Annotated in this window: 57 protein-coding genes and 1 pseudogene (1 of these 58 cut by a window edge); 43 read left to right on the top strand and 15 right to left on the bottom strand. The window is 70.1% G+C overall.

Going from position 1 to position 56812, the window contains the following annotated elements; translation table 11 throughout:
* Positions 1 to 48 carry the 3' portion of an RtcB family protein gene (locus NON19_RS25090; protein WP_255931329.1) on the top strand. Its footprint begins 1146 nt before the window's first position, so 48 of the gene's 1194 nt are visible here — the last part of the coding sequence; its start codon lies beyond the left edge, outside the window; the stop codon is at positions 46 to 48.
* Between the two features lie 486 nt (positions 49 to 534).
* Here the strand turns inward: NON19_RS25090 and NON19_RS25085 are convergent, their stop codons facing one another.
* Together NON19_RS25085 and NON19_RS25080 are read right to left on the bottom strand one after the other, a co-directional pair.
* Positions 535 to 846 carry a hypothetical protein gene (locus NON19_RS25085; protein ID WP_255931328.1) on the bottom strand — a complete coding sequence of 104 codons (312 nt, stop codon included), beginning with the start codon at positions 844 to 846 and terminating at the stop codon, positions 535 to 537.
* A gap of 238 nt (positions 847 to 1084) precedes the next feature.
* Complete coding sequence (locus NON19_RS25080) at positions 1085 to 1840, bottom strand: SDR family oxidoreductase (protein ID WP_255931327.1); 756 nt, start codon at positions 1838 to 1840, stop codon at positions 1085 to 1087.
* 270 nt (positions 1841 to 2110) lie between these two features.
* Here NON19_RS25080 and NON19_RS25075 point away from each other — a divergent pair, with 270 nt between their 5' ends.
* Together NON19_RS25075 and NON19_RS33790 are read left to right on the top strand one after the other, a co-directional pair.
* Complete coding sequence (locus NON19_RS25075) at positions 2111 to 2281, top strand: hypothetical protein (protein ID WP_255931326.1); 171 nt, start codon at positions 2111 to 2113, stop codon at positions 2279 to 2281.
* Between the two features lie 230 nt (positions 2282 to 2511).
* Positions 2512 to 2685, top strand: a pseudogene (locus NON19_RS33790) (helix-turn-helix domain-containing protein); the annotation flags it as partial.
* On the opposite strand, the gene NON19_RS25070 reads toward NON19_RS33790, so the two are convergent.
* Positions 2655 to 2789, bottom strand: a complete 135-nt coding sequence (locus NON19_RS25070) for a hypothetical protein (protein WP_255931325.1) — start codon at positions 2787 to 2789, stop codon at positions 2655 to 2657. The pseudogene NON19_RS33790 and the gene NON19_RS25070 sit on opposite strands and share 31 nt — an antisense overlap.
* 99 nt (positions 2790 to 2888) lie before the next feature.
* On the opposite strand from NON19_RS25070, the gene NON19_RS25065 reads away from it, so the two are divergent.
* The gene (locus NON19_RS25065) at positions 2889 to 3254 is read left to right on the top strand and encodes a hypothetical protein (protein ID WP_255931324.1); all 366 of its coding nucleotides are present in this window, start codon (positions 2889 to 2891) and stop codon (positions 3252 to 3254) included.
* Positions 3255 to 3260: 6 nt separating this feature from the next.
* Here NON19_RS25065 and NON19_RS25060 read toward each other — a convergent pair whose 3' ends face one another.
* Positions 3261 to 3827: a hypothetical protein gene (locus NON19_RS25060; RefSeq protein ID WP_255931323.1), complete on the bottom strand. Its 567-nt coding sequence runs from the start codon at positions 3825 to 3827 to the stop codon at positions 3261 to 3263.
* 64 nt (positions 3828 to 3891) lie between these two features.
* Positions 3892 to 4461, bottom strand: coding sequence for a hypothetical protein (locus tag NON19_RS25055; protein WP_255931349.1), 570 nt, complete (start codon positions 4459 to 4461; stop codon positions 3892 to 3894).
* A gap of 131 nt (positions 4462 to 4592) precedes the next feature.
* On the opposite strand from NON19_RS25055, the gene hemL reads away from it, so the two are divergent.
* The 7 genes from hemL to ccsB all read left to right on the top strand — a co-directional run bounded on the left by hemL (position 4593) and on the right by ccsB (position 12496).
* Positions 4593 to 5912, top strand: a complete 1320-nt coding sequence (hemL, locus tag NON19_RS25050; protein ID WP_255931348.1) for a glutamate-1-semialdehyde 2,1-aminomutase — start codon at positions 4593 to 4595, stop codon at positions 5910 to 5912.
* Between the two features lie 32 nt (positions 5913 to 5944).
* Positions 5945 to 6589 (top strand): histidine phosphatase family protein, encoded by a 645-nt coding sequence (locus NON19_RS25045; RefSeq protein ID WP_255931347.1) that lies wholly within the window; start codon positions 5945 to 5947, stop codon positions 6587 to 6589.
* A gap of 195 nt (positions 6590 to 6784) precedes the next feature.
* On the top strand, positions 6785 to 8011 hold the full coding sequence (locus NON19_RS25040; RefSeq protein ID WP_255931322.1) for a polysaccharide deacetylase family protein: 1227 nt from the start codon (positions 6785 to 6787) through the stop codon (positions 8009 to 8011).
* Between the two features lie 300 nt (positions 8012 to 8311).
* A complete protein-coding gene (locus NON19_RS25035; RefSeq protein ID WP_255931321.1) occupies positions 8312 to 8932 on the top strand; it encodes a TlpA family protein disulfide reductase in 621 nt (206 codons plus the stop codon).
* Between the two features lie 46 nt (positions 8933 to 8978).
* A complete protein-coding gene (locus NON19_RS25030; RefSeq protein WP_255931346.1) occupies positions 8979 to 9701 on the top strand; it encodes a cytochrome c biogenesis CcdA family protein in 723 nt (240 codons plus the stop codon).
* A 3-nt stretch (positions 9702 to 9704) separates the two neighbouring features.
* The gene (resB, locus tag NON19_RS25025) at positions 9705 to 11423 is read left to right on the top strand and encodes a cytochrome c biogenesis protein ResB (RefSeq protein WP_255931320.1); all 1719 of its coding nucleotides are present in this window, start codon (positions 9705 to 9707) and stop codon (positions 11421 to 11423) included.
* Entirely contained in the window at positions 11420 to 12496 is a 1077-nt protein-coding gene (gene ccsB, locus NON19_RS25020; protein WP_255931319.1) for a c-type cytochrome biogenesis protein CcsB, read from the top strand. The genes resB and ccsB overlap by 4 nt, the downstream gene beginning before the upstream one ends.
* A gap of 131 nt (positions 12497 to 12627) precedes the next feature.
* On the opposite strand, the gene NON19_RS25015 is transcribed toward ccsB, so the two are convergent.
* Together NON19_RS25015 and NON19_RS25010 are read right to left on the bottom strand one after the other, a co-directional pair.
* Positions 12628 to 14055 (bottom strand): alkaline phosphatase family protein, encoded by a 1428-nt coding sequence (locus NON19_RS25015; protein WP_255931318.1) that lies wholly within the window; start codon positions 14053 to 14055, stop codon positions 12628 to 12630.
* Positions 14056 to 14256: 201 nt separating this feature from the next.
* The gene (locus tag NON19_RS25010) at positions 14257 to 14685 is read right to left on the bottom strand and encodes a PLD nuclease N-terminal domain-containing protein (RefSeq protein WP_255931317.1); all 429 of its coding nucleotides are present in this window, start codon (positions 14683 to 14685) and stop codon (positions 14257 to 14259) included.
* A gap of 177 nt (positions 14686 to 14862) precedes the next feature.
* Here NON19_RS25010 and NON19_RS25005 point away from each other — a divergent pair, with 177 nt between their 5' ends.
* Together NON19_RS25005 and mqnP are read left to right on the top strand one after the other, a co-directional pair.
* Complete coding sequence (locus NON19_RS25005; RefSeq protein ID WP_255931316.1) at positions 14863 to 16320, top strand: menaquinone biosynthesis decarboxylase; 1458 nt, start codon at positions 14863 to 14865, stop codon at positions 16318 to 16320.
* Positions 16317 to 17240: a menaquinone biosynthesis prenyltransferase MqnP gene (mqnP, locus tag NON19_RS25000; RefSeq protein WP_255931315.1), complete on the top strand. Its 924-nt coding sequence runs from the start codon at positions 16317 to 16319 to the stop codon at positions 17238 to 17240. The genes NON19_RS25005 and mqnP overlap by 4 nt, the downstream gene beginning before the upstream one ends.
* A gap of 7 nt (positions 17241 to 17247) precedes the next feature.
* Here the strand turns inward: mqnP and NON19_RS24995 are convergent, their stop codons facing one another.
* Positions 17248 to 17868 carry a rhomboid family intramembrane serine protease gene (locus NON19_RS24995; protein ID WP_255931314.1) on the bottom strand — a complete coding sequence of 207 codons (621 nt, stop codon included), beginning with the start codon at positions 17866 to 17868 and terminating at the stop codon, positions 17248 to 17250.
* A 213-nt stretch (positions 17869 to 18081) separates the two neighbouring features.
* Here NON19_RS24995 and NON19_RS24990 point away from each other — a divergent pair, with 213 nt between their 5' ends.
* The 5 genes from NON19_RS24990 to NON19_RS24970 all read left to right on the top strand — a co-directional run bounded on the left by NON19_RS24990 (position 18082) and on the right by NON19_RS24970 (position 21732).
* Complete coding sequence (locus NON19_RS24990) at positions 18082 to 18852, top strand: UbiX family flavin prenyltransferase (protein WP_372514277.1); 771 nt, start codon at positions 18082 to 18084, stop codon at positions 18850 to 18852.
* Between the two features lie 104 nt (positions 18853 to 18956).
* On the top strand, positions 18957 to 19412 hold the full coding sequence (locus NON19_RS24985) for an Lrp/AsnC family transcriptional regulator (RefSeq protein ID WP_255931344.1): 456 nt from the start codon (positions 18957 to 18959) through the stop codon (positions 19410 to 19412).
* 71 nt (positions 19413 to 19483) lie between these two features.
* A complete protein-coding gene (mqnE, locus tag NON19_RS24980) occupies positions 19484 to 20647 on the top strand; it encodes an aminofutalosine synthase MqnE (RefSeq protein WP_255931313.1) in 1164 nt (387 codons plus the stop codon).
* Between the two features lie 109 nt (positions 20648 to 20756).
* A complete protein-coding gene (locus NON19_RS24975; protein WP_255931312.1) occupies positions 20757 to 21050 on the top strand; it encodes a DUF4229 domain-containing protein in 294 nt (97 codons plus the stop codon).
* 82 nt (positions 21051 to 21132) lie between these two features.
* Positions 21133 to 21732, top strand: a complete 600-nt coding sequence (locus NON19_RS24970) for a class I SAM-dependent methyltransferase (protein ID WP_255931311.1) — start codon at positions 21133 to 21135, stop codon at positions 21730 to 21732.
* 54 nt (positions 21733 to 21786) lie between these two features.
* Here the strand turns inward: NON19_RS24970 and NON19_RS24965 are convergent, their stop codons facing one another.
* Entirely contained in the window at positions 21787 to 22296 is a 510-nt protein-coding gene (locus tag NON19_RS24965; protein WP_255931310.1) for an SH3 domain-containing protein, read from the bottom strand.
* A 505-nt stretch (positions 22297 to 22801) separates the two neighbouring features.
* A complete protein-coding gene (locus NON19_RS24960; protein WP_255931309.1) occupies positions 22802 to 23695 on the bottom strand; it encodes a LysR family transcriptional regulator in 894 nt (297 codons plus the stop codon).
* A 99-nt stretch (positions 23696 to 23794) separates the two neighbouring features.
* Here NON19_RS24960 and NON19_RS24955 point away from each other — a divergent pair, with 99 nt between their 5' ends.
* Positions 23795 to 24181: a nuclear transport factor 2 family protein gene (locus NON19_RS24955; protein ID WP_255931308.1), complete on the top strand. Its 387-nt coding sequence runs from the start codon at positions 23795 to 23797 to the stop codon at positions 24179 to 24181.
* A gap of 333 nt (positions 24182 to 24514) precedes the next feature.
* Here NON19_RS24955 and NON19_RS24950 read toward each other — a convergent pair whose 3' ends face one another.
* Positions 24515 to 24718 carry a cold-shock protein gene (locus NON19_RS24950; protein ID WP_030620150.1) on the bottom strand — a complete coding sequence of 68 codons (204 nt, stop codon included), beginning with the start codon at positions 24716 to 24718 and terminating at the stop codon, positions 24515 to 24517.
* A gap of 294 nt (positions 24719 to 25012) precedes the next feature.
* On the opposite strand from NON19_RS24950, the gene NON19_RS24945 reads away from it, so the two are divergent.
* The 8 genes from NON19_RS24945 (at position 25013) to NON19_RS24910 (ending at position 33831) form a co-directional block, all read left to right on the top strand.
* The gene (locus NON19_RS24945) at positions 25013 to 25939 is read left to right on the top strand and encodes a menaquinone biosynthetic enzyme MqnA/MqnD family protein (protein ID WP_372514276.1); all 927 of its coding nucleotides are present in this window, start codon (positions 25013 to 25015) and stop codon (positions 25937 to 25939) included.
* A 169-nt stretch (positions 25940 to 26108) separates the two neighbouring features.
* Entirely contained in the window at positions 26109 to 26945 is an 837-nt protein-coding gene (locus NON19_RS24940) for a hypothetical protein (RefSeq protein WP_255931307.1), read from the top strand.
* Between the two features lie 78 nt (positions 26946 to 27023).
* A complete protein-coding gene (mqnC, locus tag NON19_RS24935) occupies positions 27024 to 28202 on the top strand; it encodes a cyclic dehypoxanthinyl futalosine synthase (protein ID WP_255931306.1) in 1179 nt (392 codons plus the stop codon).
* Positions 28203 to 28210: 8 nt separating this feature from the next.
* On the top strand, positions 28211 to 28657 hold the full coding sequence (locus tag NON19_RS24930) for an imidazolonepropionase-like domain-containing protein (RefSeq protein WP_255931305.1): 447 nt from the start codon (positions 28211 to 28213) through the stop codon (positions 28655 to 28657).
* 413 nt (positions 28658 to 29070) lie between these two features.
* Positions 29071 to 30447, top strand: a complete 1377-nt coding sequence (locus NON19_RS24925) for a GlnX family signal transduction membrane protein (RefSeq protein ID WP_255931304.1) — start codon at positions 29071 to 29073, stop codon at positions 30445 to 30447.
* Between the two features lie 151 nt (positions 30448 to 30598).
* A complete protein-coding gene (locus tag NON19_RS24920; protein ID WP_255931303.1) occupies positions 30599 to 31291 on the top strand; it encodes a demethylmenaquinone methyltransferase in 693 nt (230 codons plus the stop codon).
* A gap of 105 nt (positions 31292 to 31396) precedes the next feature.
* A complete protein-coding gene (locus NON19_RS24915; RefSeq protein ID WP_255931302.1) occupies positions 31397 to 32686 on the top strand; it encodes a geranylgeranyl reductase family protein in 1290 nt (429 codons plus the stop codon).
* Between the two features lie 476 nt (positions 32687 to 33162).
* Entirely contained in the window at positions 33163 to 33831 is a 669-nt protein-coding gene (locus NON19_RS24910) for a DUF4232 domain-containing protein (RefSeq protein ID WP_255931301.1), read from the top strand.
* 94 nt (positions 33832 to 33925) lie between these two features.
* On the opposite strand, the gene NON19_RS24905 is transcribed toward NON19_RS24910, so the two are convergent.
* Positions 33926 to 34639: a C40 family peptidase gene (locus NON19_RS24905; protein ID WP_308213730.1), complete on the bottom strand. Its 714-nt coding sequence runs from the start codon at positions 34637 to 34639 to the stop codon at positions 33926 to 33928.
* Positions 34640 to 35297: 658 nt separating this feature from the next.
* Between NON19_RS24905 and NON19_RS24900 the strand changes: the two genes are divergently transcribed.
* From NON19_RS24900 to nuoN, 14 genes are read left to right on the top strand one after another with little or no spacing between them, the layout of a single operon-like run.
* On the top strand, positions 35298 to 35657 hold the full coding sequence (locus NON19_RS24900; RefSeq protein WP_255931299.1) for an NADH-quinone oxidoreductase subunit A: 360 nt from the start codon (positions 35298 to 35300) through the stop codon (positions 35655 to 35657).
* Between the two features lie 52 nt (positions 35658 to 35709).
* On the top strand, positions 35710 to 36264 hold the full coding sequence (locus NON19_RS24895) for a NuoB/complex I 20 kDa subunit family protein (RefSeq protein ID WP_255931298.1): 555 nt from the start codon (positions 35710 to 35712) through the stop codon (positions 36262 to 36264).
* The gene (locus NON19_RS24890) at positions 36261 to 37010 is read left to right on the top strand and encodes an NADH-quinone oxidoreductase subunit C (RefSeq protein WP_255931297.1); all 750 of its coding nucleotides are present in this window, start codon (positions 36261 to 36263) and stop codon (positions 37008 to 37010) included. Before NON19_RS24895 ends, NON19_RS24890 begins: the two co-directional genes overlap by 4 nt.
* Positions 37007 to 38353: an NADH-quinone oxidoreductase subunit D gene (locus tag NON19_RS24885; RefSeq protein ID WP_255931296.1), complete on the top strand. Its 1347-nt coding sequence runs from the start codon at positions 37007 to 37009 to the stop codon at positions 38351 to 38353. Before NON19_RS24890 ends, NON19_RS24885 begins: the two co-directional genes overlap by 4 nt.
* A gap of 35 nt (positions 38354 to 38388) precedes the next feature.
* A complete protein-coding gene (nuoE, locus tag NON19_RS24880; protein ID WP_255931342.1) occupies positions 38389 to 39111 on the top strand; it encodes an NADH-quinone oxidoreductase subunit NuoE in 723 nt (240 codons plus the stop codon).
* Complete coding sequence (gene nuoF / locus NON19_RS24875; RefSeq protein ID WP_255931295.1) at positions 39108 to 40460, top strand: NADH-quinone oxidoreductase subunit NuoF; 1353 nt, start codon at positions 39108 to 39110, stop codon at positions 40458 to 40460. The genes nuoE and nuoF overlap by 4 nt, the downstream gene beginning before the upstream one ends.
* Positions 40457 to 42949 carry an NADH-quinone oxidoreductase subunit G gene (locus tag NON19_RS24870; protein ID WP_255931294.1) on the top strand — a complete coding sequence of 831 codons (2493 nt, stop codon included), beginning with the start codon at positions 40457 to 40459 and terminating at the stop codon, positions 42947 to 42949. The genes nuoF and NON19_RS24870 overlap by 4 nt, the downstream gene beginning before the upstream one ends.
* Positions 42949 to 44316 (top strand): NADH-quinone oxidoreductase subunit NuoH, encoded by a 1368-nt coding sequence (gene nuoH / locus NON19_RS24865; protein WP_255931341.1) that lies wholly within the window; start codon positions 42949 to 42951, stop codon positions 44314 to 44316. Before NON19_RS24870 ends, nuoH begins: the two co-directional genes overlap by 1 nt.
* Positions 44309 to 44974 (top strand): NADH-quinone oxidoreductase subunit NuoI, encoded by a 666-nt coding sequence (gene nuoI, locus NON19_RS24860; RefSeq protein ID WP_255931293.1) that lies wholly within the window; start codon positions 44309 to 44311, stop codon positions 44972 to 44974. Before nuoH ends, nuoI begins: the two co-directional genes overlap by 8 nt.
* On the top strand, positions 44971 to 45864 hold the full coding sequence (locus tag NON19_RS24855; RefSeq protein ID WP_255931292.1) for an NADH-quinone oxidoreductase subunit J: 894 nt from the start codon (positions 44971 to 44973) through the stop codon (positions 45862 to 45864). The genes nuoI and NON19_RS24855 overlap by 4 nt, the downstream gene beginning before the upstream one ends.
* Positions 45861 to 46160 (top strand): NADH-quinone oxidoreductase subunit NuoK, encoded by a 300-nt coding sequence (gene nuoK / locus NON19_RS24850; protein WP_255931291.1) that lies wholly within the window; start codon positions 45861 to 45863, stop codon positions 46158 to 46160. The genes NON19_RS24855 and nuoK overlap by 4 nt, the downstream gene beginning before the upstream one ends.
* A gap of 15 nt (positions 46161 to 46175) precedes the next feature.
* Positions 46176 to 48116 carry an NADH-quinone oxidoreductase subunit L gene (gene nuoL, locus NON19_RS24845; RefSeq protein WP_255931290.1) on the top strand — a complete coding sequence of 647 codons (1941 nt, stop codon included), beginning with the start codon at positions 46176 to 46178 and terminating at the stop codon, positions 48114 to 48116.
* A gap of 5 nt (positions 48117 to 48121) precedes the next feature.
* Positions 48122 to 49747: an NADH-quinone oxidoreductase subunit M gene (locus NON19_RS24840; RefSeq protein WP_255931289.1), complete on the top strand. Its 1626-nt coding sequence runs from the start codon at positions 48122 to 48124 to the stop codon at positions 49745 to 49747.
* Complete coding sequence (nuoN, locus tag NON19_RS24835) at positions 49744 to 51396, top strand: NADH-quinone oxidoreductase subunit NuoN (RefSeq protein ID WP_255931288.1); 1653 nt, start codon at positions 49744 to 49746, stop codon at positions 51394 to 51396. Before NON19_RS24840 ends, nuoN begins: the two co-directional genes overlap by 4 nt.
* Before the next feature lie 198 nt (positions 51397 to 51594).
* Here the strand turns inward: nuoN and NON19_RS24830 are convergent, their stop codons facing one another.
* The 3 genes from NON19_RS24830 to NON19_RS24820 form a co-directional block, all read right to left on the bottom strand.
* On the bottom strand, positions 51595 to 52056 hold the full coding sequence (locus tag NON19_RS24830) for a hypothetical protein (protein WP_255931287.1): 462 nt from the start codon (positions 52054 to 52056) through the stop codon (positions 51595 to 51597).
* A 91-nt stretch (positions 52057 to 52147) separates the two neighbouring features.
* Positions 52148 to 53893, bottom strand: coding sequence for an ABC transporter ATP-binding protein (locus tag NON19_RS24825; RefSeq protein ID WP_255931286.1), 1746 nt, complete (start codon positions 53891 to 53893; stop codon positions 52148 to 52150).
* 82 nt (positions 53894 to 53975) lie between these two features.
* Positions 53976 to 54101 carry a hypothetical protein gene (locus NON19_RS24820; protein ID WP_255931285.1) on the bottom strand — a complete coding sequence of 42 codons (126 nt, stop codon included), beginning with the start codon at positions 54099 to 54101 and terminating at the stop codon, positions 53976 to 53978.
* Positions 54102 to 54359: 258 nt separating this feature from the next.
* Between NON19_RS24820 and NON19_RS24815 the strand changes: the two genes are divergently transcribed.
* Both NON19_RS24815 and NON19_RS24810 read left to right on the top strand, forming a co-directional pair.
* Complete coding sequence (locus NON19_RS24815) at positions 54360 to 55610, top strand: carboxylate--amine ligase (RefSeq protein WP_255931340.1); 1251 nt, start codon at positions 54360 to 54362, stop codon at positions 55608 to 55610.
* Positions 55607 to 56809, top strand: coding sequence for an FAD-dependent oxidoreductase (locus NON19_RS24810; RefSeq protein ID WP_255931284.1), 1203 nt, complete (start codon positions 55607 to 55609; stop codon positions 56807 to 56809). The genes NON19_RS24815 and NON19_RS24810 overlap by 4 nt, the downstream gene beginning before the upstream one ends.
* Positions 56810 to 56812 lie beyond the last annotated feature (3 nt).

The raw sequence follows: 56812 nt of genomic DNA, 5'->3' as shown, positions 1-56812 counted from the left end.
GTGGAGGTCGTCGCCAAGCTCAAGCAGATCATCTGCGTGAAGGGCTGACGGACGTCTTGTTCCCGGGGCGGTCCCGCGAGGTTCTGTGGTTCGGGTCCGGGAAGATCAGTGAACCCTCGCCGTCTTCGAACGCGCTGGTGAGGGGACCTGGCGTGAGGCTCGGTCGGGGGGCTCGGTCGGGGTGCTCGTGCTGGTCGTGGGCGGCAGTCCGCGGTCTTGATCGTCTGACGGGGCGCATCGGTGTGGCTTCGCCGGTTCCTCCGCGTCGCGAGCCCGGTGCCCCCTGCCATCCGGTTCACGGTGTGGCTGCGCAAGCTGCCTGATGACCGCTTCACCACGCCTGTGACCAGCCCTGCTCGCCATTGCCGCTGTCGGCGTGCGCTTCGGGATGTTCCGGCAGGCGAAGCGGAACCTTCTCGGGAGATCGCACGCAGCCGTTCGCGGCGCGCACCGCGGGGCAAATGCCCGCGTGGACCGTGCAGCCTGACCCACTCGGCGGTAGGGTCGGTCATTTCCCCGCCACGTACCGCCCGTTCACCGGGAGAGCGCCGCGGCCCACAGAACGGCCGTCCCCGTGCCGAACAGGACGAGGTGAACGGTCAGGGTGCGCCACAGCCGCAGTAGCGCGGCCAGCGCGCTCCCGCAGCCGAGGATGGCGGTGGCCGTCCAGGCGATCTCGGCCGCGTCCTGGGCTTGCTGGGCGAGGTCCTGCTCGGAGGGCGCGCCGAAGGACAGGGTGCTCATCATCGCGCTGTAGGCGAGAACAGCCCAGACCAGCACGCTGAGAAGGCCGACCAGGACGGCACATGGAGTGTCCATCGCTCGGCGGGGGCGCATGGTGTTCATGCTGCTGATCGTTTCACGCGCACTGAAGGTGCCCGTCTTCGCGCCCAGTTGGGTCGATCGGACAGGCGCGCGTGTGCCGCCTCGCGGCCCCACCGGCCCTGGTCGCTCCACGGCGCAACCCTGATGGCCCGCCACCGAGCTTGCCGGTGGCGGTAGTTGGCCGCGCAACGGCCGGGCTTGGAGTGAGTGTCCCCTTGGACAGTGGAGAACCGTCGGACGGCCTTCCGGGCCGGGCGGGTCAGCCTTCGCGGTGCACCTTGTAGTTGGACGCCTGCGCTCGCGGGCGCACCACCAGGAGGTCGATGTTGACGTGCGAGGGACGGGTGACCGCCCAGTCCACCGTGTCGGCGATGTCCTGTGCGGTGAGCGGTTCCGCGACGCCCGCGTAGACGGCGGCGGCCTTCTCCTCGTCGCCACCGAAACGCTTCTTCGCGAACTCCTCGGTCTTGACCATGCCCGGGGCGATCTCGATCACCCGCACCGGCTCACCGCACAGTTCCAGCCGCAGCGTCTCGGCGATCACATGGGCGCCGTGCTTGGCCGCGACGTAGCCGCCACCGCCCTCGTAGGTGGCCAGGCCCGCGGTGGAGGACAGCACCACGATCGTGCCGTCGCCGCTGGCCCGCAGGGCGGGCAGCAGGGCCTGGGTGAGGTGCAGCACGCCGAGCACGTTGACCTCGTACATCCGGCGCCAGTCCGCGGGGTCCGCCGCCTCGACCCGGTCGGCGCCGAGCGCGCCGCCCGCGTTGTTGACCAGCACGTCACAGCGGTCCAGGCTCGCCGCGAAGGCGTCGACCGCCGCCCGGTCGGTCACGTCCAGCGCGTACGCCACCGCGTCCCGGCCCTCCTCGACCAGTTCGGTGGCGAGTTCCTCGACGCGGTCGGCGCGGCGCGCTGCCAGTACCACCCGGTAGCCGGAGGCGGCCAGCCGACGGGCGGTGGCGGCACCGATGCCGCTGCTGGCTCCGGTGACTACTGCGGTGCGGCGGCTCATACTGCGCGTCTCCCTCATGCGGTCCGGATCTTCGTTCGGCCAGCGTAACGCCGTGATCGACATACCTATGCCCGACTGATTCGGCGGTGCGCCGCCGGTGCCCAGCTCGCCTGGCGGCGGATCGGCGAACTGGCCGTCGCCGCGGGCCGGGCGCCCGGCAGCATCACCCCGGCCTTCTGCGCCACGGTCAACCTGAACGCCGATCCGGCTGGTGCGCGGGGGGAGTTGGAGGCGTATACCCGCGCGTACTACGACCGCGGGCTGGACGAAATGCGCATGTTTCAGCCGTTCTACGGTGGCTCGCCGGATGACTGCCTGTGCTGGCTGCGTGCGTACACCGAGGCGGGTGCGCGCCAACTGGTGCCGCGGATCGGCTCGTTGGACGCCGAGCGTCAACTGCGGCTGCTGACCGACGAGGTGTTGCCGGGACTGCGGGTTTGAGACGTACCGCCCCCCGTGACGGTCCCGCCGTCGTCTTCGGCTCCCCCGCGGGCGAAGACGACGACGGGCCGCGCGAGGGCAGCGGCCGTACGCCGCGTTAATGAGGGTTCCGGGTGGAGGAACGGTGAGGCAACCCGGTACGGCGTTGACGGGATTTTTCGACACGAACTAGGTTCGTGAGCTGCGGGGACATCCAGGCGGGACAAGGTGAAGCACACCATGGGACAGCCATGAAGCAGCCGCGGACGGACCCGTCGGACCATCAGGCGCGCCAGGCACTGGGCCAGGCGCTGCGCGGCATGCACCAGTTGTCGGGGCGCACGCTACGGGCCGTGGAACGGGACATCTCGATCAGCGACTCCACCCTGTCGCGCTACTTCCGCGGGAAGGCGGTACCCGCCTGGCCGACGGTGGAGAAGATCTGCGCCGCGCTGGGCGCAGACCCGGAGTCGGTACGGGAGTTGTGGGCCGCCGCGATGGCGGAGAAGAGCGGTACGGCGTTCGACACGGACGCGTCCGCCGGTCCCGAGCCGGACCCGGCGGCCGGTGCCCAGGACCGGCCGCGGGTCGGCGCTGGCGGCCCTCGGCGCCGGGGCGCAGCGGCTGGATGTGGCTGGCGGTCGGGCTGCTCGTCGGCTTCGCGCTGGGCGCCACGCTCACCGCGGCCTCCAACTCCGGTACCGGCACGGCGAAGCCGCCGCCCGGCCCGGTCAGCGTGGCGCCGAGCCCGGCGGCCACCAGCACTTTCTGCCCGTGGAAGTACGTGGTGACCGACGGCAACAACAACGACGTCCGGGTCTTCGACACGCCGCACCGCGACAGCATCATCGCCCGCTACTCACCCAGCGAGGTGTTCTACGCCCCGGAACCACCGGTCGTCGTCAACGGCATGATGAAGACGGCCCAGGGCTGGATCGGGCAGGGCAACTGGATCCAGCGCTACCACGGCGCCTGCCACACGGGCGGGCCGTGAGACGGCTCAGTCGCTGACGCACAGCACGCAGACCAACTTGCCGTCCGCGTCCCGCCCCGCCCAGCAGTTCGCGCTGTCCGCGCAGACTGGGAAGGCCAGCACGTTGGATCCGGTCTCCGGGTTCGCGGGTATCTCCACCCAGGGCACCGGCGCGGCGGCCAGTGCGGCCTCGGCGTGCTTCACGAAGGCGTCGAGATCGGGGAAGTCGGCCGACCGCGGCCCGCCGAACCGCAGCGAGTGCATGGCGGTCTCGTCCCACAGCAGTCCGATGTCCTCGCTGAGCGGCTGGTGGTCCTCGTAGGCGTCCTCGAACTCCGCCTCCGCGATGACTTCGGGCTCCGCCAGCAGCAACGCGGCCAAGGTGACGTGTCCACTTTCCGACACGCCCACGTACACCGGCCATCTGCCGTGCGGTACCCCGTCGCACATCGACCACTCCGCCGGGTCGGGCTCACTGAAGATCACGCTCCCGGCGACGGCGAGATCGCCGGCGCGCAGGAACTCCTTGGGAGACAGGCCAGAGTACGGCTTGTACTCGTCGGCCAGTTGTCGCAGCAACGTGTTGATGTCCATGGCCCGAATGGTGGCAGACCCCACTGACAACCGCCCCCGCCCCGGCAGGAGGCGGGCGGGGGAGTTACGGCCACACCAGGCAGTACATCTGATGCCCCGTCTCGTGGCAGCGTTGGGCGAAGTCCTGCCATTCGTGGAGCATTTGGTAGATCACGAACGCGTCGCGGGGGCCGCGGCGGTCGGGGACGGTGGACCAGATGAAGGCGGCGGCGCCCAGTTGTTCCTCGCCAGCCTTGCGGAGCGGTTCGACGACATTGACGGGAAGTTTCACCACGGCGTAATCGGGGTGAAGAACCACGAGTTCCAGCGGCGGCACCTTGGCCAGGGGTATGCCCTCGATGCCGGTGAGCACCATCGCCGCCATCGTTTCCGGCTTGACCTTGGTGAACATGCCATTGCCGAGCTCATCGCCACCGAGTTCCTCGGGGCGCATCGAGATCGGCACCCGGGCCGCCGTGGCGCCGTCGGGCGCGCCGAAATACTTGTAGGTCACCCCCACTCGGCCACCCCTGTTTCCACCCTCCGCGGCTCGCTGGCGCCCCGTTCCGGTGGGTCGGCGCCGTTTGCCGGTGGGGCGGGCGTGCTGGGGTTCACGGTCACCCGTCCCCTCGCCCAGTTCGCCACCTGGCTGCATTTCACTACCCGACCATTCGCAAGCCCAACCGCGCAACCCGATCATCGTCTCAGATACGAGTCCGAGACCTGATGATGAAACGCCCTCCCCGGCGAAACGGTTCAAGCCTCTGAGACCATGTGTATGTGAGCATTCCCTACGCGTACGAAGCACCAGTCTCGCAGACCCTCTTCGACCGGGCTGCCGCTGTGACGCCTGGTGGCGTGAACTCTCCGGTCCGCGCTTTCCGGGCCGTGGGTGGTACGCCCCGTTTCATGGTGTCCGGTACCGGTCCATACCTCACTGACGCCGATGGCCGGGAATATGTGGACCTGGTGTGCTCATGGGGGCCGATGATCCTCGGCCACGCACACCCGACCGTGACCGAGGCGGTACAGAACGCGGTGGCCCGCGGCACGTCCTTCGGCACGCCCGGGCAGGGCGAGGTCGAGCTGGCCGAGGAGATCGTGGCCCGGGTGGCGCCGGTCGAGCAGGTGCGGCTGGTCTCGTCCGGCACCGAGGCGACGATGTCGGCGATCAGGCTGGCCCGCGGGTTCACCGGCCGGGCGAAGGTCATCAAGTTCGCGGGCTGCTACCACGGTCATGTGGACGCGCTGCTGGCGGCGGCGGGTTCCGGCGTGGCGACTTTCGGCCTGCCGGACACCCCGGGCGTGACCGGCGCCCAGGCGGGCGACACGGTCGTGCTGCCGTACAACGACCTGGACGCGGTCCGGGCGGCGTTCGCGGCGCACCCGGGCGAGATCGCCTGCGTGATCACCGAGGCCTCGCCGGGCAACATGGGCGTGGTCCCGCCACTGCCCGGCTTCAACCAGGGTTTGGCCGATCTGTGCCGCAACAATGGCGCGTTGTACATCTCCGACGAGGTGATGACCGGCTTTAGGGTCTCCAAGGCGGGCTGGTACGGCATCGACGGGGTCGCCCCTGACCTGATGACCTTCGGAAAGGTGATGGGCGGCGGCTTCCCGGCGGCGGCGTTCGGCGGCCGGGCGGATGTGATGGCGCACCTCGCCCCGGCCGGGCCGGTCTACCAGGCGGGCACGCTGTCCGGTAACCCGGTGGCGACGGCGGCGGGCCTGGCGCAGCTGCGGCTGCTGGACGACGCGGTGTACCAGCGGGTGGACGCGGTGGCGAGCCAGGTGGCGGGGGTGGTCGGCGAGGCGCTGGACAAGGCGGGTGTGCCGCACCGGGTGCAGACCGCGGGGAACATGTTCTCGGTCTTCTTCACCGAGCGGCCGGTGACCAACTACGCCGAGGCCAAGGCGCAGGAGGCGTTCCGGTTCACCGCGTTCTTCCACTCGATGCTGGCGCAGGGCGTGTACCTGCCGCCGTCGGCGTTCGAGTCGTGGTTCGTCTCCGCGTCGCACGACGACGCGGCGGTCGAGCGGATCGCGGCGGCGCTTCCGGCCGCGGCGACGGCGGCCGCGAAGGCCACCGAGGAGGCCACCCAGTGAGCGGCGACCAGGACATCACCGTCGTCCACCTGATGCGGCACGGCGAGGTGCACAACCCGGACGGCGTGCTGTACGGGCGGCTGGCCGGGTACCACCTGTCCGAACTCGGCCGGAAGATGGCCGACCGGGTCGCCGAGCACCTCGCGGACCGGGACATCCGGTATGTCGTGGCCTCGCCGCTGGAGCGGGCGCAGGAGACGGCGGCGCCGATCGCCGCCGCCCACGAGCTGACCGTCGCCACCGACGAGCGGCTGATCGAGGCGGACAACGTCTTCCAGGGCAAGACCTTCGGCGTCGGCGACGGCGCGCTGAGGAGACCGGCGAACTGGAAGCACCTGACAAACCCGTTCAAGCCGAGCTGGGGTGAGCCGTACATCGAGCAGGTCGTACGGATGATGGCGGCGCTCGGCGCGGCGCGGGACGCGGCCCGTGGGCACGAAGCGGTGTGCGTCAGCCACCAGTTGCCGATCTGGGTGGTGCGCAGCTTCGTGGAGCGCCGACGGTTGTGGCACGACCCGCGCAAGCGGCAGTGCACGCTGGCGAGTCTGACCAGCTTCACCTACCGTGGCGACAAGATCGTGTCGGTGGGCTACAGCGAGCCCGCCCGCGACCTGGTCCCCGCGCATCTGCTGCCGGGCGCCAGGGCGAAGGGCGGCACGAAGGGGTACGGGGCCTAGCGGTAGCGGTTCCCTGAAGAACGTGTAGCGGCCGGATGGCGGTTTCCCGCCATCCGGCCGCTGTGTGATTTTCCGCCAACTGGCCAGGAACCGTGGGCCGAGGGGTGCCGTCTTATTCCGTGTGCGTGGGCAAAGCGCACCCACACAGACGTGGCGACGGCAGTAGGAACACGACCGCGGATGGCGGGAAACAGCATGCGTTCGATGACCCGAAGGGGCTTGCTCACTTTGACCGCGGGGGCTGCGATGGGCGCGGCCGTCGGTTGCTCCAGCACCAGTGGTTCCAAACCCAACGCCGCCGGGCCGCAGGGCGGGGCCGCCGACCCCAGCCAGCCCGCGGGCACGCCGATCGGTGACGGCTCGACCTCCGACACCGGGCCGCAGCCGAACCAGCCGACCGTCGAGCGGCTGGAACCCGGCCAGACGCCGCCGCAGTTCGTGATCTTCTCCTGGGACGGCGCGGGCGAGCTGGACAACGGGCTGTTCCAGCGGTTCCGCAAGCTGGCGCGGGACCACAACGCGAAGATGACGTTCTTCCTGTCCGGCCTGTACTGCCTGCCGGAGTCGAAGAAGCACCTTTACCGGCCGCCGAACAACCCGGTGGGCGCGTCCGCGATCGGGTACTTCAGCGACGAGCACATCAAGATGACCCTTGAGCAGGTGCGGTCGGCGTGGCTCGAAGGGCACGAGATAGGCACCCACTTCAACGGACACTTCTGCGACGGTCACGGTTCGGTCGCGCGCTGGACTCCGGCGCAGTGGGAGAGCGAGATCCAGCAGGCGGTCGACTTCGTCACCAAGTGGAAGACGAACACCGGCTTCACCGATGTGCAGTCGCTGCCGTTCGACTACCGCAAGGAGATGGTCGGCGGCCGGACGCCGTGCCTGCTCGGTCAGGACAACTGGTTGCCGACGGCGAAGAAGCTCGGCTTCCGCTACGACGCCAGCTCGCCCGGCGGACTGCAGATATGGCCGACGAAGAAGCACGGCATCTGGGACCTGCCGCTTCAGGCCATACCCTTCCCCGGGCGGAAGTTCGAGGTCCTCTCGATGGACTTCAACATGCTCTACAACCAGTCGAAGAACGCCACCAAGAGCGACCCGCGCAACTACCCCGGCTGGCGCCAGCAGGCGACGGAGGCGTATGTGCAGGGGTTCAAGCGGGCGTACGAGACGAACCGCGCGCCGTTCTACATCGGCAACCACTTCGAGCAGTGGAACGGCGGGATATACATGGACGCCGTCGAGGAGGCGCTCAAGCAGATCGCGGACGAGAAGCGGTCGGATGTGCGGTTGGTGTCGTTCAAGCAGTATGTGAACTGGCTTGACGCGCAGGATCCGAAGCTTCTGGCGAAGCTTCGGATGTTGAACGTGGGCGAGGCGCCGAAGGAAGGCTGGCAGGCCTACACCAAGACCGTCTGACCCGCAGGGGCTCCGCCCCCGCACCCCGGGGGAGTTTTCTTTGGGGCTCCGCCCCCAGGCCCCTGGCGGGGCTCCGCCCCTGCACCCCAGGGAGTTCTCTTTGGGGGCCTTGTTGGTTTATGTCCGGGTTCTTGGGTGTTCGTTCCCGTGCTCGTGAAGGGGTGCGCGTGGGCGCAGTCCCCGCTGGGGGCTTGGGAGTGGAGCCCCGATGGTCTGGTGTCCTTGCTGGTGGGGTGGGGGTTGAAGGGGAATGGCGGGGGGTGCTAAGGGGCGAGGGGAGGGGCATGCGAAACTTTTCACATGAGTCTGACGCGCCTCCCGCAATCGGGCCCCCGTCGCCGCGCCGCCGCCGCGCTGGCCACGGGAGCCGCTCTTGTGCTGGCACTGGCCGGGTGCGGCTCGGTCTCCGGGGGCTCCTCCTCGGGCTCGTCGGACACCAAGTTCGTCCAGGGCAACGGCCAGATCACCACCGTGCCCAAGGGCGAGCGCCCCGCCGCCCCTGACATCTCCGGCAAGTCGGTCGACGGTCAGCAACTGTCGCTCTCCCAGTTCAAGGGCAAGGTCGTCGTGCTGAACGTCTGGGGATCGTGGTGCGACCCGTGCCGCGCCGAGGCGCCCAACCTCGCCCAGGTCGCCAAGGACACCGCCAGCAAGGGCGTGCAGTTCGTCGGCATCAACATCCGCGACTACAGCACCGCGCAATCCAAGAGCTTCGAGCGCAGCTTCGGCATCACGTACCCGAGCTTCTACGACCCGGACGGCAACCTGCTGGTGAAGTTCCCCCGCGGCAGCCTGCCCCCGCAGTCCATTCCCACCACCCTGATCATCGACCGCGACCAGAAGATCGCGGTCCGCATGCTCACCGCGCTCACCACCGACCAACTGCGCAAGGCGCTCGACCCGATCGTCGCGGAGAAGTGACGTGACGCTCCTGGCCGCCGCCATCGACGCGCCCAACCAGACGGTGATGACCGGGGCGCTGCTGCTGGCCGTCCCGGTGGCGCTCATCGGCGGCCTGGTCTCGTTCTTCTCGCCGTGCGTGCTGCCGCTGGTGCCCGGCTACCTCTCCTATGTGACCGGCGTCTCCGGAGCCGACCTGGGCAACGCCAAGCGCGGCCGGATGGCCGCCGGTGCCTCGCTGTTCGTACTGGGCTTCACCGCCGTCTTCGTCTCCGGCGGCACGCTGTTCGGCGGCTTCGGGTACACGCTGCAGGAGTACAAGGGCACCATCACCGTCGTGCTCGGCGCGCTGACCATCCTGCTGGGCGTGGCCTTCATGGGGGTGCTGCCGGGCGTGTTCCAGCGCGAGTTCCGGCTGCACAAGCGCCCGTCGATCGGACTCGCCGGAGCGCCGGTGCTCGGTGTGCTGTTCGGGCTTGGCTGGACCCCGTGCCTGGGGCCGACGCTCGCCGCGGTGCAGGCGCTCTCCTTCAACCAGGCGAGCGCGGCCCGCGGCGCCCTGCTCACCGCCGTGTACTGCGTGGGCCTCGGGCTGCCGTTCATCCTCGCCGCGATAGCGTTCCGAAGGGCGCTCGGCGCCTTCGCGTTCGTCAAACGGCACTACGCCTGGGTGATGCGGATCGGCGGCGGCATGCTGGTGGTGGTCGGCGTGCTGCTGGTGACCGGAGCGTGGGACCGGATCGTCTCCCAGATGCAGACCTGGGCCACCGGCTTCAATGTGGGGATCTGACTGATGAGCACGACGGAGACCAGCACCGGCACCGGTGCGGACGGCGCCGCCGAGGCGCTGAGCACCGCGCCGCGGGAGGACGGCGGCTCCACCGGCGACGCCCCGAACCTGCCCAAGCTCGGCGTCACTGGCTGGCTGCGCTGGTTCTGGCGGCAGTTGACGTCGATGCGGGTCGCGCTGCTCCTGCTGTTCCTGCTGTCGCTGGCGGCCATCCCCGGCTCGCTCGTACCGCAGGAGGGCAGCGACCCGGTCAAGGTCTCCGAGTTCCTGAAGAACCACACCTCCCTCGGCCCGATCTACACCAAGCTGGGGCTGTTCCACGTCTACAGCTCGGTGTGGTTCTCCGCGGTCTACATCCTGCTGTTCATCTCGCTGGCGGGCTGCATCATCCCGCGCAGTTGGCAGTTCGTCGGCCAACTGCGCTCCCAACCGCCGCACGCCCCGCGCAAGTTGGACCGGATGCCCGCCTACGCGACGTGGCGCACCGACGCCGCGCCCGAGGAGGTGCTCGCCTCGGCCCGTGAGACGCTGCGCGCACGCCGCTACCGGACGGCGCCCGGCGGCGACTCGGTGGCCGCCGAGAAGGGCTATCTGCGCGAGGCCGGGAACCTGATCTTCCATATCGCCCTGTTCGGGCTGCTGATCGCGTTCGCCGTCGGCACGCTGTACAAGTCGGACGGCAACAAGCTGGTCGTCACCGGCGGTGGCTTCACCAACAACCAGACGCAGTACGACGACCTCAGGCACGGCGCGTTCTTCGAACCGGACAACATGGCCCCGTTCGGCTTCACGCTGAACGCGTTCCACGCCACGTACGAGGAGTCCGGACCGCAGAAGGGCACTCCGCGCAGCTACGCCGCCGACGTGACGTACTTCGGCCCGGACGGCAAGAGCCACCAGCGGACCATCCACGTCAACGACCCGCTGAACGTGGCGGGCAACAAGGTCTATCTGACCTCGCACGGCTACTCGATGGTGGTGACGGTCCGGGACGGCCAGGGCAACGTGGCCTACAGCGGCCCGGTGCCGTTCCTGCCGCTGGACGGGAACGTCACCTCGCAGGGCGTCGTCAAGGTGCCGGACGCGGTGGGCAAGGACGGCAAGCGCGACCAGCTGGGCTTCGCCGGACTGTTCACCCCCACCACGGTGATCGATCCGGTGAACGGTCCGCACTCGGTCTTCCCGGCGCTGGAGCGCCCCGCCCTGTTCATCACCGGCTACCACGGTGACCTGGGCATGGACAGCGGTCTGGCGCAGAACGTCTACACGCTCGACACGACCAACAAGAACCTCAAGCAGTTCACGGACGACAAGGGCAATCCGGTCCGCAAGCTGATGGTGCCCGGCGACACCTGGACGCTGCCGAACGGCGCCGGGTCGATCACCTTCAACCGCATCGACCAGTGGGCCAACTTCGAGGTCGTCCACCAGCCGGGCAACTCGCTCGCCCTCGGCAGCGCCGTGTGCATGCTGCTCGGGCTCGCCGGTTCGCTGTTCATCCAGCGCCGCCGGGTGTGGGTACGGGCCCGGCGCACGGACGACGGCCGCACCCTCGTCGAACTGGCCGGGCTCGGCCGTAGCGAGTCGCCGAAGGTCGCCGAGGAACTGGCGGTGCTGGTGTCGGCGGTACACGCCAAGGCGCCCACCGCGGCCGAAGAACCGCAAGAATCCCAGCCGGATTCCCTGTCAGATGGGGACCACTCGGACAAGGAGCAGTCGTGACCATCGCTGCCGGGGTCAACGAGAGCTTGGCCAGTATCAGCAACTACCTGGTGTATTCGGCGATCACCGTCTACACCCTGGCCTTCCTCGCCCATATCGCCGAGTGGACCTTCGGTAGCCGCAGCCGGGTGGCGCGCACCGCCCGGGCGGTCACCGAGTCGGCCGCCGCGCCCGCCGCTCCGGCGGTACGGGTGGCGCGGCGCGGCGGCGGTACGACCGTGCTGGAGCGTCCGCAGGTGGTGACCCGGGACGGTTCCGAGGACCGGGGCGCGATCGACGGTCCGGGCGCCGCGGGCGGCAGCGAGCAGGGCGACCTGTATGGGCGGATCGCGATCTCGCTGACCGTGCTGGCCTGGCTGCTGCACTTCGGCGGGGTGGTGGCCCGCGCGCTGTCCGTGCAGCGGGCGCCGTGGGGCAACATGTACGAGTTCTCCACGACGTTGGGCCTGGTCGCGGTCGGCCTCTACCTGTTGCTGCTGGCGCTCGGCAAGAACGTGCGCTGGGTGGGTCTGTTCCTGACCACCACGGTGCTGCTGGACCTGGGCCTTGCGGTCACCGTGCTGTACGCCGACTCCGACCAGCTGGTGCCCGCGCTGCACTCGTACTGGCTGTGGATCCACGTCAGTTGCGCGATCATCTGCGGCGCCGCGTTCCACCTGGGCGCGCTGGCCACCTTCCTCTACCTGTTCCGTGACGGGTACGAGGTGCGGCAGGCGCAGGGGCGGGTCGGCAGGCTGGACTCCATGCTGGAGCGGCTGCCCGCCGCGGCGACGCTGGACAAGTTCGCGTACCGGATCAACGCGGCGATCTTCCCGCTGTGGACGTTCACCATCATCGCGGGATCGATCTGGGCCGAGTCGGCATGGGGCCGGTACTGGGGTTGGGACCCCACGGAGACCTGGTCGTTCATCACCTGGGTCGCGTACGCGTGCTACCTGCACGCCCGGGCCACCGCGGGCTGGAAGGGCCGCAAGGCGGCCTACCTCTGCCTGATCGCCTTCGGCTGCTTCCTGTTCAACTACTACTGCGTCAACATCTTCATCGTCGGCAAGCACAGCTACGCCGGGCTGTAAGCCCGGCTCGCAAGGGTCCGGGGGCGAAGCCCCCGGACCCCGGTGGGGGCACGAGTAGCCGGGGCTCCGCGCCCAGCCCCCGTTTCCCCGGAGGGGGCTTGGGGGCGAAGCCCCCGACGGAAAAGAAATCCCTACCGCCGGTGCCGGTGGCCCGGTTCCTGGTGGGGTGGGGTCTGGCTCGCGCCCGGCAGCGCTGGCTTGGGGAGATGGGCCACCTCCCATTCCGCCTCGGCGAGTTGCTCCGCCGTGTTCGTGGGCAGGCGCGGCGGCCGGGAGGCCGCGGAGTCGAAGCCGAACGCGGACGTCAGATCGCCGAACGTACGGCGCCGCCACCGGCTGATGTTGGGCTCGGTCACCCCGGTGAACCGCTCAAGGAACCGCAGCACCGAGGTGTGGTCGAACGCCTCACCGGCCGCCCAACCCCCCACCGTCCAGGGCGAGATGATGATGCACGGCACCCGGAAGCCCGCACCGACGGGCAGCCCGTCGATGAACTCGTCCGGTGTGCCGGGCTTCGGCGTGGGCGGCGGAACGTGGTCGAACAGGCCGTCGTTCTCGTCGTAGTTGAGGATGAACGCGGTCTTCGCCCACACCTTCGGGTTCGAGGCGATCGCCTCGATCTTCGAGGCGACGAAGTCCGCGCCCGCCGCGGGCAGGTAGTCCGGATGCTCGGACTGGTAGCTGGTCGGAATGATCCAGGAGACCGCGGGCAACTGGTCGGCGCGCGCGTCCTCCTCGAACGTGCCCGCGGGTCGGAACCGCATGCCGCGCTCGTAGAGCGGGTCACCGGGCTTGGCGTCCTGGAAGACCTGGAAGTTCTCCAGCATGTTGCAGCCGTAGTTGTCCAGCTCCTGGTACACCTGCCAGCTGATCCCGGCGTCCTCCAGCCGCTCCGCGTAGGTGGTCCAGCGGTACGGCGACGGCGCGTCGTTGGTGATGATCGGGCCGCCGTGGGTGCCGTTGGGGTCGTTGGTGCCGGTCATCCAGTACAGCCGGTTGGGCCAGGTCGGGCCGAACACCGAGCAGAAGTAGTTGTCGCAGATGGTGAACGTCTCCGCGAGGGCGAACTGGAACGGGATGTCCTCGCGGGTGTGGTAGCCCATCACATACGGGCCGTTGGCGCCGTCCGCCGCGCGGTGCGCGGGCAGCCACCTGTCCATCCGGCCGTGGTGCCACGCCCGGTGCTGCACCTCCCAGGCGTGCGAGGTGGACGGGATCGCCTGGGCGCTGGACTTGTGGGTGTTGAGGTGGAAGGGGAGCAGATATCCGTCGGGGTTCTCCGCGTCCGGCTGGTAGAACACCGAACGGCCGGTGCTCAGCCGCAGCGCGTCGGGGTCCGCGAACCCCCGTACGCCCTTGAGGGTGCCGAAGTAGTGGTCGAAGGACCGGTTCTCCTGCATCAGCAGGACGACGTGTTCGATGTCCGCCAGCGAGCCGTGCCGGGCCGGTCCGGCAGCGACCGCCCGCTGGACGCTCGGCGGCAGTAGGGACAGCGCCGCGGCGCCGCCGAGTGCGCCCGCCGCCGAGCCGAGGAGTCTGCGTCGGGTGATGTCGGGCATGGGTATCCCTCTCCCTCGAATCGCGTACGCCCTCTCCGGGCCTTCGCCGACTCTCCTGCGCCGATCGGATCGGAGGGAGGAGCAGTTGCGTTAACTATGCAGCAATTGACCGTGTACGGATGAGGCTTTGGGCATGGCTCGGCGTGTCGCATGGGCACCACGGCGACCGGCGGTGCGCGGGCACCAGTGGTGTGCTGGACGTCAGGGAGCGGCGGGTGAGGCGTCGTCAGGTCCGGAGCCGCCGTTCTGCTTGCGGCGCAGCTCCTCCTCGCGGCGGCGCAGGTCGGCCTCCCACTCCTTGAGCATGGCCTCGTCCCGCTTGTTCGCCAGGCTCAACGAGCGCAGGAACTCGGGGTTGTCGTCCGGCGCGACCCAGTGCGCCTCCTCGGCGGCAGCCGTACCGAAGCCCGCGCCGTCCGCCATCGGGCCACCGTGTCGCAGCCCCGCGCGCGGGCGCCCGGCGGCCAGCCAGGCGATCGGCCCGATCAGCACCTCCCCGAACAGCAGGATGATGAGCACCCACACCACCTTGGGCAGGTTGCGCACCTGCTGCTCCGGTGTGTTCAGGCAGTCGACGAACGCGAAGATCCACAGCGCGAGCAGCAGCAGGACGGGCAGATACCTGATCATGCCGACGCGGTCCCCCTGAGTACGGCGATGGGCCGCGGACGGCCCAGTGACGGATCAAGGGTAGACCTCGCGGGCCGCCCTCGCGCCGTCCATGGCGCACGTGCCGATCAGCGCGCTGAACGCCGTGCCGTGCGCCCGGCGGCAAGCGGCCGGACCCCATGGCGGATACTGGAACGCATGGCTTACGACGATCTCCGCTCGTTCCTGCGGGCGCTGGAGCGGGACGGTGACCTCAAGCGCGTCAAGGTCGAGGTGGACCCCCATCTGGAGGTCGGCGAGATCGTCGATCGGGTGAACAAGGCGGGCGGCCCGGCCCTGCTGTTCGAGAACGTGCGCGGCTGCGCCATGCCGTTGGCGATGAACGTCTACGGCACCGACCGCCGACTGCTCAAGGCGCTCGGGCTGAAGTCGTACGACGACATCAGCGAGAAGATCGCGGGCCTGCTCAAGCCCGAACTGCCGCACGGCTTCACCGGTGTGCGCGAGGCGTTCGGCAAGCTCGCCGGGATGACGCACGTACCGCCGAGGAAGGTCAAGCCGGGCGACGCGCCGGTGCAGGAGGTCGTGCTCACCGGCGACCAGGTGGACCTGGAACGGCTGCCCGCGCTGTTCACCTGGCCGCAGGACGGCGGCTCGTTCTTCAACCTGGGTCTCACCCACACCAAGGACCCGGAGACCGGGGTGCGCAACCTGGGCCTGTACCGGTTGCAGCGGCATGACGCGCGGACCATCGGCATGCACTGGCAGATCCACAAGGACAGCCGCAACCACTACCAGGTCGCCCAGCGGCGCGGCGAACGACTGCCGGTGGCCATCGCGTTCGGCTGTCCGCCCGCGGTGACGTACGCGGCCACCGCGCCGCTGCCCGGTGACATCGACGAGTACCTCTTCGCCGGGTTCGTCCAGGGCAAGCGGGTGGAGATGGTGGACTGCAAGACGGTCCCGCTCCAGGTCCCGGCCGCCGCCGAGGTGGTGCTGGAGGGCTGGCTGGAGCCCGGAAGGACGCTGCCCGAGGGGCCGTTCGGCGACCACACCGGCTTCTACACCCCGCAGGAGCCGTTCCCGGCGCTGACCATCGACTGTGTGACGATGCGTCGGCGACCGCTGCTGCAGTCGATCGTGGTGGGCCGCCCGCCGACCGAGGACGGTCCACTGGGCAAGGCCACCGAACGTTTCTTCCTGCCGCTGCTGAAGGTCATCGTCCCGGACATCGTCGACTACGACCTGCCCGAGGCGGGCGGCTTCCACAACTGCGCGATCGTCTCGATCGACAAGAAGTACCCCAAGCACGCGCAGAAGGTGATGCACGCCATCTGGGGAGCGCACATGATGTCGCTCACCAAGCTGATCATCGTGGTCGACTCGGACTGCGATGTGCACGACTACCACGAGGTCGCCTGGCGGGCGTTCGGCAACACCGACTACAGCCGCGACCTGACCGTGGTCGAAGGTCCCGTCGACCACCTTGACCACGCCTCCTACCAGCAGTTCTGGGGCGGCAAGGCGGGCATCGACGCGACCCGGAAGCTGCCCGAGGAGGGCTACACCCGCGACGGTGGCTGGCCGGAGATGGTCGTCTCCGACCCGGAGACCGCGGCGCGGGTGACCCGGCGATGGAAGGAGTACGGGCTGTGAGCGTTGAGTCGGCGGCCCCGGATCTGTTCGGACCGGAGCCCGCGCCGCCCGGCAAGGTCAAGGCGTTCCTGCGGCTGGTGATGATCGAGCACTCGGTCTTCGCCCTGCCGTTCGCCTACATCGCCGCGCTCACCGCCATGCAGGCGCGGACCGCCTCCATCCACTGGTGGCAGCTGTTCCTGGTGACCGCCGCCATGGTGGGGCTGCGTACCTTCGCGATGGCCTGCAACCGGATCATCGACCGGGAGATCGACGCCCGCAATCCGCGCACCGCGGGCCGGGAACTGGTCACCGGCGTGGTCTCGGTGCGCTCGGCGTGGACCGGCGCGCTGATCGCCCTGGTGGTCTTCCTGGGCGCCGCCGCGTCGCTGAACACGCTGTGCCTGTACCTGGCGCCGCTGGCCGTGGTGCCGATGGTGGTCTATCCGTACGGGAAGCGGTTCACCAACTTCCCGCACGCCATCCTCGGTCTCGCCCAGGCGATCGGCCCGATCGGCGCATGGCTCGCGGTGACCGGCAGGTGGTCCTGGGACGCGGTGATCCTGGGGCTCGCGGTGGGCGTGTGGATCGGCGGCTTCGACCTGATCTTCGGCTGCCAGGACGTGGCGGCCGACCGGGCGCACGGTGTGAAGTCGGTACCGGCCCGGTTCGGCATCGCGGCCGCGCTGTACGGCGCCCGGGTCTGCCATGTGGTGACCACGGCCCTGCTCGCCTGGTACGGGGCCGCCTCCGGTGCCGGGACGTTCTGGTGGATCGGCCTGCTGATCGTCGCCGTCGCGTTCTGCTACGAGCACTCGATCGTCAAGCCGGGCGACCTGTCCAGGCTGAACCGGGCGTTCTTCACGGTCAACGGGTTCATCGGCATCGCGCTGTTCTTCTGCGCGCTGCTCGACCTGCTGACCCGCGGGCTCGCCGCCTGACGCACCGTCAGATTCGGGCGGACGGTATGAGCTCGCCGGACCGGCGCTCCCGGAACAGGAACGCCGCGACCACACCGCCCACCAGCCCGAACAGATGCCCCTGCCAGGACATCCCGGCCGCGTTCGGCAGCACGCCCCACAGGATCGAGCCGTAGAGCACCGCCACCACCACGCCCAGCGCGATGTCCAGCGGCCGCCGGTCCACGAACCCGCGCACCACCAGATACGCGAACAGCCCGAAGATCAGGCCGGACGCCCCCGCCGTATTGGTGCCGGACGGTGCCACCAGCCACACGCCCAGCCCGCTGACGACGATGATCAGCAGGGATATTGCGAGGAACCGGCCTATGCCGCGCAGCGCGGCGAGGAAGCCGAGGACCAGCAGCGGCAGGCTGTTCGCCGCCACGTGCCCGAAGCCGAAGTGCACGAACGCCGCCGGGATGATGTCGACAAGACCGCGGGCCTGCCGGGGCACGATCCCGAAGTGGTCCAGCGCGCCGTGCGACACCGCGTCCACGGCCTCCAGCACCCACAGCAGCGCCACCCAGCCCGCCATGAGCGCGCCCGCCGCGACGACGTTCGTCAACCCGCCGCCCCGCGGGCGCACCGCCTTCGTATACGTCACCATCTCGCCGCCCCCTTGGTCCCCCCGCAGCCCCGTCATCTCCTGCGCCCCGGCCCGGTTCCGTGTGCTCCCGGGCCGCGACCGGGGACTCCGTCCCCGGTCGGGAGATGTGCTTCCACGGTAGACAACGGGTCTGACAACCGCCCCGGTTCCGGGGGTGGGGGTTCTGCGGGCATCCGGGCCGATCGCGGCCCGTCGGCCGGATAGGCTCGCGGTGTGGAGCCGCGACACACCTCATCGATACCGGGCGACCGGCGACGTCCCTGGGTGGTCGGCGTCTCAGGGGCGTCCGGCACCCCGTTCGCGGCAGCCGTCGTCCGGGCGCTGCTGCACGCCGGGGAGGCCGTCGACCTGGTGGTCAGCCGGGCCGCCCGGCTCACGGTGCTGGACGAGACCGGTCACCCGTTCCGGGACGCGCACTGGCGCGAGGACCTCGCCCGGCTGCTGGCACGCGGCGCCGACGGCACGCCGGACGCCTACGACGTCGACCTGGGCGCGGTGCGCTGCTGGCCCGCGGGCGACCTGGCGGCCGGGCCGTCCTCCGGCTCGTACCCGGCGAAGGGCATGCTGATCGTTCCGGCCAGCACGGCCTGCGTGGCGGGGGTGGCGCTCGGGCTGTCGAAGGACCTGTTGCAGCGGGCGGCGAGCGTGACGCTCAAGGAACGGCGGCCGTTGGTGGTCGTGGTGCGCGAGACCCCGCTCAGCGGTCCGACGCTCAGGCAACTGGTCGCCCTCGACGAGGCTGGCGCCGTGGTGCTGCCCGCCTCGCCCGCCTTCTACGCGGGTGCCGTCAGCGCCCAGGACCTGGTGGACTTCGTGGCCGGGCGGGCGCTGGACGCGGTCGGCGTACCGCACAAGCTCTACCGCAGGTGGACGGGCGAGCTGGGCGGCGGGCAGGGAGACAGCGGTGCGAAGCACATCCCCATTGAGGGTGGTGGCGGGCGCCGGGTGGGAGACAGCGGTGCCTCGGCGGACGCCGGGGACTGAGGGGGAACTGAGGGTCGGGTCCTGGCGTCAGGTTCTGGGCGCCGTGTGCCTTAGATTCAATCCGTAAGCGCGGGACCGAAGTAGGAATGGAAGGCTCCAGGTACATGGACGCGGTGGACAGGCAGCTCATCCAGGCCCTGCGTGAGAACGGCAGGGCGTCCTATGCCGAGCTGGGCAGGCTCGTGGGGCTGTCCGGCCCCAGCGTCACGGACCGCATCAACCGGCTTGAGCAGGCCGGTGTGATCACCGGGTACCGCGCCACCGTGGCCCCCGCCGCACTCGGGCTGGGCGCCACCGCGCTGGTCGGCATCCAGCTCAGCGACGCCGCCGACCACGAGGACGTGGCGCGCCGGATGCAGGAGCTGGACGAGATCGAGGACTGCTGGTTCATCGCGGGCGACGACTCGTTCATGCTCAAGGTCCGGGTGCCCGACGTGGACGGGCTCGAACACACCATCCGGCGGCTGTCCGGCATCCGCGGTGTGGCCCGTACCCGTACCACCGTGGTGCTCTCCACGAAGTGGGAGAACCGGGTCGGCGAGCTGCCGGACGACGTCTGAGCGGTGCCCGATCCTTGGGCTGTCGGAGGCGGGGCGTAGTCTCGATCGGGTCTAGGTGAGAAGGAGGCGGCATGGACGCTGGGCTCAAGCGTGAGCTGGAGGAGAAGGTCTACGCGGGGGAGCGGCTCACCCGCGAGGACGGGATCGCCCTCTACGAGTCCGACGACCTCGCCTGGCTCGGCGGTCTCGCGCACCACGTCCGCACGCGGAAGAACGGCGACGTCGTCCACTTCAACGTCAACCGCCACCTGAACATGACGAACGTGTGCACGGCCTCGTGCGCTTACTGCTCGTTCCAGCGCAAGCCGGGCGAGAAGGACGCGTACACCATGCGCATCGAGGAGGCCGTCCGGCTCGCCAAGGCGATGGAGGGTGAGAACCTCACCGAGCTGCACATCGTCAACGGCCTGCATCCGACGCTGCCTTGGCGCTACTACCCGCGTTCGCTGCGCGCGCTCAAGGAGGCGCTGCCGCAGGTGGCGCTGAAGGCGTTCACCGCCACCGAGATCCACCACTTCGAGACGATCTCCGGATTGGACGCGTCGGAGATCCTGGACGAGCTGATCGACGCCGGTCTGGAGTCGCTGACCGGCGGTGGCGCCGAGATCTTCGACTGGGACGTCCGCCAGCACATCGTGGACCACCGCACCCACTGGGAGGACTGGTCCCGGATCCACCGGCTGGCGCACTCCAAGGGCCTGAAGACGCCGAGCACCATGCTCTACGGCCACATCGAGGAGCCGCGCCACCGCGTCGACCACGTGCTGCGGCTGCGTGAACTCCAGGACGAGACCGGCGGTTTCCAGGTCTTCATCCCACTGCGCTACCAGCACGACTTCGTGGACATGAAGGACGGCAAGATCCGCAACCGCCTTCAGGCCCGCACCACGATGGCCTCCGGCGCCGAGGCGCTGAAGACCTTCGCGGTCTCCCGGCTGCTGTTCGACAACGTGCCGCACGTGAAGGTGTTCTGGGTGATGCACGGCCTGTCCACCGCCCAACTCGCCCTGAACCACGGCGCGGACGACATGGACGGCTCGGTGGTCGAGTACAAGATCACCCACGACGCGGACGACTTCGGCACGCCGAACAAGCTCACCCGCGAGGACCTGCTGGAGCTGATCCGGGACGCGGGCTTCCGTCCGGTCGAGCGGAACACCCGGTACGAGGTGATCCGCGAGTACCCGGGTCCGGACGCCGACCGCCGGGAGTCGCCGCAGCCCATGCGGGTGTGAGGCCGCCGCCCCCCGAGGTGATCGTCCGGAAGGCGTGTTTCACTGGTGGGGGTATGCACCGTACGGATGAGGAAAGAGTGGAAACGTCGTGAGCTGGAAGCCGAGCCCCATGCTTCGCTATACCGCGATGCGCCTTGGCCTGTTCGTGGCGAGCTTCGCCGTCATCTGGGGCCTGGTCTATCTGCGCGTCCTGCCGTCCGGGCTCGGCAGCTCCAACCTGCTGTGGGTGCTGCTGCTCGCGATGCTCATCTCCGGGGCGCTCAGCTACGCGCTGCTGCGCAACGTGCGTGATCAGGCGTCGGTGCAGATCTCGCAGCGGGTGGACCGCACCCGTAGGGCCTTCGAGGCCAAGGCCGGTGACGAGGACGCCGCTGACGACGCGGCGCGCAGCGCCCAGAGCTGAGCCCCGCCATGTGGCGGTCGTCACATACTTCGTCGCGCCCCGCAGCGGAACCACCCTTCCCCTGCGGGGCGTTGGTGTTGGCGTGACCGACCCCATCGCGGTGACGCGCGCCGCATATGACCGCATCGCGGAGGAGTACGCGCGGCAGTGGAGCACGCCCCCGGCCTGGATGAACGCCGAGTTGGAGCGGCTGACGGGGCTGCTGCCCGCCGGGGCGCGGATAGCCGACATCGGGTGTGGACCCGGCTGGCACACCCAGGCGCTGCGGGAGCGCGGGTTCGCCGTCACCGGGTTCGACCTGTCGCACCCGATGCTCACCGCCGCCGGGGTGCCGGGGCTGGTGCGTGCCGACATGCGGGCGCTGCCGGTGGCGGCGGGGGCGTTGGACGCGGTGTGGTGCGTGGCCGCGCTGCTGCACGTCCCACGGCCCGAAGTTCCCGTCGTGCTGCGGGAGTTCGGGCGGGCGCTGCGGCCGGGCGGTGAGCTGCTGCTCGCCGTCGCCGAGGGCGACGGCGAGGGGTGGGACGAGCGGGCCTATGGGCCGTCGCACCGTCGCTGGTACGTACTGCACCGGTACGAGGCGCTGGCCGGGCTGCTCGACGAGGCGGGGTTCGAGGTGGTCGACCACGCGCGGGAGTCAACGCACCGCGATTGGCTGCGGGTTCACGCCCGGCGCCGCTGAACGCGCCGGTGCCCCCGCCGCGAGCCGCGGCAGGGGCACGTTCGTCAGCGCGTGTCAGTCGACCCGGTGGGTACGGGCGCGGTGGGTGACGGTGGAGCTCTGCGCGGTGGCGCCGGGCATCACGCTGACCGAGGCCTGCGGGGCGGAAGTGGCGGAGACGTTGCCCGGCAGGATGCTGGGGCTCTGGCTGGGCGTCGCCTGCGGGCGCTGGCCGGGCATCGGCCGCGACGGGCGGTGGCCGGGGCGCAGGTGCTGGTCGCGACCCGGGAGGCTGGGCAGCGTGGTGGTGTTGCGGCACCAGCGCGGCACCCTGCCCATGTTCTTGACGTAGCTGGCGCTCACCCACTCGCGCTGGCGGGTGTCCAGCTTGTACCAGATCGCGTTGCCGCGAACCCGCTGGCCGCGGACCTTGCAGACGATCCGGACGATCCGGCCGCCGTTCAGATGGCCGACGGCCCGGTACCGGGTGCTCGGCCCGCTTCTGACCACCACGCTGTGCCGGGCGACCACGCGGCCCTTGGCGTCCGGCATGAGCATCGTGTGGTGGCCGCGGCCGGCCGGCATGCCGGTGTCGCTGTCGGCCTGGGCGGAAACGGCGGGTACACACAGGAGTCCGGCGACTCCGATTGCTACGGCGAGGCGGCGCATAGGGACCTCAGTTCTCGTGCGTGAGCGTGCGCTCGTGTGCGAAGGGGTGCGCCCAGCATGCGCGGACCGGCCGTCGGAAACCCTGAGGTGGCAGGGGGAGACACGGCCAATCCCCCGGACGGTGGTACGGGTTCACGCTCTTGCGTCATATGCCGGTTCGGGGTCGGCGGCGACGACTCGTTGGCGTGCTTCCCACCGGCGGTGGGCTTACCGTCGGTAACCTCGATCTGGCTGTACAGGAGCCGCCCGTGCCGCATGGTGTGCCACCCCAACCCCGCCCGCCGGAACCGGAGTTGGCCCTGCGACCGGCCCCGTCGTGCGGGGAAGCCGTCACCCCGGCGCCCCGCCCCCCAGCACCGGGCCCCTCACCGACATCCGTTCCCGCAACGCCGCCGGGGATCCAGCCACCGAGGGCCAACCGTCACACCGGCTCGGTGTCCCGGGCGTAGCGGGCGGCGAACTCCCGGAACCGGCGGCTCGCGGTGCTGCCTGGTCGGCCCCGGTGCCAGACCAGGCCGATGGTGCGGTACGCGTCGTGGTCGGCGATCGGTACCAGCCGGACCCCGGCGGGCGGCGGCCCGCCGTCGCCCGCCGGGACCACGGCGACACCGAGGCCGGAGGCGACCAGGCCGTGGATGGTGGAGACCTCGGCGCACTCGGACACCACGTCAGGGGTCATCCCGGCACGGTGGAACAGCTCGCAGGTGATCTGCCGCAGTCCCAGTGACGGGCGCATGATGATGAGCCGCTCGTCCGCCAGCTCGTCCAGCCGTACCAGGGCGCGGTCGGCGAGCCGGTGCTCGGCGGGTACCGCGAGCCCCAACCGCTCGTCGCGCAACGGCAACCAGCCCACCTGCGGGTCGGACGGCCGTGGACTGGTGAGCGCGGCCTCGACGGTGCCGTCCCGCAGCAGTTCCAGCACGGTGGCCGCGGAGCCCTGGTGCAGCGTGAAGCGCGCGCCGGGGGAGTCCTGGGCGTACGCGCCGAGCAGCCGCGGCACCAGCCAGCCGCCTAGTGAGTGCACGAACGCCAGGCCGAGCGCCTCCCGCGGTGGAGCGAGCATGGCGGCGATCCGGTCCTGCGCGGCGTCCAGCTCGTCCAGCGCCCGCTGCGCGTGCCGTCGGAAGATCCGGCCGTGGTCATTGAGCCGCAGACGGTGCCGATCGCGGTCGAACAGCCGGGTGCCGAGCCGCTGTTCCAACCGCAGCAGCGCGCGGGACAGCGTCGGCTGGGCTATCCGCAGCCGGGCCGCCGCCTCGGTCACGTGCTCGGTCTCGGCCAGGGTGAGGAACCAGCGCAGTTCGTCGATGGTCACCCGGAGATTGTCCCGCTCCCCGGGGTTATGCGCGGGGTGCATGGACCAGCGGCAATTCCGGTATTTCCCTTTTGGCGGAAGGGAGTTGATGCTGTGTGCATGCTCACTTCTGACGAGAAAGTCGCGCTGGCCACCGCGTTCCACACCGGCCTTGTCACCGCCGACTGGGAATTGATCCGTTCACTGCTCACCGACGACGCCACCTGGACGTTGCCCGGTGACAACCGAATTTCCGGCCGGGTGGTCGGTGCGGACGCGGTGGTGGAACGCGTCCGGCAGATCGCGGGGTACGGCGTGAATTTCGAGTTCCAGCGGGTGCTGGTCAGCCGCGACAACCTGGCCCTGTCGCTGCACAACACCGCGGAACGGGACGGTGTGGTGCTGGACGAATACCTGGCTACCGTGTGTTTCCTACGGGATGGAAAGGTCTCGGCGATCGAGACGTATCTGTCGGATGTCGAGGGGATGAACGCGTTCTTCGGCTGAGCCGCCGGGAGCTCGGCTCGCCGAACTCCCCATGCCGCAGGGGTCCGTTCGGGTTGCGGCCGGTGGGTACCGCCGGTCGGCGCTCGTTGCGGCTGCTCGCCGCCGCGGCGGGCTTTCTGGGGCGCGAGCCACCAGACCCCCCGGGTGCCGACCCGACCGCAACCGGTCGAGCCCGCGTCCTCCCGAAGGCGTCCCGCGTCCTCCAGACGCATCCCGCGTACTCCCGAACCCGTCCCGCGCACTCCCCGTCCTCCCCGGACGCGTGCGGGCACGGAAAAGGCAGGAGCCCCGCGCGGGGCGCGGGGCTCCTTGGGTACTGCGTATCTGGCGCGATTAGGCCGGGGTGACGTTCTCGGCCTGCGGGCCCTTCGGGCCCTGCGTAACGTCGAAGGTCACGGTCTGGTTCTCCTCCAGGGAGCGGAAACCAGAGGCGTTGATCGCGGAGTAGTGGACGAAGACATCGGGGCCACCGCCGTCCTGGGCGATGAAGCCGAAGCCCTTTTCAGCGTTGAACCACTTCACGGTTCCGGTAGCCATAAAGCCCTCCTTGGGCCAAGGGTCGCCCTGCTCCAGAACCTGCAAAGAAGTCTGAAAACTACAAAAGCCTGCGGCGTCACATGCTCCGCAGGCTCTGTACTGCAAGGGAAACCAAACTGCAACTTGCGTCGAGCGTAGCACGGGGCAACTGAACCGGGGAAGAGGTCGTAGATCTTTGTCCCCGGTGTGTCCCGGCTCTTGACGTCCGGCTTGACACCCGGCAAAACCGCCCGAGCGGCCGCTTCGGCACCGCCCCCCGACAAGGTCGGGAGGGGCCACGGCTAGCCTCCTGATGTGGACAATTCTGCGTTTACGCCTGCACCGGCCGCATCCGCCACCGACCCCCGGGACCACCGTCCCAACCGCCCCCGGGTGGGCCACATCCAGTTCCTCAACTGCCTCCCGCTGTACTGGGGACTCGCCCGAACGGGGACGTTGCTCGACCTGGAGTTGACCAAGGACACGCCGGACGAGCTCAACGACATGCTGGTCCGCGGCGACCTCGACATCGGCCCGATCTCGTTGGTGGAGTTCCTCCGGCACGCGGACGACCTGGTGGTGCTGCCGGACATCGCGGTGGGCTGCGACGGACCCGTGATGTCGTGCGTGATCGTCAGCCAGGTGCCGCTCGACCAGCTGGACGGCGCGAAGGTGGCGCTCGGCTCCACCTCGCGCACCTCCGTGCGCCTCGCCCAGCTGCTGCTGGCGGAGCGGATCGGGGTCAGCCCCGACTACTACACCTGCCCGCCCGACCTCGGGCTGATGATGCAGGAGGCGCAGGCCGCCGTGCTGATCGGGGACTCCGCGCTGCGCGCCACCCTGCACGACGCGCCGCGGCTCGGCCTGGAGGTCCACGACCTGGGGCTGATGTGGAAGGAGTGGACCGGGTTGCCGTTCGTCTTCGCGGTGTGGGCGGCCCGCCGCGAGTACCTGGCCGACCGTCCGCGCGCCGTGTTCGAGGTGCACAAGGCGTTCCTGGCCTCCCGCGACCTGTCGCTGGAGGAGGTGGAGAAGGCGGCGGAGCAGGCCGCCCGCTGGGAGGCGTTCGACGCGGAGGTGCTGCGGCGCTACTTCACCACGCTGGACTTCTCGCTGGGCCGCGACCAGCTGACCGGCATCGCGGAGTTCGCCCGCCGGGTCGGTGACAGCACCGGCTTCCCGCCGGACGTGGCCGTGGAGCTGTACCGGCCGGAGTCGTACACCGGCCCCCGGACGGCGTAGCGCCGCACACCGGCGGGCCGTGCCGTCGCGGTCGCGCGCCGCCGCCTCGTCGGCGGCGCGGGACCCGCACGGCGTAACCGAGCCCGCCGCGCTGGATGCTGACGGGTTGCCAGACTGGTGCCGTGGAACGTACGCGGTAACCGACATGGGCGAGGCGGGAGCGTGGCCGGTGAGCGAGAAGAAGCGTTACTCCGCTGATGAACTGCTGGAGGCGCTGAACGTCAAGGCCATCCGGGCACTGCGGCGCGCCGGGTTCGGTCTGCCCCGGCTGCGGGAGATGGCCAAGGGCGAGGACGGCGACGACCGGGTGCACGCCATCGTCGCGGAGTTCACCACCGACGACCCTCAGCGGATGGTGCGCACCACCTGGCCGCCGGACCGGCTGCCGCGCCCCGCCGACAGCACGCCGCTGATCCGCCGGGTGGTGCGGCGCTGGACGCTCGTGCTGCTGTTCGACCTGGCGGCCGGGGCGCTGTGCTGGCCGATGACGCTGTCGGGCAGCCGGGCGACCACCCTTGCCGTGGTGCTCGTGCTGCTGATGGTGCACGGGGTGTTTGTGGTGCGCGGCATGCCGGACGCGCCCGGCCGGAGGACCGCCGTGGCCCTCGCCTGGGCCGGGCTGCCGGTGCTGCTGCTCGGCGTGGTGTACGGCGGCCCGCGCGCCTACCTCTATGTCTGGGGCCGGCAGGCCACGGCGACCGCGTACAGCCAGACCTGGACGCACGCCGGGGGCGCCGCGTCGTCGCCCACCTGCTACGTGCGGCTGCCGGACGGCCAGGTCAGGGAACTGCTCACCGACGACCACACCTGCGCGGACCTCGGCGGCTCCGACGCACGGCCGGTCCTGGTGGTCTACGACCCTTCGGAAGGGGTCCTTCCGGTCTCCGGCACCAAGGCCGGTCTCGGCCTCGGGCGGGACATGGGCTTCGCCGCGGCCGGGCTGCTGCTGGTGGTCCTGGCGGCCGGTACGGCGGTGGTGCGCGCCGGGCGGGCCGCCCGGGGCTGAGCCCGGGTGGGCGGCCGGGCGGGAAATCCCGGACGATACCCTGGCCGAAGGCCACATCGCATCGCCTCCGGAGGAACCATGCAATCCGTACTGGACCGCGCCGCCGCCGGGGGACGGATCACCCCCGAGGAGGCACTGGACCTCTACCGGAACGCTCCGCTGCACGCACTCGGCCAGGCCGCCGACGCCGCCCGTCGCCGTCGCTACGCCGATACGGCGCACATCGCCACGTACATCATCGAGCGGAACATCAACTACACGAACGTGTGCGTCACCGCGTGCAAGTTCTGCGCGTTCTACGCGCCGCCCAAGAGCGACAAGGGCTGGACCCGTGACCTCGACGACATCCTGCGGCGCTGCGCGGAGACCGTCGAGCTGGGCGGTACGCAGATCATGTTCCAGGGCGGGCACCACCCGGACTTCGGCGTGGAGTACTACGAGAAGCACTTCGCGGCGATCAAGAAGGAGTTCCCGCAGCTGGTGATCCACTCCCTCGGTGCCTCCGAGGTGGAGCACATGGCGCGGATCTCCGGGGTGAGCGTCGAAGAGGCGATTCGGCGGATCCACACCGCGGGCCTGGACTCCTTCGCGGGCGCGGGCGCGGAGCTCCTGCCCGAGCGGCCGCGCAAGGCGATCGCGCCGCTCAAGGAGTCCGGTGAGCGGTGGCTGGAGATCATGGAGACCGCGCACAACCTGGGCGTGGAGTCCACCTCCACCATGCTGATGGGCACCGGCGAGACCAACGCCGAACGCATCGAGCACCTGCGCATGATCCGTGACGTGCAGGACCGCACCGGTGGCTTCCGGGCGTTCATCCCGTACACGTACCAGCCGGAGAACAACCACCTCAAGGGCCAGACCCAGGCGACGGTCTTCGAGTACCTGCGGATGATCGCGGTCGCGCGGCTGTTCCTCGACAACGTCGCGCACATCCAGGGCTCCTGGCTGACCACCGGCAAGGAGGCGGGCCAACTCTCCCTGCACTACGGGGCGGACGACCTCGGATCCGTGATGCTGGAGGAGAACGTGGTCTCCTCGGCCGGGGCCAAGCACCGCTCCAACCTCGCCGAGTTGATCCACCTCATCCGCACCGCGGGACGGGTTCCGGCGCAGCGCTCGACGACCTACGAGCACTTGGTCGTGCATGACGATCCGGCGAACGACCCGGTCAACGACCATGTCGTGTCGCATCTTTCGTCCACCGCGCTCGAAGGGGGCACGGCGCACCCCGAGTTGAAGCTGATCGACGCCTCGTAGCCGCCGGGATGCTGACGATTCACGCCGCCGCCGCGCTGCGGCGCACCACCTGCGGTGAGCCGGTGCCGGGGGACGCGGTGGCGGTCTCCGGCGACCGGGTCGCCGCCGTCGGGCCGCTGGAGGAGTTGCTGGAGCGGTATCCGGGGGCGCGGGTGCGGCGGTGGCCGGGCACGCTGGGGCCCGCCCTGGTGCACGAGGGCGCCGTGCCAGCCGCTCCCACGCCACGGGAGCGGGTCCACGCGGTACTGCGGTTGGGGGCGACGGCGGTCCTGGCGGATCGGGTCACGGAGCCTGAGCTGTTGGCGGCCGCGGGTCGCACGGGGGTCGCGGTGCTGGACGTTCCCCGCCAGCCCGCCCTCGCCCCGTCCGCCCGCGCGGACCTGGCCGTCTTCGACGCGGACGGCACATGCGTGGCGACGATCCTCGCGGGCCGCGTCCTGCACCGCCGGGCCTGAGCGCTCCGCGGGGCGCTCCGCTGGGGGTGCGGCGAGGTGCCGTCGGTCGTCTGCGGCGCCGTCGTGGCTGCTCGCGCCCACGCGGCGGAGCCGCACATGAACACAGCCCCGCGCCCCTTCGGGCACCCTTCGCGTACCGGCGCGCACATGCCGACCGTCAACGTGGCGTAAATGCAAGCGCGTTCGACGCCAGGGAGGCGTTAAGGAGCCGTCCCAAGCCGTATCCCCCCGTCAGGGTGATCTCCTGACGGGGGAGGTGCGGCGCGGTGGCGGAGACCATCACGACTGCGGGCGAACGCCCAACAGAGGCACAGGCGCGAGCCGCAACGCGGTCGAAGGCAGCGGTACCGGCGCCGCCCGCGCACCGCACACCCACCCCGCCCCCGGGCGCAGCCCGCCCGCGCCGTCGCAGCGTGCCGACGATCCTGCGCGCCGCACTGACGGCGACCCTCGCCCTGACCCTGGCGCTGGGCGCCCTGTGCGCCGCCATCACCGCCCACGCCACCGGCAGTTGGACGCGCATCCAGCAGAACCTGGCCCCCCAGGTGCGGCACGCCTCCGGTCTGTCCCTGGCCCTGACCGACATGGACGCCGAGATCGCGAACATCCTGGTCTTCGGCAACGCCAGGGACCTCGTGGGAGACCGCGCGCAGGCGCAGAAGCTCTACGCCCAAGACCGCGCCTCGGTCAGCACCGAACTGCAGGGCGCCACCGTTTCCGCCGGAAACGACGCCGCCGCGCAGAACGCGCTGGTGGGGGTGCTCAACGGGCTGGGCCAGTACGAGGAGCTCGCCTCCCGCGCCACCTCGCTCAACGACCAGGCCAACGCCCCCGCGGGGCACCCGGCCCCGGCCGCCCTGACCGCGTACCGGCAGGCCACCGACCTGATGCGGGATTCACTGCTTCCGGCGGCGGACAAGTTGATCGACACCAACAACACCTCGTTCACGGCCACTTACGACGACGAGCGCTCACTGCTGTCCGACCTGCGCTGGGCCGCGCTCGGCCTGGGCCTGCTCACCGTCGGCGCGCTCGTCGCGCTGCAACTGTTGATCACCCGGCGCTTCCGCCGAGTGATCAATCCCGCGCTGGCCGCCGCGACCCTGCTGTGTGTGACGGTCATCGGCACGGCCGTGTCCATGTCCGGCGACGAACAGCACCAGCTGGGCATCGCCCGGCATGACGCCTTCGACTCGGTGGTGGCGCTGTCCGCCGCCCGTGCGGTGGGCTACGACGCCAACGCCGACGAGAGCCGCGACCTGCTGGACCCGGAGCGCGGCGGCCAGTACTCGGACGCGTTCTTCGGCAAGTCCCAGCAGATCGCCCGGATCGACGGCTCCAGTCTGCCGACGTACTCCTCGGACCTCGACGCCGCGCGGCGGGCCTACCTCGCCGACCACGGCGACGTGCGCTTCGGCGGGTACCTGGGTGCCGAGTTCCGCAACATCACGTTCAGCGGTGAGCGTTCGGCCGCCGAGCGCGCGCTGGCCGCGTGGGCGGACTACGAGCACACCGACCACACCACCCGCGAGTACCTCGCCGCCGGACGGCTTGACCAGGCGATCCACCTCAACACCAGCTGGGCGAAGGGCGGTTCGAACCACACCTTCCAGCAGTGGGACAACGCGATGCGGGACGACATCGCGATCAACGACCACGCGTTCTCCGACGCGGTCGCCAGCGGCCGGTCGGAGCTCGACTCATCGCTGGTCCTGATCATCTCGGGCACGGCCGTCGCACTGGCCCTGGCCGCCGTGGGCGTACGACTACGGCTCCGCGAGTTCCGCTGACACCCACCCGGCGAAAGCACAACCGGGTGGGCGGTGCGAAAGCCCCCACTCACGGTGGCCCCCACCCACGGTGGACGCCCACCCACCGCGGACCCCACCCACCGCGGACCCCACCCACCGTGGACCCCACCCACCGTGGACAATGGGCACCGTGACCCGAGCCACCCTGGACAAGCAGCCATCGGAAGTCGCGTCGATGTTCGACGACGTGGCCGCCAAGTACGACCTGACCAACGACGTGCTGTCGCTCGGGCAGGCCCGGCTGTGGCGCAAGGCGGTCGCCCGAGCCGTCGACGCCCGCCCCGGCGAGCGGGTGCTGGACCTCGCCGCCGGTACCGGCACCTCCTCACTGCCGTTCGCCGAGGCGGGCGCCCAGGTCGTGCCGTGCGACTTCTCCCTCGGCATGCTGCGCGAGGGCAAGCGCCGCCACCCACGGCTGCCGCTGACCGCGGGCGACGCGACGAAGCTGCCGTTCAAGGACGGCACCTTCGACGCGGTCACCATCTCCTTCGGCCTGCGCAACGTCCAGGACACCGGTGCCGCCCTCGCCGAGATGCTGCGGGTCACCCGCTCCGGCGGCCGGGTGGTGATCTGCGAGTTCAGCCACCCCACCTGGGCCCCGTTCCGCACCGTCTACACCGAGTACCTGATGCGCGCCCTGCCCCCGGTCGCCACCGCCGTCAGCAGCAACCCCGACGCCTACGTCTACCTCGCCGAATCCATCCGCGCCTGGCCCAACCAGCCGGGCCTGGCCGCCCGGCTGCGCGAGGCGGGCTGGGCGAAGGTCGCCTGGCGCAACCTGACGGGCGGGGTGGTGGCGCTGCACCGGGGCGTCAAGCCGTAGCCCGCCCGGTACCGAGGGCGCCAAGGCGCCCTGAATAGACTTGCCGCACATGTTCAGTGTCCGGCGCGCCCGGCACGTCGTAACCGAGCCATCGGGAGATCCGCCGTGAGCGAGACCACCGCCACGTCCGAGCGCACCGCCGATGTGATCGTGGTCGGTGCCGGTCCGGCCGGTTCCGCGACCGCGTACCACCTCGCCAAGTCCGGGCTCGACGTGCTGCTGTTGGAGAAGACCGCGTTCCCGCGCGAGAAGGTGTGCGGCGACGGGCTGACGCCCCGCGCGGTCAAGCAGCTGGTCGGCATGGGGATCGACATCTCCGAGGAAGCGGGCTGGCTGCGCAACAAGGGCCTGCGGATCATCGGCGGCGGGGTGCGCATGCAGCTCGACTGGCCGGAGCTGGCCTCGTACCCGGACTACGGGCTGGTGCGCAAGCGCGACGACTTCGACGAGCAGTTGGCCCGGCAGGCGCAGAAGGCGGGCGCCCGGCTGTATGAGCGCTGCAATGTCGGCGCGCCAGTCATCGACGCCCGTACCGGCCGGATCACCGGCGTTGAGGCCAAGTTGGGCGAGGAGAAGGCGCCGGTCACCTTCCATGCCCCGCTGGTGGTCGCCGCCGACGGCAACTCCACCCGGCTCTCCCTGGCCATGGGGCTGCACCGCCGTGAGGACCGCCCGATGGGCGTCGCGGTGCGCACGTACTTCAGCAGCCCGCGGCACGATGACGACTACCTGGAGTCCTGGCTGGAGCTGTGGGACCGGCGCGGTCCGCAGGACCGGCTGCTGCCCGGCTACGGCTGGATCTTCGGCATGGGCGACGGGACGAGCAACGTGGGGCTCGGCGTGCTCAACACCTCCGCCGCGTTCAAGGAGTTGGACTGGCGCGAGGTGCTCAAGGCGTGGTGCGCCTCGATGCCGGAGGACTGGGGGTACACCCCGGAGAACATGACCGGCCCGATCCGGGGCGCGGCGCTGCCCATGGCGTTCAACCGCCAGCCGCACTACACCCGCGGTCTGCTGCTGGTCGGCGACGCGGGCGGGCTCGTCAACCCGTTCAACGGCGAGGGCATCGCGTACGCGATGGAGTCCGGCCAGATCGCCGCCGACGTCATCGTCCAGGCCGCCGCGCGGTCCACAACCGCCCAGCGCGAGCTGGCACTTCAGCACTACCCGAAGGTGCTGAAGGACACCTACGGCGGCTACTACACGCTGGGTCGCGCGTTCGTGAAGCTCATCGGCAACCCGAAGATCATGAAGCTGGCCACCGAGCGCGGGCTGACCCACCCGCTGCTGATGAAGTTCACGCTGAAGCTGCTGGCCAACCTCACCGACCCGACCGGTGGCGACGCGATGGACCGCATCATCAACGGTCTGAGCAAGGTGGCCCCCCGGGCCTGACGGGCTTGCGGCCCCGCCGCGCCGTGGGGCGCTGTGCTGGCCTACGGCGGTTTGCGGATGCGCGTAGCGTCCCGCACCGCCACCCGGGCGGGGGCGAACTCCATCTAATGCGTATCGAGTTACCGCCATTGGCGCCATTTCTGGCGTATCCGAGCAAACCGTTCGCCGCGCGAGCGGGGCGGCCATCAGCGCGCTGGGCGCCCGGGTGAGGTTCCCGCGTCGCGAGGGCGAGCCGGGCGGCCGCCCACGGCTGGTCCGCACGGTGCGCGAGGCGGGCTGTGTGCCCGATGTCAGCCGCGGCGCGCACCTCACCCGTCCGGGGAGGGGCGGGCGCAGTGTTCCGAAGCTGGTCGGCTTCCGCTACAGCCGCGTAACAGCTACTGACTTATCCCTTTTCGGGTGGGAGCGTCGTGGAAGCGGCAATGGGTAGGTGCCGTTCAGGGACACGGGCCGCCAGACACCCAAGAGGAGAAACGATGCGTTCCACGACCGCCCGTCGGCGGATACCCGCCGTCGCGACCCAGGCCGCCGTCCTCGCCGCCGTCGGCGCGCTCGCGCTCACGGCGTGTTCGTCGGGGAACGGTTCATCCAACGCCTCCAACGCCTCCATCGCCACCGGCGGCGGCAACTCGTCCACGGCCGCCAGCAACGGCGGTTCCGCCTCCGGTTCCGGTTCGGCCTCTGCCCAGGGCTCGCAGACGTCCACGCACGGTTCCGGTGGCGTGCCCGCCTGTACCACCGGGCAGCTGAAGGTGGACCAGGAGAACCCGGACGTCGGCGCGGGCCAGTACTACTCCAAGCTGGTCTTCACCAACGCCTCCGGCACCACCTGCACGCTCACCGGCTTCCCGGGCGTCTCCTACGTGAAGCAGGGCGGCGTACAGTCCGGCAACGCGGCGGTGCGTACCGGTGGCCACGTCACGACGGTCACCCTGCACGCGCACGGCGGCAGGGCGAGCGCGGTACTGCACGACGCTAACGGCGTCGGCGGGTACGACCCCGGCCAGTGCCAGCTCTCCTCGGCCGAGGGCCTGCGGGTCTACCCCCCGAACCAGAAGGCCGCCCTCTTCATCCCCTGGAAGCACGACCACTGCGCGGGCGCGTCGGTGCACTCCCTGACCATCGGGGCCGTGACGGCGGGCTGAGCCGCCGGGTCGCGGCGGGCGCAACGGCGGAGGGCCGCCACCCCCGCGCGGGGAGAAGCGGCCCTCGGCCGAACGATGTCGGAACGAACCGCCGTCAGGCGACCCGTACCGCGCCCGTGGGCTCCGAGTAGGACAGCGGGCGCTCGACGACGCCGGTGCTCGGGTTCTGGGCGCCGATGAAGTTGCCGTTGCCGACGTAGACGGCGACGTGGTAGGCGCTGCCCGCGCTGCCCCAGTAGAGGATGTCGCCGGGCTGCAGGTTGCTGAGGGAGACCTGGGTGCCCGCGGTCGACTGGTCCTCGGAGACGCGCGGCAGGTCGACGCCGATGGTGCGGAAGGCGGCCTGGACCAGACCGGAGCAGTCGTAGGCGTTGGGGCCGGTGGAGCCCATTACGTACGCCTTGCCGAGCTGTGCCTGAAGGAAGCTCAGGACGCTGGAGATGCTGCCGCTGGTGGACGAGGCCACCGAAGAAGAGGAGGCCGACGAGCTGCTCGAGTCGGTGGAGAGCGGCGCACGCTGCGCGTCACGGGAAGCGGCCTGCTGGGCGGCGTGCTCGGCAGCGGCCTTGGCCTCGGCGGCCTTCTGCTCGTCGGCTTCCTTGTGCTGCTTGGCGACCTGGGAGGCGGTGGAGACGGCCTGGTCCTGGGCGGCCTGGAGCTGGTACGTGATGACGGCCTGAGCGGTGGCGTCGGCGGCACGCAGCTGGGAGAGGTCGAGGGTCTGGGTGACCTCGTTGGGCGACTGGTCGCTGGCGTTGCTGGCCTGTGCGGGGGACGCCGCACCGGTGAGGGCGACGGCTCCGATCACACCACCGGCAACTCCGGCGCGTTTGACCCAGTTTGGCGGCGTATGTCGGGCATGCCGCCGGCTGCGTATGCGCGGATCGGACTGCGGGGCACGGGTCTGCGTTGGGGACATGGCCAATATGGCTATCAGGAATTCTTGGGTGCGTACAAAAAACGTAAGGTACGCCACAGTTTTGCGGGCCCCGGCCGCAATGCCGGGTTTTCGATCTTGCGTTGGGCTTTCTGGATTCTTCGACTCCGCTTGCTCGTGCCCGCGTTCACAATCGCGCTAACCCCAAGTTCGGCATGGTCAGCGCCGCGTGTCCCGGTTCATCCGACAGTGCGCACTGCTCAACGGGCTTGCGGCGCTATACCACGTGTGGGCTTCCGCTCCAACTTTGCGTTGACCGCAGTGGCTTGATAATGCGACAGGCCCTAGTGACCTGCGGTTACACCTGCTCGCGTCACCCTTGGTGATCTTCCGGATGCTTCCCGTATGAAGATCGACCCCGCTCCAGGCATGTGATCCACTATCAGGTGGTAGAGATCACAAAGCTGTTGGCGTACGCCGTGTCGCAGATCACAGACTCGCGGGCATAGGATGCAGGCGGTTCGGGCTTGTGAACTGCCTCACATAGGAACGATCTGTCAGTCAACGCCGACTGGAAGGAGCGAGGACGGTGAACACCTACGTCCCCATCCTCGTGCTCGGAACCCTTGGGGCGGGGTTCGCGATCTTCTCCGTCTTCATGGCCGCGCGCGTCGGGCCGAAGAGATACAACCGGGCGAAGCTGGACGCCTATGAGTGCGGCATCGAGCCGACGCCGCAGCCGGCCGGGGGCGGGCGCTTCCCGATCAAGTACTACCTGACGGCGATGCTGTTCATCGTCTTCGACATCGAGATCGTCTTCCTCTATCCCTGGGCGGTCAGCTTCGACGCCCTCGGGCTGTTCGGACTCGTCGAAATGCTGCTGTTCGTCCTCACTGTCCTCGTCGCCTACGCCTACGTATGGCGGCGCGGGGGCCTGGAGTGGGACTGAGCGATCGAGTCACAATGGATGAACCCGGGCATTTAGGACAGGGGCAATCGCTATGGGTATCGAGGAGAAGCTGCCGAGCGGCTTTCTGCTCACGACTGTCGAGCAAGCCGCGGGCTGGGTGCGCAAGGCGTCGGTCTTTCCGGCGACGTTCGGTCTCGCCTGCTGCGCCATCGAGATGATGACCACCGGCGCCGGTCGCTATGACATGGCCAGGTTCGGCATGGAGGTCTTCCGAGGCTCACCCCGGCAGGCGGACCTGATGATCGTGGCCGGGCGGGTCAGCCAGAAGATGGCCCCGGTGCTGCGCCAGGTCTACGACCAGATGCCGAACCCCAAGTGGGTCATCTCCATGGGCGTGTGCGCCTCCAGCGGCGGGATGTTCAACAACTACGCCATCGTCCAGGGCGTCGACCACATCGTCCCCGTCGACATCTATCTGCCCGGCTGTCCGCCACGGCCCGAGATGCTGCTCGACGCGATCATCAAGCTGCACCGCAAGATCCAGAACGAGAAGCTCGGTGTGAACCGGGTGGAAGAGGAGCGTCTGGCGGAGGAAGCGGCGCTCAAGGCGGTCCCGACTATCGAAATGAAGGGGCTGTTGCGGTGACCGGCTCTGGTTCCAACGGCGCCAACGGCGTCAACCCCGACAAGGACGTCAACGCCAGCAACCTCCCCGGCCAGCGCGGCGACCAGGGCGAGGCGATCCGCGTCCAGCGCGGCATGTTCGGCGCCAACAACGGTGGGGATACGTCCGGTTACGGTGGGCTGGTACGCCCGGTGCGGCTGCCCGGCGCGTCGTCCCGGCCGTACGGCGGTTGGTTCGACGAGGTGGCCGATGAACTCGAAGGCGCCCTGGAGGAGCAGGGGCTCGTCCCGGAGCACGCGATCGAGAAGACGGTCGTGGACCGCGGCGAGATCACCTTCCACATCGCCCGCGAACACCTGCCCAGGGTGGCCAGGACGCTGCGTGACGACCCGGCGCTGCGCTTCGAACTGTGCACCGGGGTCAGCGGGGTGCACTTCCCCGGCGACAAGGGCCGCGAACTGCACGCCGTTTACCACCTGCGGTCAATCACTCACAACCGGTTGATCAGGCTTGAGGTCAGCGCCCCGGACGCCGATCCGCATGTGCCGTCGATCGTCTCCGTCTACCCCACCAACGACTGGCACGAGCGGGAGACCTACGACTTCTTCGGCATCGTCTTCGACGGCCATCCGGCGCTCACCCGGATCATGATGCCCGACGACTGGCAGGGCTATCCGCAGCGCAAGGACTACCCGCTCGGCGGCATCCCCGTCGAGTACAAGGGCGCCCAGATCCCGGCTCCCGACGAGCGGAGGTCGTACTCGTGACCGCTTCGTATGAGCAACCGCACGCACCACAGCAGGCGCCGGAGCGCGAGACCACCGAGGGCCGGGTCTTCACCGTCACCGGCGGTGACTGGGACGAACTCGCCGAGACCGTCGGCAAGGCGGACGACGAGCACATCGTCGTCAACATGGGTCCCCAGCACCCGTCCACCCACGGCGTGCTCCGGCTGATCCTGGAGATCGAGGGCGAGACGGTCACCGAGGCCCGCTGCGGCATCGGCTATCTGCACACCGGCATCGAGAAGAACATGGAGTACCGGACGTGGACCCAGGGGTCGACGTTCGTGACCCGCATGGACTACCTCACGCCGCTGTTCAACGAGGCCGCCTACGCGCTCGCGGTGGAGAAGCTGCTGGGCATCACCGACCAGATCCCGGAGCGGGCCAACGTCATCCGGGTGCTGATGATGGAGCTCAACCGGATCTCCTCCCACCTGGTCGCCATCGCCACCGGCGGTATGGAGCTGGGCGCCACCACGATCATGATCTACGGGTTCCGGGACCGCGAACTCATCCTGGACGCCTTCGAGTTGATCACCGGCCTGCGGATGAACCACGCCTACATCCGCCCCGGCGGCCTCGCCCAGGACCTGCCGCCCGGTGCCGTCGACCACGTCCGCGAACTGGTCAGGAAGTTCCGCAAGAACCTCCCCGAATACGACGCACTCGCCACCGGCAACCCGGTGTTCAAGGGCCGCATGCAGGACGTCGGCTACCTCGATCTGTCCGGCTGTATGGCCCTGGGCGCCACCGGACCGATTCTGCGCGCCGCCGGACTCCCGCACGACCTGCGCAAGGCACAGCCGTACTGCGGTTACGAGAACTACGAATTCGATGTGCCGACCGCCGAGACCTGTGACGCCTACGGCCGGTTCCTGGTCCGGCTGGAGGAGATGCGGCAGTCGCTGCGGATCGTCGAGCAGTGCCTGGACCGGCTGGAGCCGGGACCGGTGATGGTCGCCGACAAGAAGATCGCCTGGCCCGCGCAACTCGCCCTCGGCCCGGACGGACTGGGCAACTCGCTGGACCACATCAAGAAGATCATGGGCACCTCGATGGAGGCCCTGATCCACCACTTCAAGCTGGTCACCGAGGGCTTCAGGGTGCCACCCGGCCAGGCGTACACCGCGGTGGAGTCGGCCAAGGGCGAGCTGGGCGTCCATGTCGTCAGCGACGGCGGCACCCGACCGCACCGGGTGCACTTCCGCGACCCGTCCTTCACCAACCTGCAAACCATGGCGGCGATGTGCGAGGGCGGCATGGTCGCCGATGTCATCGTCGCGGTGGCGTCCATCGACCCCGTCATGGGAGGCGTCGACCGGTGACAACCGAACCCCCGGTATCGCTCGGCATCCCCGAGATGCCGCCACCCGACTATCCGGCCGAGGTGCGCGCCCGGCTGGAGGCGGACGCGCGGGAGGTGATCGCCCGCTACCCGGACGCCCGCTCCGCCCTGCTGCCGCTGCTGCACCTGGTACAGGCGCAGGAGGGGTACGTCAGCCGCTCCGGCATCCGCTTCTGCGCGGACATGCTGGAGCTGACCACCGCCGAGGTGACCGCGGTGTCCACCTTCTACACCATGTACCGGCGCAAGCCGTCCGGTGAGTACCAGGTCGGGGTGTGCACCAACACGCTGTGCGCGGTGATGGGCGGCGACGCCATCTTCGAGGAACTCCAGCGGCACCTCGGCATCGGCAACGACGAGACCACCGAGGACGGCAAGGTCACGCTGCAGCACATCGAGTGCAACGCGGCCTGCGACTACGCCCCGGTACTGATGGTCAACTGGGAGTTCTTCGACAACCAGACCCCCGACTCGGCCAAGCGCCTGGTGGACGACCTACGTGCCGGGCGGCCCGTCCAGCCGACCCGGGGCGCGCCGCTGTGCACCTTCCGGGAGACCGCGCGGATGCTCGCCGGTTTCCCGGACACCCGGCCCGGCGCGGTGGAGGCCACCGGCGGCGCCGGTCCGGCCACCCTGGTCGGGCTGCGGCTGGCCAAGGGCGAGACGGCGCCGGGGCGGATCGTCTCGCCACGTGAGGGCGGGACCTCGCCACGCGACGGCGGGGAGGGTGAGGAATGACCGTGGCAGCCGCCATCAACGAGACCAGCCCGGAGAAGGTGCTCTCCCCGGTGCTCTCCGCGTTCTGGGACGAGCCCGACTCCTGGACCCTGGAGGCCTATCACCGGCACGACGGCTACCAGGGCCTGCGCAAGGCGCTCGCCATGGCACCCGACGACCTGATCGCCCTCGTCAAGGACTCCGGCCTGCGCGGCCGCGGTGGCGCGGGCTTCCCCACCGGAATGAAGTGGCAGTTCATTCCGCAGGGCGACGGCAAACCGCACTACCTCGTGGTCAACGCCGACGAGTCGGAACCCGGCACCTGCAAGGACATCCCCCTGCTCTTCGCCAGTCCGCACGCCCTCATCGAGGGCATCGTCATCGCCTGCCACGCCATCCGCTCCAACCACGCCTTCGTCTACCTGCGCGGCGAGGTCGTCCCGGTACTGCGGCGGCTGCACCACGCGGTGGCCGAGGCGTACTCGGTTGGATACCTCGGCAGCGACATCCTCGGCTCCGGCTTCGACCTGGAGCTGACCGTGCACGCCGGTGCGGGCGCCTACATCTGCGGTGAGGAGACGGCGCTGCTGGACTCCCTCGAAGGGCGCCGCGGCCAGCCCCGGTTGCGTCCCCCCTTCCCAGCCGTCGCCGGTCTGTACGCCTGCCCCACTGTGGTGAACAACGTCGAATCCATCGCCTCGGTTCCCGCCATCGTCAACCGGGGCAAGGAATGGTTCCGGTCGATGGGCAGCGAGAAGTCCCCCGGCTTCACGCTGTACTCGCTCTCCGGCCATGTCGCCAACCCGGGCCAGTACGAAGGGCCGTTGGGCATCACACTGCGCCAACTCCTCGACATCTCCGGCGGGATGCGCCCCGGCCACCGGCTGAAGTTCTGGACGCCCGGCGGCTCCTCCACCCCGCTGCTCACCGACGAACACCTCGACGTACCGCTGGACTACGAGGGCGTGGGCGCCGCCGGGTCGATGCTCGGCACCAAGGCGCTGCAGTGCTTCGACGAGACCACCTGCGTGGTACGGGCGGTCACCCGGTGGACCGAGTTCTACGCCCACGAGTCCTGCGGCAAGTGCACACCGTGCCGCGAGGGGACGTACTGGATGGTGCAGTTGCTCCGGGACCTCGAAGCGGGCAAGGGCCGGATGGCGGACCTGGACAAGCTGCTGGACATCGCCGACAACGTCAACGGCAAGTCGTTCTGCGCCCTCGGTGACGGCGCCGCCAGCCCCATCTTCTCCTCGCTGAAGTACTTCCGCGACGAGTACGAGCGCCACATCACCGAGCAGGGCTGCCCCTTCGACCCGGCCCTGTCCACCGCGTGGGCCGACCTGCCGCACCTGGAGGTGAACGCGTGACACTCGCAACCGGCGCCTCCCTGGGAGGCGGCAACCAGGCCGCGGTGCCGCCGGAAGACCTGGTGACCGTCACCATCGACGGCATCGAACTGTCGGTGCCCAAGGGCACCCTGGTGATCCGCGCGGCCGAGATGGTCGGCATCGAGATCCCGCGGTTCTGCGACCATCCACTGCTCGACCCGGTCGGTGCCTGCCGCCAGTGCATCGTGGAGGTGGAGGGCCAGCGCAAGCCGATGGCGTCGTGCACCATCACCTGCACCGACGGCATGGTGGTCAGGACCCAACTCACCTCGCCGGTCGCCGAGAAGGCGCAGCGGGGGGTGATGGAACTGCTGCTGATCAACCACCCGTTGGACTGCCCGGTCTGCGACAAGGGCGGTGAGTGCCCGCTGCAGAACCAGGCGATGTCCACGGGCCAGGCCGACACCCGTTTCGAGGGCAAGAAGCGCACCTACGCCAAGCCGATCCCGATCTCCCCGCAGATCCTGCTGGACCGGGAGCGCTGTGTGCTGTGCGCGCGGTGCACCCGGTTCTCCCAGCAGATCGCCGGGGACCCGATGATCGAACTGCTGGAGCGCGGCGCGCTGGAGCAGGTGGGTATCGGCGAGGGCGAGCCGTTCGAGTCCTACTTCTCCGGCAACACCATCCAGATCTGCCCGGTGGGCGCGCTGACCTCGGTCGCCTACCGCTTCCGGTCCCGGCCGTTCGACCTGGTCTCCTCGCCGAGCGTGTGCGAGCACTGCGCGGGCGGCTGCGCCACCCGTACCGACCACCGGCGCGGAAAGACCATGCGGCGGCTGGCCGCCAACGACCCCGAGGTCAACGAGGAGTGGCTGTGCGACAAGGGCCGCTTCGCGTTCCGCTACGCGCAGCGCCCGGACCGGCTGACCCACCCGCTGATGCGGGAGAACGGCGAGCTGCGCCCGGCCAGTTGGCCCGAGGCGCTCCAGGCCGCCGCCACCGGACTGCTGGCGGCGCGCGGCCGGACCGGGGTGCTGACCGGCGGCCGGTTGACCGTCGAGGACGCCTACGCGTACGCGAAGTTCGCCCGGCTCGTGCTGGACACCAACGACGTGGACTTCCGGGCGAGGGTGCACAGCGCCGAGGAGGCCGACTTCCTGGCGGCACGGGTCGCCGGACGCGGCCGGGACCTGGACGGCGGGGGCGTCACGTACACCTCGCTTGAGCAGGCCCCCGCCGTACTGCTGGCCGGGCTTGAGGCCGAGGAGGAGGCGCCCGGCGTCTTCCTGCGGCTGCGCAAGGCGCACCGCAAGCACGGCCAACGCACCTTCGGGCTCGCGCCGTTCGCCACCCCGGGCCTGACCAAGGCGGGCGGAACGCTCCTGCTCGGCGCCTCGGGTACCGAGCCGGAGTGGCTGGACGCACTGGCCAGCGGGGTCGGCCTGGACGAGGACGGCGCGGCGGCGTCCGAGGCGCTGCGGCAGGACGGTGCGGTGATCCTGGTCGGCGAGCGGCTGGCCGGGGTGCCGGGCGCGCTGACCGCGGCCGCCCGACTGGCCACCGCGACCGGTGCCCGGCTGGCCTGGATCCCGCGCCGGGCCGGTGAGCGCGGCGCGCTGGAGGCCGGTGCGCTGCCGGGGCTGCTGCCCGGCGGGCGGCCACTGACCGATCCACGGGCCAGGGCGGAGGTCGCGCAGCTGTGGGGCGTCGCCGAACTGCCGCACCGCTTCGGCCGGGACGCGGACCAGATCGTGGCCGCGGCGGCGAGCGGTGAGCTGTCCGCGTTGCTGGTCGCCGGGGTCGAGGTGGTGGACCTGCCGGATCCGGCCCGGGCCAGGGAGGCGCTGGACCAGGTCGGGTTCCTGGTCAGCCTGGAGCAGCGGCCGAGCGAGGTGACCCGGCGGGCCGATGTGGTCTTCCCCGTTGCTGCGGTGGAGGAGAAGGCCGGGACGTATCTCAACTGGGAGGGCCGGATCCGCCCGTTCGAGGCCGCCATCAAACCGGACCAGGCGACCAGCCGGTACCGGCTCTCCGACGTACGGGTGCTGCACATGATCGCGGACGCGATGTCCGGTACCGCGGGCCTGGGCCTGCCCGATGTGCAGGCCGCGCGGCGCGAACTGCGTCAACTCGCCACCTGGGACGGCCCGCACCCCGCCGACCCGCGGGAGTCGTCACGTCCGCTGCCCAAGCCGGGCGCGGGCGAGGCGGTGCTGGCCGGGCACCGGCTGCTGCTGGACCTGGGCCGGTTGCAGGAGGGCGACGAGGCGCTGGCCGCCACCCGGCACGAGGCGGTCGCCCGGCTGTCCGCGGCCACCGCGCAGGAGGTCGGGGTCAAGGACGGCGCCGAACTGACGGTGACCGGACCGGCGGGCAGCGTGACGTTGCCGCTGCGGGTCACCGCGATGCCCGACCGGGTGGTGTGGCTGCCGCTCGACTCCACCGGCTCCGGGGTGTACGACGAACTCGGTGTGCTGCCCGGCCGGTTGGTCACGATCGGCCCGGCCGTGCGGGAGGTGGCCAAGTGATCGCTCCAGCGGTGCAGGCTCTCGCGGCGGAGAACCTGGGTGTCTTCGGCCGCGACCCGTGGTGGCTGATCGTCCTCAAGGCGGTCTTCTGCTTCGCCTTCGCGATGCTGACCGTGCTGTTCTCCATCGTCTGGGAGCGCAAGGTCGTCGCCTGGATGCAGTTGCGCATCGGCCCCAACCGGCACGGCCCGTGGGGGATGCTGCAGTCCCTCGCCGACGGTGTGAAGCTGATGCTCAAGGAGGACGTCGTCGTCAAGGGCGCCGACAAGGTGGTCTACGTCCTGGCGCCCGTCATCGCGACCATCCCCGCCTTCATGGCCTTCGCGGTCATCCCGTTCGGCCCCGCGGACAACGAGGTCTCGATCTTCGGCACCCGCACCCCCATGCAGCTCACCGACCTGCCGGTGGGTGTGCTGTACATCCTCGCCGTGGCGTCGGTGGGCATCTACGGCGTGGTGCTGGCGGGTTGGTCGTCGGGGTCGACGTATCCACTGCTCGGCGGACTGCGTTCGACGGCGCAGATGATCTCCTACGAGATCGCCATGGGCATCTCGTTCGCCGCGGTGTTCCTCTACTCGCACTCGATGTCGACCTCGCAGATCGTCGCCGGTCAACACGACAAGTGGTACGTGGTACTGCTGCCGGTCTCGTTCCTCGTCTACATCGTGTCGATGGTCGGTGAGACCAACCGGGCGCCGTTCGACCTTCCCGAGGCCGAGGGCGAGCTGGTCGGCGGGTTCAACACCGAGTATTCGTCCATCAAGTTCGCGCTGTTCATGCTGGCCGAGTACGTCAACATGGTCACCGTCTCGGCCATCGCGACCACGCTCTTCCTCGGCGGCTGGCGGGCGCCGTGGCCGATCAGCACCTTCTGGGCGGGCGCGAACCACGGCTGGTGGCCGCTGGTGTGGGTCACCATCAAGATCCAGCTGCTGCTGTTCTTCTTCATCTGGCTGCGCGGCACGCTGCCGCGGATGCGCTACGACCAGTTCATGAAGCTGGGCTGGAAGGTGCTGATCCCGGTCTCGCTGGTCTGGCTGATGCTGGTCGCCACGGTGCGCGCGCTGCGCAACGAGAACTACGACTACCAGCGGATCGTGCTGTACGTGGGCGGCTCGATCCTGGCGCTGCTGCTGCTCACGCTGGTCGCCGACGTGCTGCGCGACCGCGGCCGCAAGGCCCCCGCGGAACCGGGCGCCCCCGGGGACCGGTTCGATCCGATGGCGGGCGGCTTCCCCGTACCGCCGCGGCCCGGACAGACCCTGCCGCCGGTACCGCGCCGAAGGCCGCGCGGCGAACGGCAGTTGGTGAGCGCCACGGACACCGCCGAGACGCCGGACAAGGAGCAGGAGGGCAACGATGCCTGATCGCGAACCCCAGGACGAGGAGTCCCGCCCCCGCTGGCTCAATCCCGTGGCCGGGTTCGGCGTGACCTTCAAGGCCATGTTCAAAAAGCGGCTGACCGAGCAGTACCCCGAGTACAAGAAGCCGGTCGCGCCCCGCTTCCACGGCCGCCACCAGCTCAACCGGCATCCGGACGGGCTGGAGAAGTGCATCGGCTGCGAGCTGTGCGCCTGGGCCTGCCCGGCCGACGCCATCTATGTCGAGGGCGCGGACAACACCGACGAGGAGCGCTACTCGCCCGGTGAGCGCTACGGCCGCGTCTACCAGATCAACTACGCCCGCTGCATCCTGTGCGGCCTGTGCATCGAGGCCTGCCCCACCCGGGCGCTGACCATGACCAATGAGTACGAACTCGCCGACCGCACCCGGGAGTCGCTCATCTACACCAAGGAGGAGCTGCTCGCGGGACTTGAGGACGGAATGGTGGACACCCCGCACGCCATCTACCCCGGGATGACCGAGCAGGACTACTACCGGGGCAAGGTCACCGAGGCCGCGCCGGGGACGGTCCCGCAGGCCGCCGCCTCCAAGGGCGAGAAGCGGGCCGACGAGGTGGCGGCCGACGAGGCACGCAGCGCCGGACCGGAGTCCACGGCGCACCCGAGGGGGGCGACCCGATGACGACATCCACCGGCGAAGCCGTCGAGTTCTGGCTGCTCGCGACCGTCGCGGTGCTCGGCGCGCTTGGCACCGTGGCGATGAGGAAGGCCGTGCACAGCGCGCTGTCGCTGGCGGGCACCATGATCGTACTGGCCGTCTTCTACCTGGCGAACGGCGCGTACTTCCTGGGCGTCGTGCAGATCGTGGTCTACACCGGCGCGATCATGATGTTGTTCCTGTTCGTCGTGATGGTGGTTGGCATCACCGCCGCGGACTCCCTCCGGGAGACCATCAGGGGGCAGCGCTGGCTGGCCGCGCTGGTCGGCCTCGGCTTCGGTGTCCTGCTGATCGCCGGACTGGGCAACGCCTCGGTGCACGCCTTCACCGGCCTCGGCCAGGCCAACTCCGGTGGCAACGTGGAGGGGTTGGCAAAGCTGATCTTCACCACGTACGTGTGGGCCTTCGAGATCACCGGCGCCCTGCTGATCACCGCGGCCGTCGGCGCGATGGTGCTCACGCACCGGGAGCGCACCGAACGGGCCGCCACCCAGCGCGAGTTGGCCGAGCGGCGGGTGCGGGAGGGCGCCCAGGTGCCACCGCTGCCCGCGCCCGGTGTATACGCCCGGCACAACGCGGTGGACATCCCCGGACTGCTGCCCGATGGCACCCCCGCCGAGTTGTCCGTCAACAAGACCCTGCGCTCACGCGGCCAGATCCGCGACGTGAGCGGCGAGGCGCTGGAGGATCTGAAGGCGCTGGAACAGCGCGCGGAGGACCATGCGGAGGGCAAAGGCACTGAGGGGGCCGCCAATTCTGGCGCAGGGTCTGGGGGGCGCGGCGCCCCCAGCGGGGGCACGGGGGCGGAGCCCCCGAACAACTCGGCCACCCCGGCGAACGGAGCCGCCCGGTGAATCCCATCAACTACCTCTATCTGTCCGCCCTGTTGTTCACCATCGGCGGCGCCGGAGTCCTGTTCCGCCGCAACGCCATCATCGTCTTCATGTGCGTCGAGTTGATGCTCAACGCCTGCAACCTGGCCTTCGTCACCTTCGCCCGGCTGCACGGCAACCTCGACGGCCAGATCTTCGCGTTCTTCACGATGGTCGTCGCGGCCGCCGAGGTGGTGGTCGGCCTGGCGATCATCGTGACGTTCTTCCGCTCCCGCCACTCGGCCTCGGTCGACGACGCCAGCCTGATGAAGCTGTAGACAGGAGCAGTTGACGTGGATCACCTCATCGGAGCCCTCGTCGGGGCTCCACTTCTCGGCGCGGGAGTCCTGCTCGCCGGAGGGCGTCGGCTCGACCGGGCAGGCCACTGGATCGGCTGCCTGCTGGCCGCGGTCTCCTTCGCGCTCGGCGCGGCGCTGTTCGCCGACATGCTGGGCAAGCCCACCGGCCAGCGCACCCTCACCTCCCACCTGTTCAGCTGGGTGCCGGTCGGCGGCTTCCGGGCGGACGTCGCCTTCCAACTCGACCAGCTCTCCATGACGTTCGTGCTGCTGATCACCGGTGTGGGCACGCTGATCCACATCTACTCGGTCGGCTACATGGCGCACGACGAGAACCGCCGCCGCTTCTTCGGCTACCTCAACCTGTTCCTGGCGGCGATGCTGCTGCTGGTGCTCGCCAACAACTACCTGCTGCTGTACGCGGGTTGGGAGGGCGTCGGCCTCGCCTCGTACCTGCTGATCGGCTTCTGGCAGCACAAGCCGAGCGCGGCGACCGCGGCGAAGAAGGCGTTCATCGTCAACCGGGTCGGCGACATGGGGCTGTCGATCGCGATCATGGTGCTGTTCACCACGTTCGGCACCTTCTCCTTCGCCCCGGTGTTCGCCCACGCCACCAGCGCCAGCCAGGCCAAGCTGACCGTGGTCGGGCTTCTGCTGCTGCTCGGCGCGTGCGGCAAGTCGGCCCAGGTGCCGCTGCAGTCCTGGCTCGGGGACGCGATGGAGGGTCCGACCCCGGTCTCCGCGCTGATCCACGCGGCGACCATGGTGACCGCGGGCGTGTATCTGGTGACCCGCTCCGGGGTCATCTTCAACGCGGCGCCCACCGCGCAGCTCGCGGTCTGTGTGGTCGGCGCGGTCACGCTGATGTTCGGTGCGATCGTCGGTTGCGCCAAGGACGACATCAAGAAGGCCCTGGCCGGATCGACCATGTCGCAGATCGGCTACATGATGCTGGCCGCCGGGCTCGGTCCGATCGGCTACGTCTTCGCCATCATGCACCTGGTCACCCACGGTTTCTTCAAGGCGGGCCTGTTCCTCGGCGCCGGTTCCGTGATGCACGGGATGAACGACGAGGTCGACATGCGCAAGTACGGCGGGCTGCGCGGCTACATGCCGATCACCTACGTCACCTTCGGCCTCGGCTACCTGGCGATCATCGGCTTCCCGGGGCTTTCCGGGTTCTGGTCCAAGGACAAGATCATCGAGGCGGCGTTCGCCAAGGGCGGTACCGAGGGCTGGATCCTCGGCGGGGTCGCGCTGCTGGGCGCGGGCATCACCGCGTACTACATGACCCGGGTCATGGTGATGACGTTCTTCGGCGAGCGGCGCTGGCAGCCCGCCCCGGAGCCGGACACGGCGCCGAGCGTCGAACCCGGAATCGAGGTGCACCCGGGAGATCTGCCGCATCCGCACGAGTCCCCGAAGGTCATGACCATCCCCATGATCGTGCTGGCCGTCGGATCGGTGTTCGCCGGTGGGCTGTTCAGCATCAACTCGGCGTTCGTGAAGTGGCTCCAGCCGGTCACCGGGCACAGCGAGGGCCACTCGCCGGTGACCACCGGGGAGGTCACCGCGGCCACCCTGGTCGTGCTGGCCGTCGGTGTGGCGCTGGCCTGGGCGCAGTACGGACGGGCGCCGGTGCCGGTCACCGCGCCGCGCGGTTCGCTGCTCACCCGGGCGGCGCGGCGCGATCTGCTCCAGGACGACTTCAACCACGTCGTCCTGGTACGCGGTGGTGAACACCTCACCCGCAGCCTGGTCTACCTCGACCACTCGCTGGTGGACGGCGCGGTCAACGGCACCGCCGCCTCGGTGGGGGGACTGTCCGCCCGGCTGCGCCAGGTACAGAACGGCTACGTCCGGTCGTACGCGGTCTCGATGCTCGGCGGTACGGCGGTGCTGGTCGCCGCGACCCTGCTGATGAGGGCGGTCTGATACCCATGGCGTTTCCCCTGCTCACCGTTACCGCCGCGGTCCCCGCGGTCGGCGCGATCGCCACCGCCGCGGTACCGGCCGGGCGGCGCACCGCCGCCAAGTGGCTGGCGCTCGGCTTCTCATTGGCCACCTTGGTGTTCGCGGGCCTGGACGCGGCCCGGTTCACCCCGGGCGGCGCCCGGTACCAGCTCACCGAGTCGCACGCCTGGATCGCGGACTTCGGGGTCCGCTACCAACTCGGCGTGGACGGCATCGCGGTGGTGCTGGTGCTGCTGGCGGCGGTACTGGTGCCGTTCGTGATGCTGGCGGGCTGGCATGACGCCGACGTACTCGACGGGCACGCCCCGAGCCGCAACTGGCGTCCCACCCAAGGGTTCTTCGCGCTGATCCTGCTGGTCGAGGCGATGGTGGTGATCTCGTTCGAGGCCACCGACGTCTTCCTCTTCTACATCTTCTTCGAAGCGATGCTGGTCCCGATGTACTTCCTCATCGGCGGCTTCGGAGACCGCGCGGGCCCCAAGGGCGAGGGAGAACAGGCCAAACAGCGCTCCTACGCCGCGGTCAAGTTCCTGCTCTACAACCTGGCCGGCGGGCTGATCATGCTGGCCGCGGTGATCGGACTGTACGCGGTCACCGCGCACCAACTCGGCGGCCACGGCACGTTCTCGCTGCCACAGATCCTCCAGGCGCGGGCCAGCGGCCAGTTGCGGCTGTCCAGCACCGCCGAGCGGTGGATCTTCCTCGGCTTCTTCTTCGCCTTCGCCGTCAAGGCGCCGCTGTGGCCGCTGCACACCTGGCTGCCCAACGCGATGGGCGAAGCCACCGCGCCGGTCGCGGTGTTGCTGACCGCGGTGGTGGACAAGGTCGGCACGTTCGCGATGCTGCGGTACTGCCTCCAGTTGTTCCCGGAGGCGTCGAAGTGGGCGGCACCGGTGATCCTGGTGCTGTCCGTGATCGGGATCATCTACGGCGCGTTGCTGGCCGTGGGCCAGCGGGACATCAAGCGGCTGATCGCCTACGCGTCCATCTCGCACTTCGGCTTCATCATCCTGGGCATCTTCGCGATGACCTCCCAGGGCCAGGGCGGCGCCGCCCTCTACATGGTCAACCACGGTGTCTCCACCGCGGCGTGGCTGCTGGTCGCGGGTTTCCTGATCACCCGGCGCGGTTCGCGGCTGATCGCCGACTTCGGCGGGGTGCAGAAGGTCGCTCCGCTGCTGGCGGGCACGTTCCTGGTGGGCGGCCTTGCCACCCTCTCGCTGCCCGGACTCGCGCCGTTCGTCAGCGAGTTCCTGGTGCTGGTGGGCACGTTCAGCCGCTATCCGGCGGCCGGGGTGATCGCCACCTTGGCCATCGTGCTGGCGGCGTTGTACGTGCTGGTGCTCTACCAGCGCACCATGACCGGCCCGGTGAAGGCGGGCAACGAGGGCATCAGGGACCTCAGGGCGCGTGAACTGGTCGTGGTGGCACCGCTGATCGCCTTGCTGATCTTCCTCGGGGTCTATCCGAAGCCGGTCACCGACATGATCAACCCGGCGGTCAAGGACACCCTCTCCGACGTCCACCGGACCGATCCCGCGCCGCAGACCAACGCGTCGCTCACCGCCGCAGCGAAGGAGTCCGCGAAGTGACCGGCATCATCCACAGCCTGTGGACAACGGCGGCCGACCCCGCGCTGCCGCTGGACCGGATCCCGACCCCGAAGATCGAGTACGCCCAGCTCTCCCCCGTGCTGATCGTCTTCGGCGCGGCGGTGCTCGGCGTCCTCGTCGAGGCCCTGCTGCCCCGGCGCGGCCGCTATGTCGCGCAATTGGGCGTCTCGGTGGTCGGGCTCGCCGCCGCCTTCGCGGCGATCGTCGCCCTCGCGGCCGACGGCTACGCCAGCACCAAGTCGCACATCGCGGCGATGGGCGCGGTCGCTGTGGACGGTCCGGCGCTGTTCCTCCAGGGCACCATCGTGCTGGTGGCGCTGGTCGCCGCGTTCACCTTCGCGGAGCGGCGGCTGGACCCGCTGGTGCACGGCCGCCGCGTCGACTCGTTCGCCGCGCAGGGCGCCGCGGTGCCCGGCAGCGAGCAGGAGCAGCGCGCGGTACGGGCCGGGTTCACTACCACCGAGGTCTTCCCGCTGCTGCTGTTCGCGGTCGCGGGCATGATGATCTTCCCCGCCGCCAACGACCTGTTGACGCTGTTCGTCTCCCTTGAGGTCTTCTCGCTACCGCTGTACCTGCTGTGCGCGCTGGCCCGGCGGCACCGCCTGCTCTCCCAGGAGTCGGCGGTCAAGTACTTCTTGCTGGGCGCGTTCTCCTCGGCCATCCTGCTGTTCGGCATCGCGCTGCTGTACGGGTACGCGGGGACCATCTCGTACGGCGGTATCGCCGATGTGGTCAGCGGTACGGCCAGGATGACCCCGGCGCTCGCCAACACCACCGCCAACGACGCCCTGTTGCTGATCGGTGGTTCGATGGTGGTGGTGGGCCTGCTGTTCAAGGTCGCGGCGGTGCCGTTCCACATGTGGACGCCGGACGTCTACCAGGGCGCGCCGACTCCGGTGACCGGTTTCATGGCCGCGGCCACCAAGGTGGCCGCGTTCGGCGCGCTGCTGCGGCTGCTGTACGTGGTGCTGCCGGGCCTGCGGTGGGACTGGCGCCCGGTGATGTGGGGGGTGGCCATCGCGACGATGGTCATCGGTGCCGTGGTGGCGGTGACCCAGACGGACGTCAAGCGGCTGTTGGCGTACTCGTCGATCGCCCACGCGGGCTTCATCCTGGCGGGCGTGATCGCGGTCTCGCCGGACGGCGTCTCCTCGGTCCTGTTCTACCTGGCCGCGTACTCGTTCGTGACGCTGGGCGCGTTCGCGGTGGTGACGCTGGTACGGGACGCGGGCGGCGAGGCGACGCACCTGTCGCGCTGGGCGGGCCTGGGGCGCCGTTCGCCTTTGGTGGCCGCGGTCTTCGCGGTCTTCCTGCTGGCCTTCGCGGGCATCCCGCTGACGTCCGGCTTCGCGGGGAAGTTCGCGGTCTTCAAGGCCGCCGCCCAGGCGGGCGCGGTACCGCTGGTGATCGTCGGTGTGATCTCGTCGGCGGTCGCGGCGTTCTTCTACATCAGGGTCATCGTGTTGATGTTCTTCAGCGAACCCCAACCCGGCGGCCCATCGGTGGCGGTCCCAAGCCCCTTGACGGTAACGGCCATCACGGCGGGCGCCGTGATGACGCTGGTGCTGGGCGTGGCCCCGCAGTACTTCCTCGACCTGGCGGGGAAGGCGAGCGTGTTCGTGCGGTAGGGGTGCGCGGCCAGCGATCGGCGATGGCCCCCGCGTCGTGGCGGGGGCTTGCCGCAACAGCTTGCTATGCCCTGATGGCTCTCTGTGCGCCCAGTCGCGGGCAGCGCATGGTGGTGGACCCGTTCGGTGGTTCCGAACGGGTCACGGAGCTCGTGTGCGCTGATGAGGCGGCCTGTGGTGCTCGTCGGCACCGAAGGCTTACTGCTTGAGCTTGTCGATCGGCGGAAGGATCGGCTTGGCCGCCGTGCGGTTGAACTTGTCCGTGGTGGAGCCCCAGTTGACGGAAAGGGACTTGCCGTCCGGGGCGGGTGTCACGACGCCGTCCGTGTGGGTCGTGCTGTGGTCCGCGCACTTCAGGTGCAGGAGGGTCTGGCCTCCGGCCACCACCGTGGCGCCCGCGCACACCGTCTTGCCCGCGAGGGCCGCCTTGTCGCCGACGATGGTCAGGGACTTCACGCCGTCCGCGTTGTCACCGGCCCACGTTCCGTCGAGCTTGACCGCCGGGGCGCTGGCCGACGGTGCGGCCTGCGACGCGGGCGCCGACGCCGACGCCGAAGGCGTGGCGTTCGACTGCTTGTTGTCGTTCTTGCTGCTGCTGCATCCACTCACCAGCACGGCGGCCACCATCGCCGCCCCCGTGATCCGTGCCGCGTTGCGCACGTCCCTCTCCTCCGTTTGTCGATCAGGACCGACAAGTTAGCAGCGCGCTGGGGTGTGTTGGCCTCGGGGGACAACCATCTGGCCCTGGCCGTCAACAAGCTTCGGCGCCAGTCCTGAGTTCGGCCCCGCCCAGGGTGAGCACCGCGTCGGCCAGCGCGGCCAGTTGGGGGTCGTGCGTGATCAACACCGTTGTGCGGCCTGCCATCAGGCGGCGCAACGGTGCGATGACGCGCAGGGCCGCGGCGCGGTCCAGGCCCGCGGTGGGTTCGTCCAGTACCAGCACGGGTGTCGCGCGCAGGAAGGCGCGGGCGATGGTGATGCGGCGGTTCTGGCCGCCGGACAGTTGTAGGCCGTGCTCGCCCAGTACGGACTCGTAGCCGTCCGGTAGCGCGGTGATGAAGCCGTGCGCGTCGGCGTCCCTGGCGGCCTGGACGATCTCGGCGTCGGTGGCGTCCGGGCGGCCGTAGGCGATGTTGTCGCGGATGGACGCCGAGAACAGCTGCGAGGCCTGCGGCAGCAGCGTCACCGCCTGCCGTACGGACGCCAGCGTGGTCTCCCGTAGGTCGACGCCGTCCAGGCGCACCGCCCCCGCGTCCGGGTCCATGAACCGCACCAACAGCTTGGCCAGTGTGGACTTCCCGGCCCCGCTCGGCCCCGTCACGGCGAGCACCTCACCGGGCGCCACCCGGAACGTCACGTCCCGCAGCACCGGCGCGCCGTCTCCCGTGGCGTACGACGCCCGCACCCCCGTACAGCTGAGCTCGCCCCGTACCGTGCGCAACGGCACCGCGCCCGGGCGGTCGAGCACGGGGGAGCGCAGCCGGGCCAGGTCGATGACGCGCTCCGCGCCGGCGCTGGCCGCACCGAACACCGTTGCCAGGCCGGAGAGTCGCTGGATGGGGCCGAACAACTGGGCGAGGAAGGCGGCGAACGCGAGCAGTCCGCCGACGGTGAGCGCGCCCCGGCTGAGTTCGAAGGCGCCGAGCCCGACCACGACGAGGCCGCCGAGGACCTCCAGCACGTCGAGCAGCGCCGGATACGCGGCGGCCACCCGCGCGGTGGCCAGTTCGGCGCGGAGCAGTGCCTCGCCCTCCCGGCGGATCCGGCCGACCTCGCGCCGCTGCTGGTTGTAGGCGTGTGTCACGGGCGCGTTGGCCAGGCTCTCCTCGACGACCGCGGTGACCCGTCCGTCGCGCCGCCGTGCCTCCCGCGACAGCCGCTGCACCCGGCCGCCGAAGTGCCGCGCGGCGAACCAGAACACCGGGCTGACCACGAACACCGCGAGCGCCAGCCGCCAGCTCAGGACGAGCGCCGCACTGGCGAAGAACACCAGGCTGATCAGCGCCGAGGCGACGTCGATCACCCCGGAGGCGACGAAGGACTCGATGCGTTCGATGTCGGAGGTCAGCCGGGCCAGCACGTCGCCGTGCCAGCGGGTGCGCAGCGTGTCGGGCGGCAGGGTGTGCAGATGGGCCACGCACGCGGTGCGCAGCCGCAGGATGAAACGCTCCGCGACCCGGGTCGCGGTGTAGTCGCCGAGGAAGGTCAGCAGCCCGGTGGCCGTGCCGACGGCCGCCATCCATCCGGCCAGCGGCCAGAACGCGGCGAGGTGCCTGGGCACCAGCACCTGGTCGATCAGGTCCTTGAACAGCCAGACGGTGACCACCTCACCGCCCGCCCCGGCGGCCAGCAGCAGTGTGGCGGCCAGCAGCCAGCGGCGGTCCGGCCGCACCCAGGGCCAGAAGCGGCGGAAGACCTCGCGCGGTGCGACGGCGGGCGCCAGCGCCACCAGCGGGTCGTCCGCGCTGGTGGCGGCTGGATTCCGTGTGGTGTGCAACCCGGTCGCCTCCGGTCATGGACCGCGTGGGGGTGGCTGCGCGCCGCCACCCCCACGGTGAGGAACCCCTTGGCCATGCCGGTCAGTACCACCAGTAGCCGCCTCGACGGCGCCGACCGTGGTCATGACCGTGGCCATGACGGTGGTCGAAGTGCCTGCGATCGTCGCCGCAACCGTGCCGCCGTCCGAACCATCCGAAGATGTTCATGGCGACCCTCCTTCCTGCGCTCGGTGGGTCAGTGCCGCGTCCCGCGGACATCTCCGAGGGTGTACTTGGAGATACGAAAGCCGGTCAAATCATGTTCAATCCGGCATGCTGGAACTTGGCGGAATGATCTCTAAAGCCATCGCAATATCCCGAAACCGGTTGCCGCGAGGGTGAATTCGCCAGTAGCGTCCTGACGGGCCGCCACGGTGGGGGAGCACGCCCTTACTCTGCGTGGCCAGGGGGGGGTAAGTGGCGAGCATGCCGTTGTTCGCGTTGGATAGGTCGGTTCCCGGCCTCATCGTAAAAATCGGCAACTATCCACTGCACCACGGGGGCGTCGGCGCCATCCGGAGTCTCGGCAGACTCGGCGTACCCATGTACGCCATCACCGAGGACCGGTTCACCCCGGCCGCGTCCTCGCGCTATCTGACCAAGGCGTTCGTCTGGCCGACCACCGGCCTTGAATGCTCCGACCGGCTGGTCGAGGGGCTACGGGAGATCGGGCGGCGGATCGGCAGACCCACCATGCTGCTGCCGACCGACGAGGAGGCGGCGGTACTGATCGCCGAGCACGCCGACGCGCTGGGCGAGCAGTTCCTCTTTCCGCGCACCGACCCGCGGTTGCCTCGTCGGCTCGCCAGCAAGCAGGGGCTCTACGAGCTCTGCGTGACGCACGGGGTGCCCGCGCCGAAGTCGGCTTTCCCCAACTCCCGCGCCGACATCGAGGAGTTCGCCGCCACCGCGCGGTTCCCCGTGGTGGCCAAGAACCGGGAGGCCTTCGAGCGCCGCCGCACGCCCGCGGTGTCCGGCACCACCCGGATCACGGGTCCCGGTGAACTGCTGGCGCTGGCCCGCGGTTGGGGTGAACGGCCCGGGGTCGTCCTCCAGGAGTACCTGCCGCGCGAGCAGGCCGAGGACTGGATCGTGCACGCCTACGTGGACGCGGACCACTCCGCGCGCACCCTGTTCACCGGCGTCAAGGTGCGCTCCTGGCCGCCGCACGCGGGCATGACGGCGTGCGCGTACGTGGTGCCCAATCCCGAACTGGCCACCCTGGCCGGTGAGTTCATCAAGCACATCGGCTTCTCCGGCATCGTCGACCTGGACTGGCGGTACGACCGCCGGGACGGGCGGTACAAGCTGCTGGACTTCAATCCCCGGATGGGCGCGCAGTTCCGGCTGTTCGAGGACACCGCCGGGATCGACGTGGTCCGGGCCCAGCACCTGGACCTGACCGGACAGCGGATACCGGAGGGCGAGCAGCTCAACGGGCGGCGGTTCACGGTCGAGAACATCGACCTGCCCGCGATGCTCGCCTACCGCCGCAGCGGCTACACCACACCGCACGCACCACGGCGGGCACGCGGCACGGAACTGGCCTGGCTGGCACCCGACGACATCAAGCCCTTCTTCACCATGCTCGCCCGCTTCGTGCGACCGGGCGTGAAGCACCTGTTCCAGCTGTGGCAGGGCCATAGAACAAACGTTTCCGGGAGGGATCGGATATGAAGCCTGTGGTGGTGATCGGTGCCGGGCCGTACGGCCTGTCAGCCGCCGCGCACCTGAAGGGGCGCGGCGTCACGGTGCGGGTCTTCGGTACCCCGCTGTCCAGCTGGACGGACACCATGCCGGCCCGCATGGTGCTCAAATCGACCCCGAGCGCGTCGAGCATCTCGGCGCCGCACCCCGGACACACCATCCAGGACTTCTGCGACGCGGTGGGCGAGCCGCGCCTGGTCACCGACCGGGACCTGGTCACCCTGGACTTCTTCGTACGGTACGGGCGGTGGTTCCAGGAGCGGCTGGTGCCCGAGGTGGAGCGGGTGCAGGTGGTCTCGGTGGACCGCGGCGCCGGGGACTTCCGGCTGAAGCTGGACTCCGGCGAGGAGCTGGCGGCCCGGGCGGTGGTGGTGGCCAGCGGACTGAGCGGGTTCGCGTACGTGCCGTCGCTGCTGCGCCAGGCGACGCCGGACGGACCGTCCGCCACCGGCCCGGTCTCGCACAGCTCGCAGCACACCGACTTCGCGCGGTTCGCCGACCGCGAGGTGGTGGTCGTCGGCGCCGGGCAGTCCGCGCTGGAGAGCGCGGCGCTGCTGCACGAGGCGGGGGCGTCGGTACGGGTAGTGGCGCGGCGCGCCCACGCGGTGGGGTTCGGCGCGCCGCCGCGGGACGGCCTGCAGTGGAAGCCGGACTCGCCGGTCGGCCGGGCCTGGTCGCTGTACGCGTTCAGCAATGTGCCAGGACCCGCGGCGTTCCGGTACCTGCCGGAGCAGAGCAGGCTGTGGCTGGTGCGGAAGGTGTTGGGGCCACGTGGCGCGTGGTGGCTGAAGGAACGGTTCGCAGGGCGGGTGCCGGTGCTGCAGGGCAGGGCGCTCACCGGGGTGCGGGTGGACGACGCTGGGCGCGTCGTCCTGTCGACCAGCGGCCCGAGCGGGCGCGCCGGTCAGCTCGCCGCGGACCATGTGCTGGCGGCCACCGGGTACCGCGTCGACCTCGGCGCGCTCGGCTTCCTCAGCCCCGAGCTACGCGCCCGGCTGACCCGTTCCGGCGGCTCCCCCTGGCTGGACCGCGGCTTCCAGTCCTCCGTCCCCGGCCTGTACTTCACCGGCCTGCCGTCGGCGGCCACCTTCGGCCCCCTGATGCGTTTCGTGTGCGGCACGTCCTTCGCCTCCCCACGAGTCGCCGAGGCGGTACGGGGGGTGGGGTAGCCG

Origin of the sequence: Streptantibioticus rubrisoli, from assembly GCF_024436055.1 — a bacterium.
Classification (GTDB): domain Bacteria; phylum Actinomycetota; class Actinomycetes; order Streptomycetales; family Streptomycetaceae; genus Streptantibioticus_A; species Streptantibioticus_A rubrisoli.
This window is presented reverse-complemented; position numbering and strand designations above follow the sequence as displayed.

Coding starts and splice junctions, on each gene's coding strand:
- NON19_RS25085 (WP_255931328.1), bottom strand. CDS start 846: ATGAACACCATGCGCCCCCGCCGAGCGATGGACACTCCATGTGCCGTC.
- NON19_RS25080 (WP_255931327.1), bottom strand. CDS start 1,840: ATGAGCCGCCGCACCGCAGTAGTCACCGGAGCCAGCAGCGGCATCGGT.
- NON19_RS25075 (WP_255931326.1), top strand. CDS start 2,111: ATGCGCATGTTTCAGCCGTTCTACGGTGGCTCGCCGGATGACTGCCTG.
- NON19_RS25065 (WP_255931324.1), top strand. CDS start 2,889: ATGTGGCTGGCGGTCGGGCTGCTCGTCGGCTTCGCGCTGGGCGCCACG.
- NON19_RS25060 (WP_255931323.1), bottom strand. CDS start 3,827: ATGGACATCAACACGTTGCTGCGACAACTGGCCGACGAGTACAAGCCG.
- NON19_RS25055 (WP_255931349.1), bottom strand. CDS start 4,461: ATGCAGCCAGGTGGCGAACTGGGCGAGGGGACGGGTGACCGTGAACCC.
- NON19_RS25045 (WP_255931347.1), top strand. CDS start 5,945: ATGCGGCACGGCGAGGTGCACAACCCGGACGGCGTGCTGTACGGGCGG.
- NON19_RS25040 (WP_255931322.1), top strand. CDS start 6,785: ATGCGTTCGATGACCCGAAGGGGCTTGCTCACTTTGACCGCGGGGGCT.
- NON19_RS25035 (WP_255931321.1), top strand. CDS start 8,312: ATGAGTCTGACGCGCCTCCCGCAATCGGGCCCCCGTCGCCGCGCCGCC.
- NON19_RS25030 (WP_255931346.1), top strand. CDS start 8,979: ATGACCGGGGCGCTGCTGCTGGCCGTCCCGGTGGCGCTCATCGGCGGC.
- resB (WP_255931320.1), top strand. CDS start 9,705: ATGAGCACGACGGAGACCAGCACCGGCACCGGTGCGGACGGCGCCGCC.
- NON19_RS25015 (WP_255931318.1), bottom strand. CDS start 14,055: ATGCCCGACATCACCCGACGCAGACTCCTCGGCTCGGCGGCGGGCGCA.
- NON19_RS25010 (WP_255931317.1), bottom strand. CDS start 14,685: ATGATCAGGTATCTGCCCGTCCTGCTGCTGCTCGCGCTGTGGATCTTC.
- NON19_RS25005 (WP_255931316.1), top strand. CDS start 14,863: ATGGCTTACGACGATCTCCGCTCGTTCCTGCGGGCGCTGGAGCGGGAC.
- NON19_RS24995 (WP_255931314.1), bottom strand. CDS start 17,868: ATGGTGACGTATACGAAGGCGGTGCGCCCGCGGGGCGGCGGGTTGACG.
- NON19_RS24985 (WP_255931344.1), top strand. CDS start 18,957: ATGGACGCGGTGGACAGGCAGCTCATCCAGGCCCTGCGTGAGAACGGC.
- mqnE (WP_255931313.1), top strand. CDS start 19,484: ATGGACGCTGGGCTCAAGCGTGAGCTGGAGGAGAAGGTCTACGCGGGG.
- NON19_RS24975 (WP_255931312.1), top strand. CDS start 20,757: ATGCTTCGCTATACCGCGATGCGCCTTGGCCTGTTCGTGGCGAGCTTC.
- NON19_RS24965 (WP_255931310.1), bottom strand. CDS start 22,296: ATGCCGGCCGGCCGCGGCCACCACACGATGCTCATGCCGGACGCCAAG.
- NON19_RS24955 (WP_255931308.1), top strand. CDS start 23,795: ATGCTCACTTCTGACGAGAAAGTCGCGCTGGCCACCGCGTTCCACACC.
- NON19_RS24950 (WP_030620150.1), bottom strand. CDS start 24,718: ATGGCTACCGGAACCGTGAAGTGGTTCAACGCTGAAAAGGGCTTCGGC.
- mqnC (WP_255931306.1), top strand. CDS start 27,024: ATGCAATCCGTACTGGACCGCGCCGCCGCCGGGGGACGGATCACCCCC.
- NON19_RS24930 (WP_255931305.1), top strand. CDS start 28,211: ATGCTGACGATTCACGCCGCCGCCGCGCTGCGGCGCACCACCTGCGGT.
- NON19_RS24910 (WP_255931301.1), top strand. CDS start 33,163: ATGCGTTCCACGACCGCCCGTCGGCGGATACCCGCCGTCGCGACCCAG.
- NON19_RS24895 (WP_255931298.1), top strand. CDS start 35,710: ATGGGTATCGAGGAGAAGCTGCCGAGCGGCTTTCTGCTCACGACTGTC.
- nuoE (WP_255931342.1), top strand. CDS start 38,389: ATGCCGCCACCCGACTATCCGGCCGAGGTGCGCGCCCGGCTGGAGGCG.
- nuoF (WP_255931295.1), top strand. CDS start 39,108: ATGACCGTGGCAGCCGCCATCAACGAGACCAGCCCGGAGAAGGTGCTC.
- nuoI (WP_255931293.1), top strand. CDS start 44,309: ATGCCTGATCGCGAACCCCAGGACGAGGAGTCCCGCCCCCGCTGGCTC.
- NON19_RS24855 (WP_255931292.1), top strand. CDS start 44,971: ATGACGACATCCACCGGCGAAGCCGTCGAGTTCTGGCTGCTCGCGACC.
- NON19_RS24840 (WP_255931289.1), top strand. CDS start 48,122: ATGGCGTTTCCCCTGCTCACCGTTACCGCCGCGGTCCCCGCGGTCGGC.
- NON19_RS24820 (WP_255931285.1), bottom strand. CDS start 54,101: ATGAACATCTTCGGATGGTTCGGACGGCGGCACGGTTGCGGCGACGAT.
- NON19_RS24815 (WP_255931340.1), top strand. CDS start 54,360: ATGCCGTTGTTCGCGTTGGATAGGTCGGTTCCCGGCCTCATCGTAAAA.
- NON19_RS24810 (WP_255931284.1), top strand. CDS start 55,607: ATGAAGCCTGTGGTGGTGATCGGTGCCGGGCCGTACGGCCTGTCAGCC.